Source organism: Croceitalea rosinachiae (genome assembly GCF_031846445.1).
In the GTDB taxonomy this organism is placed as follows: domain Bacteria; phylum Bacteroidota; class Bacteroidia; order Flavobacteriales; family Flavobacteriaceae; genus Croceitalea; species Croceitalea rosinachiae.
The window spans coordinates 1,268,771-1,326,441 of record NZ_JAVRHR010000001.1 but is presented as its reverse complement, the minus strand read 5'-3'; the positions used below and the strand labels follow the sequence as shown (position 1 = coordinate 1,326,441).

Genomic DNA, 57,671 nt, shown 5'->3' with positions numbered 1-57,671 from the left:
CGTTTCGGGCATCACGATACGGGTTGTGGCAACCATTCGAATCATATCCCAAATTGCAATGGGTTCTATGTCTTCCATGGGAGTTCCCTCTACTGCAACTAAAGCGTTAATAGGAACTGATTCTGGTTGTGGACTCAAAGAAGCCAAGGCCACCAGCATTCCTGCTCTATCTTCAAGTTTCTCACCCATTCCAATAATCCCTCCACTACAGACCGTAACATTGGTCTTACGAACATTTTCAATAGTATCTAATCGATCCTCAAAAGCCCGGGTTGATATCACATCTTTATAGTAATCTTCAGAAGTATCCAGGTTATGGTTGTAAGCATATAATCCAGCTTCAGCCAAACGTTTTGCTTGATTTTCTGTAATCATACCGAGGGTACAGCAGACCTCCATGTCCAATTTATTAATGGTACGGACCATCTCTAAAACTTGATCAAATTCTGGTCCATCTTTCACATTACGCCAAGCAGCACCCATACAAACCCTTGAACTACCAGATGCTTTGGCTCTTAAAGCTTGAGCCTTAACATGCGATACAGTCATTAAATCATTTCCTTCAATATCCGTATGATAACGAGCTGCCTGAGGGCAATAACCACAATCTTCAGGACAACCGCCTGTTTTTATAGAAAGAAGCGTTGAAACCTGAACTGTGTTCGGATCATGATGTTGCCTATGAACAGTTGCTGCATCATAGAGCAACTCCATTAAAGGCCTATTGTAGATATCTAGAATTTCTTGCTTGGTCCAGTTGTGTCTAATCTCACTCATAAATCAAAAATAGGAATTTCAAAATTAGGCTAATTCTTTATCTAAATAAAGGAAACATTCTAATTAGATGACTGAAGCAATATACTTACCGCGTTCCCTCCAAAACCGACCGCATTGACCATTATTTTAGAAATGGTTTTAGGTTTATTTTGACTTTTAACATAAGGAATTGGAATGGTTTTTTGATGTAAGAGCATTAAGATAGCCATTTCAATACTTAGCATTCCTGATGCACCAAAGGTGTGACCTACTTTCCATTTATTTGTCGTCAAAAAAGGAACTTTCTTGTAAAACACCTTTTCAACAGCCTTATATTCAGACAAATCACCTTTAATCGTCCCTGGTGCGTGCATCACTACAACATCAACATTATCAGGTGATTGACCACTCAGTGCCATTGTCATAGAATCTTGAAAACATTTTGCATCTGTTGAGATTGAAACGTTATGTTGTAGTGGTTCAGTAGCGTAACCCAATCCTATAATTTTGGCCAACGAATTAGAACGCCCCCCCCTTTCCAAACATGCTATGGAAGCACCTTCACCTAAGATCATGGTATTTTGGGTTTTTTCCAAATCAAATGCCCGGCAGGGAAAATCATTCTCGACTCCGTAAGAAGTGACCGTTGAAGCGTATATCTTCAAGGCTTTCATTTGGGCAATAGTAAATGGCGTCAACGGGGCCTCACTACCACCAACCAAAAACTTATCTGCCATTCCACTTTGTATCCAGGCGACTCCATTAAGTATTGCATGTAATGCCGTGGAACAGGTAATAGAATGTGAAATATCAGGTCCTTTAGTCTTTAAATCATGCGCCACCCAAGACGAGATGTTACCTAAGGTAGTTGTTGGTGATGTTAAGGTAGCAGTAGAATCATTTTGAAGAAAATCTTGATAGTGTTTTTCAAAAAGTGCTGTTGCTCCTCTTGAAGAACCAATATTGATTCCGAAATTGTCAGTCGCGTCCCATTTTGCATCTTGAATTGCCTTTCTAGCGCTCAAAAGCGCAAATAAAACCGAATCGTCCAAGTTTTTATAGTTACCATCCTCTGCTCTTAGATTTTCAATTTCATTCTTTAGTTTATTGTTTAGTTCTCCAACCCAGACTTTTTGATTTCCTTTTTGAATAAGACTTAAATGATGCCTTGGTTCTAAATAATTGCTCCAAACTTCATCTAACGAATTGCCAAGGGGTGAAATTGAACGTAAAGCAGTTATCGAAATGGGTTCTTTTAGCATTCTTTTTATAATTCAAGCAAAAATAAAAGTTCTTACCTTCATCTAACTATTTTAGATGAGAAACTATGAATAATGAACTCATACCCCAACCCAGTTGGTGGAAAAGAAATTGGAAATGGGTTTTGCCCGTTAGTGGATGTCTAACTTTGATTATTGGAGCCATTGTTATATTTACCTCCATCTATTTTGGTGTTACCAATATGATGGAAGGCTCTCAGCCTTATGAATATGCCCATGAACTCATCAATCAAGATGAAGAACTCTTAAAAATTTTGGGCTCACCGATTGAAAAAGATGGTGTGGTACAAGGGAATATCAATTGGATAAATGGAAATAAAAGTGCGAAGATGACCATTCCCATAGCCGGACCAAATGGTTCTGGAACCTTATATATTGATGCTTCTGGTAGAAATGATGAATGGATATACCATGAAATAAGGGTTGAGGTCAATGAAAAGGAGTATGATTTTTTGGAAGATTCAAATAATCAAGACTAAACCGCCAAAAACTCTAAAATAGAATCGTATATCTTTTTCAACTGCTTATTTGTAATCACATACGGGGGCAGGGTATAAATCGTATTCCCCAATGGGCGAAGGTTTATTCCCCTTTCCATAAAAAATGCATACAGCTCATCACGAAGCTTTCCGTAACGATTGGTCTCTATCATTAAATCGATCGCCAAGACAACCCCTAGCGTTCTGGCGTTTTTCACTTTCGGATGGTTTGTTATTTCAGCGACAAACTTTTGGTGTTCGTTGGCGATATACTCCCTTCGTTCAAGAATTTCTTTAGATTGAAGCAAATCTAATCCCGCTAAGGCCGCAGCACATCCAATCGGGTGGGCACTATAGGTATGTGCATGAAAAAAGCCCTTTGTAATCTGATCACTCAAAAAGGCATCAAACACTTTTTGGGAACAACTGGTAATACTCAATGGAAACATCCCAGCAGTTAGTGCCTTGCTCAAACAAATAATATCAGGCTCATGTTCTAAATGGTCGGAAGCAAAGTTTTTACCTGTTTTGCCAAATCCGGTCATTATCTCATCAGCAACACAAAGAATATTATTCTCCTGACACTTTTGGATTAAAAGGTCAAGACCTTTAGCCGAATGAAATTTCATTCCGGCAGCTCCTTGTATTAATGGCTCAAAAACAAATGCTGCACAAGAATTATTTTCAATAATATGTTCCAGTCGCTCTAGGGTTTCGTCAATAGCATCTTCTTTTGGAATAGGTATTCTTTCTACTTTAAGCAAAAAATCTTCAAAAGGACCATTATAAGATGAAAGTCCTGATGCGCTCATAGCTCCAAAAGTATCACCATGAAAACCATCCTCAAATGCAATTAGAGTATCTCGCTTTTCACCTTGGTTATGGTAATATTGTAAAGTCATTTTAATAGCGGCTTCCACTGCCGTAGAACCATTATCGTTAAAAAAAACCTTAGCTTGATTACTAGGTAATATCTCCATTAACCGTTCTGAGAGTTCAATGGCTGGTTTGTGTGTAAAGCCGCTAAACATAACAAAATCCAACGTTTTCATTTGTTTTAAGATAGCATTCGCAATATAGGGATTGCAATGACCGTACATAGCAGTATACCAAGAGGCTATTCCATCAATGTACTCATCACCATTATCGTCCCACATCAACGCTCCCTCTGCTCTTACAATAGCTAGAGGCGGTGTAGCCGTTTTATGTTGCGTTAAAGGGTGCCACAGGTATTTTTTATCACGGTCTAATAAACTTTCTTTTACTATGGAATCTGTCAAATCCTTCAATTTAGCTACCTTGCAAATATGGTGATAATACCAAAAAAATAGCGATTGCCTTGCTTAAAAAAGTCATTGTACCATTTACCGAGTTTTATCATAATTTTCGAAATTGGCAATTGTTCTTGTTGTTATTTACGATAAGTTTTTTAGTTCGCTTTCCTTTCTTCTTTAGAGATTATGTTGATAGAGATGAGAGTACATTTATACTCATGGCCCAATCTTGGGTAGATGGATATTTGCCTTATATTCAACTCTGGGACCTAAAGCCCCCAGTTACCTTTCTATTTTTTGCAGCAATTATTTACACTTTTGGGAAGAGTTTTTTAGTTATAAGAATTGCAGGGGTTTTCATGGTGACCATAACTTCTTTTGTTACCTACAAAATTGGGTTAAGGTTAGGGTATAAAAAGGTTGCTTTTTGGTCTGCCATTGCACTTATTCCATTACAAAGCCTTTTCGGAAGTCTACAGGGTGTTATGTCTGAGCATATTTCAACGGCATTTTTTATTACTGGGTTGTATTGGATGCTTTATAAAGCAAGAAATCTGAGTTATCTAATTACAGGAATATTTTTTGGTTTGGCACTTATGACAAAACTCAATATGGCCTATGCCGTTCTTTTTCTTTTTCTGATGGAGTTTTGGTATGGCTATAGAAGTGGAAATGTCTTAAAATCAGTTACAAAACTAGCCGTAATTGGGACCTTTATTCTTTTCGTTATCCTGCTGACTGCACTGCCATATTATTTTAAAGGAGAAGATAATATATGGTGGAAATCTGTTTTTGAAGCACCTATGGCTTATTCAAGTGGTCAAAACCACTCTATTATAAAAGTGCTTCCTTTCATAATTATTATTACCGGATTCTTTTTAGTTGCGGTCAAAAAAAAGCTACTTGATTTTACCAATATCAAAATTCAGTTATTGGTTGCAGCCACTCTAGGAATATTGATTTCTTTCTTACAAGCAGGCAAAGTAAATGGGCATTACTTGATTCAACTCTATCCATCATTGGTTTTACTAGTTGGACTGACCTTATATCAACTAAAGTTTTTATGGGGTATCAACTATAAACCATATGTGTTGCTCTTCTGTTTTTTATTGCCCGTGGAAACTTATTTAGAGTTGGGCAATATAATTAGAAATAAGGCAAATAAAGGAAGTTTTTTCAATGGTGAAGGCATAGATGTACCGAACTATTTCAAAGAAAAACAAATCAAAACTAAGCACCTGTTTTTTACGGAATACCATATAGGATATTGGTTATTAGATTCTAAGCCCCCTACTAAAGCGGCCACCCATCCAAGTACCATTTTACGCGATAATCTTTTTCCTTTTATGGATAATCCTAGAAAAACGGCAGCAGATGAACTCCAATTCATTATAGAAGAGCATCAACCAGACTATATCATAACTCGAAAAAATCGCAGGGTTTTTGATAAGAAAAAATATACGGCGAACTTCTATATCAACTTACGACTATTAGAAAATTATACCCCTTTGGATACTATTGATAATGCGGTTATTCACCGGCGTCTAAAAATTGAGTAAAGCTGGTTTAAAAGCAGCCGCATATTTTTTGACAACCGTTTGGTCAAAGTGTACTTCCTCATCAATTCTTCCTAAAAAAGTTGTATTGGTTTTCTTTAAGATGATATTTTCTGTAGTAGGGTGTTCATTTCCACTGAAAATAATTCCAGTTTTATACCCCCTTTCTTTTAAGGCGTTTAAGGTCAATAATGAATGGTTGATGCTTCCTAAATAATGTCGCGAAACCACAATAACTTTATACTCTGGCTGAATTAAATCAAAAATGGTTTCGGTTTCATTTAATGGAACCAAAAGACCACCCGCACCTTCAATGACCAAATGATTATCTGTTTTGGGCTCTTGAATCTTTTTTAAATCGATTTCAATACCTTCTATTTTAGCTGCTGCATGAGGACTCATAGGTGTTTGCAGGGCATAGCTGTTGGGGTGAACCACCGATTTAGAGTTTGAAATTAAACGTTCCACTTTATGACTATCGGAATTTTCTAAATCACCAGCCTGTATGGGCTTCCAGTAATCGGCATGCAATGCTTCGGTCACTATGGCCGAGGCAATTGTCTTGCCTACTTCGGTAGATATTCCTGTGATAAATAACTTCACTCTTAAGCTTTTCTAATAAATTGGCAATTGGTACAACGGTACTTCTTGGGTTCAAAAAAAGGAAAGAGTTTATATAACAAGGTATTTCTCAAATACAAAACTTCAGATTTTTTTGCTTTACAATTTGGGCAAACAATTAAGTTTCCCTCATTATCGGAAGCATAATTACGAACCTCATCAAAAATTTGTTGGGCATGTTCTTTGTCTTCTCGATATACTTGAAGCTTAATTCCCCCAATAGCATTGCTAGCAAATGGTTCTACCCCAACCGTATTGGCATCTTTAAGGGTAACTGTTATTCCCTCAGATTCCAATTTCCCTTTTATAATTTGAACATCAGCTAAAAACTCAAAGCTGCCTAAGGTTACTAAGTCCTTGCCCATGTGTTTCTTTTAAAATTGATAACAATTTATGAATTTCTCCTTCTGTATTAAAGGCATGTAAACAAATCCGGAGACGTTCATTGCCCTCAGCCACTGTTGGTGAAAGTATCGGCCTCACATCAAACCCGTTTTTAATCAAATTTTGGGACAGTTGTTTTGCTCTATCATTGCCTATGACAGTTACTATTTGTATGGCAGAATCACTTGGTAAAACTAGCTTTTCGAGTCTGAATTCCTTTATCAATCTTTTAAAATAAGTAATGTTTGAATGCAATTTACGAACCTTGTTCTTACCTTTTTTTGAAGCTAAATACCTGTATGCAGCTAAAATAGTCATTGCAGAATGTGGTGGCATTGCTGTAGTATAAACAAAGCTGCGAGCAAAATTGATTAGATAGTTCTTCAACTCAATGGTCCCTAAAACTGCTGCTCCATGGTAGCCCATAGCTTTACCGAAAGTTACAATTTGGGCAAAAACTTGATTCTCTATTCCTAAAAAGTTTAATAGTCCCTTTTCAAAAACACCGACAGCGTGGGCTTCATCAACAATTAAATGCACATTTTTTTTAGTACATAAAGCTGCCATAACTTTTAGATCGGGGGAATCTCCATCCATAGAAAAGACCGATTCTGTTACCACATAAATCTCTTCTTGAAAGCCTTTATCGTAAATTCGACCTATTTGAGTGTTAAGATCGAAAACATCATTATGTTTAAACTTGTAGGCCTTAGCATTACTTAATTTGATACCATCTCTAATACTGGCATGCATTAATTCATCATACAAAATAATATCACCACGCTGTGGAACGCAAGAAAAAAATCCAACATTGGCATCATAGCCTGAATTGAAGAGCAACGCCCCTTCTTGATTATAAAAGGTAGCCAAGAAGTTTTCTAATTTTTCATGTAAAAGATGATTACCTGATAATAAGCGTGAGCCAGTAGCGCCATTTTTATGATGGCTTAACTTCAGAATTTCTGATGTAGCCTTTTCAATAGATATCTCATTGGTTAACCCCAAATAATCATTTGATGAAAAATCGACTAGCCTTTGTGTTGCCGGAAGCTTGCGCAGGGTATTTTTATCACTGCGATCTTGAAGTTTTTGTGCTAATTTTTTTGGAAATTTAGCCATCTGTCAAAAGTACGGTCTTTATTTAAAAATCCACATGGATGACTATTTACAAACAAGCTGATTCAATAGACGAGCTAAAGCAGATTCTTGAGCTTCAGCAAAAGAATCTACCAAAAAACCTGTCGCCAATCGAAATGAAGCAAAGTGGTTTTTTAACCGTGGAACACTCATTCGAATTGTTAAAAGAAATGAATGTTATTGCCGCACATACCATTGCCAAAGATGGTGAACAAGTTATCGGTTATGCCCTTTCAATGCATCCAGAGTTTGCCAACCAAATAGAGATCTTAAAACCCATGTTTGAAGAAATACATAAAGTTGTTTCAAAAAATAATAGTTATATGGTCATGGGTCAGATTTGTGTTGCTAAAGCATATCGTGGTCAAGGGGTTTTTAGAAAACTATACACTGCAATGAAAACATTTTTACCTGAAGGGTTTACCAAAATCATTACTGAGGTTGATGCTAAAAATGTAAGGTCGATGAATGCCCATAAAGCAATCGGGTTTACCGAACTAAAACGATATCACAGTAAGGGCAAAGATTGGTCTTTGATTGTTCAGCAATAAAAAAACCGTCGACTACATAAAGCTACCGACGGTTTTATCGCAATTTTTGAGTTTTTAATCTGCTAGCACAATCACTTTATTATCTTTCATTTCAATTGTTCCACTAGAAATGGCTAAAACGGTTTCTCCATTTTGTCCTTTTGAGAACTTATTTTGAAAATCTTCATCAATTGCTATATCACCTTGCACTTTCACATTACCTTCTTGTAGTAAGGAAACAATAGGTGCGTGATTTTCTAACATTTGAAATTCACCATTGATTCCAGGTACAGTAACGGATATTACTTCACCTGAAAATAAAGTTGCTTCAGGAGATACGATTTCTAAATACATATATATACGTTTTAATAGATGCTTCGACTTCGCTCAGCACTTACCTCGACTAAGCTTCGGCAAGCATTTTTTCACCAGCTTCAATAGCTTCTTCTATGGTACCTTTTAAGTTAAAGGCAGATTCAGGCAAGTGATCTAATTCACCATCCATAATCATATTGAAACCTTTGATGGTTTCTTTAATATCAACCAATACCCCAGGAATACCGGTAAACTGTTCCGCTACGTGGAAAGGCTGAGATAAGAAACGTTGTACTCGTCTTGCACGACCAACAGCTAACTTATCTTCTTCAGATAGTTCTTCCATACCAAGAATTGCAATAATATCTTGCAGCTCCTTATAACGTTGCAACAACTCTTTTACACGTTGCGCACATCCGTAATGTTCGTTTCCTAATATATCAGCTGTCAAGATTCGAGAAGTTGAATCTAAAGGGTCCACAGCAGGATAAATACCAAGCTCAGCAATCTTTCTTGAAAGTACAGTAGTTGCATCTAAGTGGGCAAATGTTGTGGCTGGCGCAGGATCTGTTAAATCATCCGCAGGTACGTATACTGCTTGTACAGATGTAATTGAACCTCTTTTTGTTGATGTAATGCGCTCTTGCATTGCACCCATCTCAGTCGCCAATGTTGGTTGGTAACCTACGGCCGACGGCATACGACCTAACAGCGCCGAAACCTCAGAACCTGCTTGAGTAAATCTAAAGATATTGTCAACAAAGAAAAGTACATCTTTTCCTTGACCATCACCTGCTCCGTCACGGAAGTATTCAGCAATCGTCAAACCTGATAACGCCACACGGGCACGAGCTCCAGGTGGTTCATTCATCTGACCAAAAACGAAAGTCGCTTTTGATTCTTTCATTGCCTCTTTATCTACTTTTGATAAATCCCAACCACCTTCTTCCATCGAGTGGGTGAAATCATCACCATATTTTATAATACCTGACTCCAACATCTCACGAAGCAGGTCATTTCCTTCTCTAGTTCGTTCTCCTACGCCAGCAAAAACTGAAAGACCACCATGACCTTTGGCAATATTGTTAATCAATTCTTGAATCAACACCGTTTTACCAACACCAGCTCCACCAAATAATCCAATTTTACCACCTTTAGCGTAAGGTTCAATTAAATCAATTACTTTAATACCAGTAAACAACACCTCTGTAGAAGTGGAAAGGTCTTCAAATTTTGGAGCTTCTCTGTGAATAGGAAGTCCATTTTTACCCTCTTTTGGCAAGTTCTCCATTCCATCAATAGCATCACCAATTACATTAAAAAGACGGCCGTAAACATCTTCGCCTATCGGCATTTGTATTGAACTACCTGTCGCAGTAGCTTCAACACCTCTGCTCAATCCGTCGGTTGAATCCATTGAGATTGTTCTGACTGTATTTTCACCCACATGTGATTGTACTTCAAGAACCAATTTTGAGCCATCTTCTTTGTCAATTTCCAAAGAATCATAGATTTTAGGAATCTCAACACCTGATTCAAATTCAACATCAATAACCGGACCGATGATTTGGGCAACTTTACCTGTAATTTTAGCCATTACTTGCTTATTTCGTTTTATTCGATTTTTTCGTAGGAAAAACGCTCTTTTTTCCGGCTGCAAAGATATGTTATTCGATTCGTAAATTGAAACTTCACGAATCTTTTTTTAAGCATAAAAAAAGGCAGCCTTATCGACTGCCTTATTCAAATTATTTGAGTTAGTCCTCACGGATTAATTGTCCATGAGACATAATATATTGACCCTATCAGACCAGAACCAACAGCTTGAAAGTATTCTTCATTTAAAAGATTTGAACCCCCAACTTTGAATACAGATTTCATACTAGGGACAGAATAGTTGATTTGTGCATCAAATACTGTAAAAGAAGGTACATCACCATCAGCAAATGAGGCCTCCCAAAAGTAAGAATCGCTCCAGCGGTAATTCAAACCAAAACCAAAATTCTTAAATAATTCTGTATTACCAAAAGACGCTTTTACTCTATGTTCAGGAGTATTAAAATTTGTTCTAAAATCTGGAAAAGCCACTTTATCAAAATCTAAATCAGCATAGGTATAATTTACGCCTAAATCAAAGTTTCCAAACACCTTGGTGTCAACCCCTAAAGTTGCACCCCATGAATTAATGTCGACTGTTGAATTGGTATAAGCTTGATAGGGCTGAAAATCTCCATTGGCTATTGCCAATACCGAAAGTGAGTTATCACCCACTTCACCATATAAAGGAACAATTGTTGTCACGTTGGCAATAAAATTTGCGTAACTATTGTAATACCCACTTAAATCAATAGTGAACTTACCCAATTGAGCTCTATAACCCGCCTCATAAGCCGTAATCTCCTCAGGTTGCACTAACCCAGGAGTAGCTGCTTCTAAAACGGTTGGGTCTCCTGTAGCTGAAAAAGCCCCAATCGAATTTAATGAAAATGCATTTTCATATGCTGCTCTGCCGACAACTTGAACAGTCGAGGCGCCTCCAGTAAATGCTTGACCTGGCTGGCTCACTGGAAAGCTTCTGATGTCTCTATCTAAATTAGTAGGTGCTGAACCAACTAAAATAGCTGTTCCTGCATTCAATCCAATAAACAAATCTTGTGTTGTCGGATTTCTAAAACCTTGTTGCACCGAAGCCCTTAAATTATGGTTTCTGTTTTCCCCTAAAGTGACAGATAGTCCTGCTCTTGGAGAAAAGAAACCATCAAAAAATTCATTTTTATCATAACGGCCAGAAAGTGTTAGCTTCAAACGGTCATCCAATACCTTCTTTTGAAACTGCATATAGGCGCCATATTCTTGATAGGTTATCGGTCCGTCTGTGTCTGTAAAAATTGTACCTTGAGAATTTAGTTCGTATTCTCTCCAAGACCCACCAACTTGAATATCAGCCCAATCATTAATTAAATGTGCTAAATTATAATTACCATTTGCATGACGAAACTTGGTATTGTCAATAAACCTAGATCCAGTGAGTAAATCACCATCGCTAGTGACCGCATTGAAAGCATTTTGAAATTCTGGTGTGCCAGGCTCAAAACGACCTGTATCCGCGGCAGCCCTTGCCGCAGCATGGGCCTGTTCATCAGTTGCCAATACACCTGAACCTACACCTAATTTGGCACCAATATAGGTAGCTGCGTAATCTCCAAACCAGTCTAAATCAGATTTCCATCTTCTATTTATATTAATACCTGTAAACCTTGTATCATATGCATCTCCCGAGTTTTCAGAGACAATATAGCCTCTGACAAAAAAATTATCATTCTTCAATTCTAATTTATGCTGTTGCATTGAAAAACCCTGAACAGCATATCTATTAATACCTTGATAGATAGTTGTTCCTCTGCCTATACGACCATTATAGATCAACTCCAGATCATCACCAAAAGGACGATAATGCAGTGCAAAGTCCGTTTTAACACTTTCTGCATTGTAATTAGTCAAATCTCGTTCATTATATCCTGTTCTTGATACGTTAGCAGAACCTAATGTACCAGAAGGTAGCCCCCCTAATGCATCAAAGTTTAATGGTATGGTAAAGTCGTCACCATAAATATTTAAACCATCATAAGCCGGATCAGAACGATCAGCACCTGGCCTTGCCAAATCGTCCGTCCTATTAGCATGCCAGTCTTCTCCTTTTAAGAATGAAAAAGTCGCTTTTGCCGCAAATTTATCACTAAAAGCATGAGCAGCGCGTATACCAAAATCGTAATAATTGTTATCACCGGCCGCTTCCTGAGAAGTAAGCCCTGTTTTCGCATAAGCACTAATACCTTGAAAGTCAAATGGGTTTTTACTACGCATAAAAAGAATACCATTAAACGCACCTGCACCATATAGTGCTGAAGAAGCACCAGGCAATATTTCAACGCTCTGTACATCCAGTTCAGACATCCCAACTAAATTACCTAGAACGAAATTCAGCCCAGGTGCGGTATTATCCATTCCATCAACCAATTGTAGGAAACGAACATTCGCGAACGTTGCAAAACCTCTAGTGTTAATAGATTGAAAGGTTAAACTGTTCGTATTTATGTCAACACCCTTTAAATTTTGGAGTCCACCATAAAATGATTCCGCAGTGGTATTTCTAATTTCTTTTAATCCAAAACGTTCTACGGATACAGGAGATTCAAAAATACGTTCCGGGGTTCTTGATGCAGAAATTACAATTTCGTCAAGTGCAGTAGAAATTTCATTCAATGTAACAGATAAAGATTGGTTATTTTCAGTTACGGTAACAGTTGCACTAGAGTACCCAAGACTAGTAATCTTTAATTGAAAAGGTGGCGTTTTTGATGTTGTTAGTGTAAAGTTACCATCAAAGTCTGCAACCGCACCCTCTGCAACTCCGACCACTACTATATTCGCACTCGGAACGGGATTTCCATTTTCATCAACTACCTTTCCTGTGATAGTTGTTTGGGCAATGGAGGAAACCCCAAACATTAGAAAAAATGCCAAAATTAAATTTTTCATTAGACTTGAATTTGTGTTAAGTTAGTTTTAAATCAGCGTTAAGGAATTCGAGCGGAATATACATTTTTTTGGGATTAAATCCATGAAATGAAAAAGAAATTATGCATGCATAGTACTTTTTCTTTAAAAAACTAGGGTTGAAACTAAGAATTTAACAAAAAAACCACCATAAATGGTGGTTTTTTGAAAAAATTTATAGGGAGTTAGTTACTCTACAGTAACTGATTTTGCCAAATTTCTTGGTTGATCTACATTACAACCTCGCATTAAAGCAATATGGTATGAAAGTAATTGTAACGGAATTGTGGTCAACAACGGGGTAAGAGCTTCAGATGTCTCTGGAACTTCAACCACATGATCAGCGATTTCTTTTACCGTTTGATCACCCTCGGTGACAATAGCAATAATCTTACCGCTCCTTGATTTAATCTCCTGGACATTACTAACTACTTTTTCATAATGACCTTTCCTAGTGGCTATAACAACTACAGGCATTTCTTCATCAATTAATGCAATAGGACCATGCTTCATTTCTGCAGCTGGATACCCTTCTGCATGAATGTAACTAATCTCTTTAAGCTTTAAAGCTCCTTCAAGGGCCACTGGAAAATTATACCCTCTACCTAAATATAGGCAATTGGAAGAATCCTTGTATACATTAGCTATTTCTTCTACTAGCTCATTTGATTGTAACGCTTTCTCAACTTTCTCAGGAATTCCCTCTAATTCAATTAAGAACTCATGAAACTTAGATTCAGAAAACACTCCTTTTTCTTTGGCAAGTTTTAAGGCAATCATTGTCAATACAGTAATCTGCGTGGTGAAGGCCTTAGTAGAGGCAACACCTATTTCTGGTCCGGCATGGGTATATGCTCCTGCGTGTGTTTCACGAGCGATAGATGAACCCACCACATTACATACCCCAAAAACAAAGGCTCCTTTTTCTTTGGCCATTTTTATTGCTGCCAAAGTATCAGCTGTCTCACCAGATTGTGAAATAGCTATTAAAACATCTCCATCAGTAATTACTGGGTTTCTATATCTAAACTCAGAAGCGTACTCAACCTCTACCGGTATTCTTGCTAAATCTTCAAAAATATATTCAGCAACAAGACCAGCATGCCATGAAGTACCGCAGGCAACAATAATAATACGGTTCGCATTCAAAAACTTTTCTAAGTTCTGATCAATACCAGCCATTCTAATAATACCTTTATCTGCCAATAAGCGACCTCGATAGGTATCTAATATTGCTCTTGGTTGCTCATAAATTTCTTTGAGCATAAAATGGTCATACCCTCCTTTTTCAATTTCCTCTAAATTCAATTGAAGTTCAAGGATATTAGGGTAAGCAATTGCATCATCCTTTATTTTACGGAGTTTGATTTCTTTACCTATTCGAATAACTGCCATTTCTTCATCTTCAAGGTAAACAGCATTATTTGTATACTCGATAAAAGGGGATGCATCTGAAGCAATGAAATATTCATTTTCGCCAATACCTATTGCCAAAGGACTTCCAAGCTTAGCCACTACGATTTCATCAGGTTTATTTTTATCAAATACTGCTATGGCATATGCGCCAACAACTTGGTTAAGTGCTATTTGAACTGCTTGCCCTAATTTCACTCCTTCCTTTCTCTTTACTTCTTCAATCAAGTTTACCAAAACTTCGGTATCCGTATCTGATTCAAAAGTGTAACCTCTTTTAATCAGTGCTTTTTTAATGGATTCATAGTTCTCGATAATTCCATTATGGATGATTACCAAATCACCAGAGTTTGAATAATGGGGATGTGAATTTACATCATTAGGGACACCGTGCGTAGCCCATCTAGTATGGCCTAAGCCAAGTTTGCCATTCGTAGAAATAGAATCTTTGATTCTAGACCTTAAATCTTCTACTTTACCTTTAGTTTTAGAAAGTTGCATACTTTCACCATTGAAAAGTACAATGCCGGCACTATCATAGCCACGATATTCGAGTCGCTGAAGACCCTTAATTATTATAGGATAAGCATCTCTATGCCCAATATACCCAACTATACCACACATGCTTTAGTTATTTAAGGTTGTAATCGACTAATTTAAAAAGTCAAAAATACTATTTGGAGTTTAAATCAAATCAAATTCTAGATGATATAACGAAAAAAACATATAAGTGGTATGGCGAATAGAGCTAACGCCTAATTTGTCTCAGTATAAAAAATTTCAAGTTTCAATTTTTTATCTTCATTTCCGCTTTCTAAATCACTTCCAAACAATACTGTTCCTAGAGGATTGATATTTGACATTACCGGTATATCTGGGTTGTTACCGTCAGTAGTTTCTGCTTCTAAGGCGCCTGTAATACTTATGTCAGAAGTAAGTACTAAACCCAGCGTGGCATTTTCGGCATCTCTTAATATAATATCGTTAATATACTCAGTAATTCTAACCGTGTATTTAATACCATTATCATTATCATCTTTCTCTAGAATACCATCATAGTTTAAAAACAAACCTAGTGTTGATTGTGATGTTGACACCTCATTAGTAAGGTCATACAATGGATCAAGAGTCTCCATATTATATAGATATAACCTTGGCGGCTCGGTGGCGTTTGATTCATTTGCGAAAAGCGAGCTATCAACATAAAAAACCAGATTAGCTTCGTTAATTATCCAATTATTGGCCCTGATTTGATTTATAATTTCCCTCCCATTATCTAACTCGAATAAATTAATTTCTGCATATGATCCCGACCCACCTTTTAAATATATTCTTGAAGCATTTTCTCCATTATCTAAGCCTGCGGTAATTTCAGAATCGAAAGTTTCATCAATAAAGGTATTTACGGCGTTGCCATTGGTTACGTTGTTAGCGTTTTGCAAAAAGTTAAGCGTAAAATCTCGTTCTACCTTTTCAATACCTCCCGAACTAGTGTCCTCATCATTGGTTACAAAATCGTCAAACTCATAGGTAACCGTAACATTCGCTTGAGATAAATCAAATAAGATCATTAAATCTTGCCCTGCGGTAGGGGTTAAAGTAAAATGTAATCCTCTTATAAAATCACTAAAGTTTACTTGACTCAATAATTCGACTTCCCCTTCTTTGTCTAAAATGTTCTCTTGAAAAAATTGAGGGTCTAGTCTTATCCTAACTCCAGGATTTAAGCGACTTTCAACAACTTCAGACTCATCGGTATCTTCAGTTTCAGGGTCGTCATCTTGAAAAGTTAGATATTCCAGGTTACTAATGGTCACCAAGGTATCTGCCAAAACCTCTTCAACAAAATTTGGAGAGAACTGCTGGGTCGAATAATATTCTTGGGCTTCTTGAAAATTAGAATTTGGATCTAAATCTCTTAAAAAAAATGTTGATCTTTCAACTTTTAAATCAAACATTGATCCTATAATATTTTCTTCAAGAATAGAATTAGAGAATATACTGTCTAAAGCAACATTAACTGGAAAACTGTTAATAGCGGTACTCTCGTCTTCAGCATCGCCAATGCCATCGCCATCAGTATCCGGGTCAAATGGATCTGTCCCTAGTATTCTCTCTTCATTATCGGTCAATCCATCACCATCTTCATCAGTATCAGGGTCTTCAGGGTCATCATCAAATTCATCTTGAACTCCATCGCCATCTCGATCCCTGTTTGTAGAAGGAACTTGCTGGTATGGCAAATAAAGAATTACTTCTTTAACAGTTTCATTTTCCCTTATGGTATTATCATCGTCATCACTGTCAGCCGTATCTTCTGCAACTTGAGAAATGTTTCCAAATGTGGGGTCCCCTTGTAAGTTTGGCAACGTAAGTTGGGCAGTTATTTGTGCTTCACGTCTGCCATAAATTGGATCATTGTATATTCCAAGTTGGTACAGGGGAAGTCTATTGGTTTGAACAGCGTTTATTCGTTTATTGAATGCAAAAACATCAAATTCAGCCTTATCTGTATTAAAAGGCTCTCCTGCAATTACTCCATCTCCAATCGTATCAAGCTCCTCTTCGCATGAAACTAGAAAGGTTACCAAAACAAATATTCCAGCCAAAGCCGAAATTATACTTTTGTAAATACCCATTAGGTCTATTTTAATACTTGTGTATTGTAGAAATTAGAGTAAGCCTCCTCTGCCTCTTGAAATGTAACATAGGGTAAAACTGGCTTATCCAAGTTGGAAATATGTTCTGTTAAATCTTCAGAAATTTCTTCCGAGGCTAAAATAATTGCATCAGAATAATCTACCGCTACCTTTAACAAATTATTATAGTCGGGAGTATTTAATGAGGTTATTTTGCTGCCTTCAATACCATCAAAAGCAACTTTATCTTGCATTTTTGAATCTAATTCGCCATCAAACCCCTTATCGTACACTGAAGTAACTATTTTACTATCTGCAAAAATTGGCTCGTCAGCATAGTATTCTCTCAGGTATAAAGGAAGCAAAGAGGCCATCCAACCATGGACATGGATAATATCAGGGGACCAATTCAATTTTTTCACAGTTTCAACAACACCTTTGGCAAAGAAAATGGCGCGTTCATCGTTGTCTTGAAATAAATTCCCGTCTTTGTCGACAAAAGTCCCTTTTCTTTTAAAATACTCCTCATTATCAATAAAATAAACTTGTATCCTTTCTCTTGGGATAGAAGCAACCTTAATGATTAAAGGCATATCCATATCATTGATGACTAGATTCATGCCCGATAAACGAATTACCTCGTGCAGTTGATGCCTACGCTCGTTGATGTTTCCATAACGTGGCATGAAAATCCGTATTTGACCACCATTGCTGTTGACCATTCTTGGAGCTTCGTATGACATTAAGGAGACTTGATTCTCAGGGAGGTAAGGCACTAATTCAGAAGATACAAATAATATCTTTTTACCATTCATAAACGTAACTTTTGTTTATCAGAAAAAACGTAGCTGCAAAAATACAAAATTTATGTAGATTACCAGTATTTATGGTATTTTTGCACGCTTTTAACGCATTATATGCAAGTATCTAAGTTCAAAAAAGACCTCAATGCCCTTTTACAAAGTGAGCAGTACAGAAAAAGTACTGTCGGCTTTGTACCAACGATGGGCGCGTTGCACAGCGGTCATATTTCTTTGGTGAGGCAGGCATTTAATGAAAATGAGGTGGTGGTAGTTAGCATTTTTGTTAACCCGACGCAATTTGATAATCAAGATGATCTTAATAAATATCCCAGTTCGCTTGAAAACGATCTACAGCTTCTTGAAAGTGTTTCAAAAGACATTATTGTTTTCACACCAACTAAAGACGACATATATGATGGTAAAGTAAAATCTGAATCTTACAATTTTAATGGCCTTGAAAAAGTCATGGAAGGCGAGTTCAGAGCGGGACACTTTGATGGGGTAGCTACGATAGTGGAGTTGTTGCTTGCATCGGTCAATCCTGATAAGGCTTATTTTGGCGAAAAAGATTTTCAACAGTTGCAAATCATCAAAAAGTTGGTTGAACTTAAAAAGTTACCTTACGAAATTATAGGATGCCCCATTGAACGGGAACCTACTGGTTTGGCCAGAAGTTCACGTAATGAACGCTTATCTGAATCGACTAGGGATAAAAGTGGTTTTATTTTCGAAACCTTAAAAACTGCCAAAGAAAAATTTGGCACGGAAAGTGCTAAAGTAATAAAGGATTGGGTTGCCAATGAATTCTCGATGAACTCACTTTTTAAGTTAGAATATTTTGAGATTGCTGATATTGACACCTTAACTCCGATTTTAAAGAAACAAAAGAACAGAAAATATCGGGCTTTTATTGCCGTTTATGTCGAAGAGGTTCGCTTAATAGATAATATCGCCATTAATTAAGTAATTTTGCCCCATGCAAATAGAAGTTGTAAAATCAAAAATTCATCGTGTTAAAGTAACTGGTGCCGACTTAAATTATATTGGTAGCATTACTATTGATGAAGATTTGATGGATGCCGCCAACATTATTCGTGGCGAAAAAGTACAGATTGTAAACAACAACAACGGTGAGCGTCTTGAAACCTATGCTATTCCTGGTCCAAGAAATTCAGGTGAACTTACCCTAAATGGTGCTGCTGCTAGAAAAGTAGCTGTAGGCGATGTCCTTATTTTAATCACATACGCCAGAATGGATGTTGAAGAAGCAAAGAAATTCAATCCTGCCTTGGTATTCCCTAATGAGATGACCAATTTATTGAACTGACTTTGGCTTCTCCAATCAAGAAATTTCTCAAAATAGCCGTTCCCATATCATTGGGCATATTTCTGGTTTGGTATTCTTATAACTCCACTACTCCTGAAGACCGAAAACTTATTATTGAAAACATCTCAAATGCTAATCCTCTTTGGGTAAGCCTTTCAGTAATAATTGGTATTTTAAGTCATGTCTCAAGGGCTATTCGATGGAATTTCTTATTAAACCCATTAGGTTACCGCCCAAAATTTAGTAATAACATTTTAATTATTTTAATATCCTATTTTGCAAATTTAGGCATACCACGTTCGGGTGAATTTTTACGCGCAACAGCGCTTACCACCTATGAAAACGTGCCTTTTGAAAAAGGCTTTGGAACTATAGTAACAGAAAGGGTAATTGATTTAATTATGCTACTGCTCATTATTGCTATTGCTTTGGTATTGCAAACGAATATTATCCTTGATTTTCTGAATAATAATGGTGTCAATCTATTCGGTTCGGCATTAATACTCGCAATTGGTATTTTAGGGCTTATCGGTTTTGTTTACGTTATAAGAAAGTCAACATCAGGCTTTGCTCTAAAGCTCAAAAAATTTTTAAATGGTATGCTCGAGGGGGTTTCAAGTATTCTTAAAATGAAAAAAAAATGGCTTTTTATTTTTCATACCCTTCTGATATGGGGCTGTTACATTGCCATGTTCTGGGTTATTAAATATACCGTTACCGAAACCATTGATTTATCTTTTTCTCAATTATTGGTCGCATTTATAGCAGGAGCCTTCGCTATGTCTACAACCAATGGAGGAATCGGTGCATACCCAATAGCTGTGGCCGCTACCTTAACGCTATTTGATATTTCTGAAGTATCTGGAAAAGCTTTTGGATGGATAATGTGGATTTCACAGACTTTAATGATAGTCATTTTTGGGGCAATATCTTTTGTGCTCTTACCGTTATTGAACAGAAATCGATAATACTGATTATCAAAAGAGTACCCCATGACCAAAAAACTGATTGCCTTTTTGACATTGCTCTCCTTTGGAGTAAATGCGCAAGTAAAACAAGAGATTTTCGAATCATTCAGACTTCAAGAAAGAAGAGATGTTTCGTATTATTTTCCTGAAGATTATACTGATGACAAAAAATATCCACTAATTGTAGTTTTAGACGCTGAATATCTTTTTGATAATGTGGTCGCCAATGCAAAATTTTATAGTACTCATAACAGAATGCCTGAAGCTATTATTGTTGGAGTGCATCAAAGCAAGAATGATTTACGCTGGGAGGATTGTGACTTTGAACAAACTACAGGGTTGCCAACAGAAAAAGGAAAGTTATTTTATGAATTTTTGGGCACAGAACTAATTCCATATTTAGAGACTAGCTATAACATAGCCCCTTTTAAAATGTTTATAGGCTATGATATTACAGCAAATTTTGGTAATTACTTTTTATTTAAAGATAGGTCATTGTTCAACGCCTATTTAACTATTTCTCCCGTTTTAGCGACTGAAATGGATAGTAGAATACCAGCAAGGCTATCTGCCCTTAATCAAGAGATTTTTTACAATTTGGTTTTAGAAAAAGATCCGACAGATGACCGTCAAAAAATTCTTCAAATGAACACAGCTATTAGTTCAATTCAGAAGGAGAACTTGCATTATTTCTTTGATCAATATGATGAACCCGACCATATTTCAATTGCCGCTTATGGAATAAGCAAAGCTTTTGATAACATATTCAAACTATTCAGGCCCATTAGTCCAAAGGAATATAAAGAACATATTTTGGCCTCTAATGAGCCCGTTATCGACTATCTTGATTCTAAATATGGGATGATTGAAGAGTTATTAGGTTTTGAAAAAGAGGTAGAACTCAATGATATTATGGCCATTTATGCCGCATGTCTGAAAAAAGAAGACTATGAGAGTCTTAAACCCTTATCAGATATTTGCAAAAAACAATTCCCTGAAACTATGATGGGTTTTTATTTTGAAGGAGAGTACCTTGAATTAGTCGGTGAGCCTAAAAAAGCTTTTAAAACTTTTGAAAAAGCCTTTCAAATGAACGAGATTGACTTTTTGACCAAAGATATGGCTCTTGATAAAATGGATGCTCTTAAAACTGACTTTGGATTTTAATATATTCACTTTTTAAACTTTACACTTATCTTTAGCCAAACTCCACTATAGGTTAAATGGCTAAGACAAAAACGGCTTACTTCTGTCAGAATTGTGGCACTCAATATGCTAAATGGGTTGGGCAGTGTGGTTCATGTAAAGAATGGAATACTGTTGTAGAAGAAGTAGTTCAAAAAGAAGATAAAAAGAGTTGGAAAACAAGCTCATCTACACTTCAAAAAACATCTAGACCTTTGTTGGTTAAGGATATCGCAAATGACAAGGAAATCAGACTTAATGCCCTTGATCAAGAATTTAATCGCGTTTTGGGTGGCGGATTAGTGCCTGGGTCATTAACCTTATTGGGCGGCGAACCCGGAATTGGGAAAAGTACTTTATTACTTCAGATTGCTTTAAAACTGCAGTACAAAACACTTTATGTTTCTGGTGAAGAAAGTCAAAAACAAATTAAAATGCGGGCAGACCGTATTCACCCTAATTCAGATAATTGTTTCATTCTTACCGAGACAAAGACGCAAAACATATTTCAGCAAATTGTTGCCCTAGAACCTGACTTGGTAATCATTGATTCCATTCAAACGTTACATTCTGATTTTATCGAATCTGCTGCGGGCAGTATTTCGCAGATACGAGAATGTACTGCAGAGCTTATCAAATTTGCCAAAGAAAGTAATACTCCCGTTATTTTAGTAGGTCATATCACTAAAGACGGTACTATTGCTGGTCCAAAAATTTTGGAACACATGGTTGATACCGTCCTTCAGTTTGAAGGTGACCGAAATTATGTCTACCGTATCCTTCGATCATTAAAAAACAGGTTTGGTTCTACGGCCGAGCTGGGTATTTATGAAATGCAAGGCAGTGGGCTTCGAGAAGTTAATAACCCTTCTGAAGTTCTAATATCAAAAAATGATCAAGATTTAAGTGGTACCGCAATTGCTGCAACCGTTGAAGGTATGCGACCACTGCTCATAGAAATTCAAGCCTTGGTCAGCACAGCGGTATATGGTACTCCCCAACGCTCTGCAACTGGGTTCAATGCAAAACGTTTGAATATGCTTTTGGCAGTGCTGGAAAAACGAGCAGGGTTTAAACTGGCTGCAAAAGATGTTTTTATCAATATTACTGGAGGAATCTCTATTGAAGATCCTGCTACTGATTTAGCGGTAATAGCAGCGATTCTATCAAGCAACAGTGATATTGCTGTTGAAAAAGGGCTATGTTTTGCTGCTGAGGTTGGTCTTGCAGGAGAAATTAGACCTGTGCAGCGTATTGATCAACGGATTCTGGAAGCAGAAAAACTAGGTTTTCAAACCATTTACGTTTCGAAAAACAATAAGATTGGGTTGAAGAAAACAAAAATTCAAGTCAAGCTAGCTTCAAAAATTGAACAGCTAGTGATAGAATTGTTTGCCTAAAAAAGTTCTTATATTTAAGAGTACTAATCTGCCAATCATGAAAAGAATCAATCTATTTCTAATTCTTGGAACACTTTTTTTACCAATATCTTGCAAAAAAGAAAAACCTGATATAATCATCTCGGAAAGTGAGCACACCACTTGGAGCGATTATTTAGGGGACTCAGGCAGATCGCACTTTAGCACACTTGAGCAAATTGATACAGTTAATGTAACAAACCTAGAGCTTGCATGGAGCTTTAAAAGTGGCGGGCTTGAGGAAGGAAGAACGACCCAAATACAAACTAATCCAATAATAATACGGAATACTCTTTTTGGTGTCAATGCGGCAATAGAGCTGTTTGCTGTTAATGCTGCCACTGGAAAGCAGCTATGGAAATTTGAACCGCCAATAAAAGACAATTCTGGTCTAGGTTTAAATCGCGGATTAAGTTTTTGGCAATCCAATTCAGAGGAGTCAAGCAGAGTATTCTTTTCTTCTGGAAGTAAGCTATTTGCAGTCAATATTGAAACCGGAAAGGCAATAGTCCCATTTGGAAGTAATGGAAGTATTGATTTAAGAGATGGTCTTGGCCGTGATCCAGAAAGACTATCCGTAGTGGCAAATACACCCGGAGCTATCTACCAAAATACTTTGGTAATGGGTACTAGAGTTGGTGAAGGCCCTGGTTCTTCCCCAGGACATATTCGAGCTTATAACGTATTAACTGGCGAAATTCTTTGGACATTCCATACCATTCCACAACCAGGGGAATTTGGCTACGAGTCTTGGCCCGAAGGTGCATACAAAACTGTAGGCGGTGCCAATAGTTGGGCTGGTATTGCCATGGATCAAGAAAGGGGAATTGCCTACATCCCAACAGGTTCTGCTGCTTTTGATTGGTATGGGGGAGATCGACATGGTGAAAATTTATTTGCTAATTCACTTTTAGCTTTGGATGCAAAAACTGGAGAACGTATTTGGCATTTTCAAATGGTACATCATGATATGTGGGACAGAGATTTACCGGCACCTCCCAATCTTTTTGAAATGAATCGGTATGGTGAAAAGATTCCTGCTGTGGCACAGGTAACTAAAAGTGGACATGTCTTTATCTTTAATCGTTTAACCGGCGAACCCTTATTCCCTATTGAGGAAAAAGAATACCCTAGTTCAGTATTGCAAGGGGAACAGGCACATCCCACACAACCGCTACCAACAAAACCACTACCATTTGCAAAACAACTTTTGAACAAAGCCGATTTATACGCACCAAACCAACCAGCCTTTGTAGATGATTTTGTGGATAAAGACCAAAATATTAATCCCCCAACAGTTTTAGATAAATTCAAACAAATTACCTCAAAAGGACAGTTTATTCCCATTGATACAACCGGTGTTCTATTATATCCAGGAGCCGATGGCGGTGCAGAATGGGGCGGTGCCGCAATGAATCCGAATAAAGGTATCATGTATGTAAACTCTAATGAAATGGCATGGATAGTGCGTATGAAAAAAGTTGGAGGAGAAACTGGAGAAACATCAAATTTTGGTGAATCACTTGCCCAAATTCATTGTGCGCGTTGCCACGGTGGAAAATTGCAAGGTCTTGGAGCAATACCCGAATTGCAAAACGTAAAAAAACGTTTTCCCATTGATTCTATTCAGAATATTATACAAAACGGAAAGGGAGCTATGCCCGGTATGCCCAATCTATCCGATTCGGAAATAAATGGTATCGCTAATTATATTTCTGGAATAGCAGAAGAAACTGACCATCGTGTTGAAGAAAGTGCTGTAAAAGTACCTTACGCAGTAGCTGGGTTTGGTCGCTTCAAAGATGACAGGGGTTTTCCAGTAATGAATCCACCTTGGGGTACCCTTAACGCTATTGATTTAAATACTGGGGAATATATATGGAAAGTCCCTTTAGGTAATGAAGAAACATTGAATGATCCAAATTATCCTGTTTCCGGAACAGAAAATTATGGTGGTCCTGTAATTACCGCAGGTGGCGTTCTATTTATTGCAGCCACTAAAGATGAAAAGTTTCGCGCCTATAATATGCGGTCAGGTAGCCTTTTATGGGAAACCAATTTACCTGCGGGAGGTTATGCAACCCCAGCAACTTATCAAATTGATGGTAAGCAATACATCGTTATCGCCTGCGGCGGTGGTAAAATGGGAACTAAATCGGGTGATGAATATCGCGCGTACGCTTTACCTGATTAAGGTGCCGGATTAGGAATCTCATTATGAATTGCTTCAATACCTTCTAAAACCTCAGTAGATAAATCCACATTGATACTATCAATATTTTCTTTTAACTGCTCCATTGTAGTAGCACCAATAATATTACTTGTTACAAAAGCTCGGGTATTAACAAACGCCAATGACATTTGTGTTAAAGAAAGCCCATGTTCAGTGGCCAAGTCAAAATACCTTTGCGTAGCTTCTACAGATTTTTCATTACTATAACGATTATAATTAGGAAATAAGGTAACCCTTCCCTTCCGAGGTTTTTTTCCGCCTAAATACTTTCCGCTTAATACCCCAAAACCTATAGGAGAATAAGGTATTAGCCCTATTTTTTCACGTATTGAAATTTCAGAAAGCCCTACTTCAAACAATCGGTTTAAAAGATTATACGGATTTTGAATGGTCAACATTCGTGGCAAACCTTGATGTACTTTAGCTTCCTCTAAAAATCGCATTACTCCCCACGGATTTTCATTGGAGAGCCCTACCTGTCTAATCTTTCCTTCTTGCACCAAATCGCGAAGTGTCTCCAAAACCTGGTGAATATTATCTTCCCAAAAATCTGGCGCATCTGGATTAAAGCCTCTCTGGCCAAAAAAATTAGTGTTTCGTTCAGGCCAATGTAGTTGATATAGGTCTATATAATCAGTTTGTAATCGTTTTAAACTTCCTTCCACTGCAGTAATCAATGATTCTTTGCTAAAACCTGTAGTTCTGATAAACTTGGTATAATCACCAGTGCCAGCAATTTTAGATGCTAAAACTATTTTATCACGATTACCCGTTTTCTTAAACCAATTGCCAATAATTTCTTCTGTTACAGCGTAAAGCTCTTTTTTTGCAGGAATTGGGTATAACTCAGCAGTGTCAAAAAAGTTGACTCCTTGTTCTAATGCATAATCCATTTGTTCATGGCCTTCATCTTCAGAATTCTGACGACCCCATGTCATGGTTCCTAAACATATTTTACTGACTCTAATATCGGTATTGGGCAAACGGGTGTATTTCATATTCAAAAAAGTCTAAAAAATGCAAAATTACTAGAATACTCTTGAGATAGATGTTAAGTTTTTGTGATTTATTCCACTTCCAATAAAATAGGACAATGATCGCTATGCCTTGCCTCAGTAAGAATCACGGAACGTTTCAACCTATCTTTTAAAGAATCATTAACCATTCCATAATCCAATCGCCAGCCCTTGTTATTAGCTCGAGAATTTGCACGATAACTCCACCAGGTATAGTTATGGGGTTCTGGGTTAAAATGGCGGAAACTGTCTATAAAACCACTTTTCATAAAGTTGCCGATCCATTCACGTTCAACGGGTAAAAACCCTGAAACATTTTTATTGCGAACGGGGTCATGGATATCAATGGCTTCATGACAAATATTATAATCACCACAGACAATTAAATTCTCTCTTTCTTTACGAAGTTCGTCTGCATATTTTTGAAAATCGGCCATATACTTCAATTTAAACTCTAATCGGTCCATATTGGAGCCAGACGGTAAATACATACTCATCACAGAAATATCGCCAAAATCAGCTCTAATATTTCTGCCCTCAAAATCCATATAAGCTATTCCAGTTCCATATTCTATATGATCAGGCTCTTCTTTACAAAGCAGGGCAACACCGCTATATCCCTTTTTTTGAGCACTAAACCAATAATGATGGTATCCAGCAGCTTCAAACAAGGCAAAATCTACTTGTTCTTTCATCGCTTTGGTTTCTTGAAGACAAATCACATCTGGCCCTACAGATTGTAACCATTCCATGAAACCTTTATTAAGCGCAGCTCGAATACCATTGACATTATAAGAAGCTATTTTCATTTAATTTGTTTAAGGCTTAAAAATAGCTAATTTTAATGCTTACTATTTGCTTAATGAAACAAGTTTTTTTGATTGCACTTACTTGCTTTTATTCTCTTACCATATTTTGTCAAAATGATTCCATCACTTCTTTAGATGAAGTAATCTTGCTTCAAGAGTTTATTAAAAAGAAAGCTGTAGGTATTACGACGTCTTCTAGTGTAGAGATTACTGATCTCGAACAATATAGTCCTATCGATTTTGCTTCAGGGCTTAATGAAATTTCAGGACTTTATGTACTCTCAGGAGCCTTGAACACCAATCGAATAACTATACGTGGTGTCGGAGCTAGAACCCCATTTGGAACGGATAAACTTAGAATGTACTTCAATGGAATCCCTGTTACCAATGGCACTGGGGTTTCTACTATTGAAGCCTATGATTTTGAAAATATGGGACGCATTGAAGTGGTAAAAGGCCCAAAAGGCACTTCATTGGGAGCAAATTTGGGTGGAGTAATTTTATTGAACACCAAACCCCCCGAGGTTGGCAGTACCTTTCTAAATAACACCTTTACAATTGGGTCGTTCGATTTAATTAAAGACAACTTATCCTTTAGACATTCCGAAAAAAACTTTAATCTCAATCTAAGTTATAACCACCTACAAACGAATGGATTTCGCCAAAACAATAGTTTCGACCGAAATGGGTTTTTGTTGACATCTTCCGTTAAAATATATCCAAAAGGAAAATTGGACTTTTTGGTAAATTATATTGATTATACAGCTGGAATCCCTAGCTCCATAAATCAAACCGATTTTAGTGAAGACCCCCGTAGAGCTGCAGCAAATTGGTTGGCCGCTAGAGGATTTGAGACAAATAAATACACCCTGACTGGGTTATCACATAGTCATTTTTTCAATTCAAATCTGAAAACTACCAACAGTATTTTTTATACCTATCTTGACCATTACGAGCCAAGACCTTTTAATATTTTAGATGAGTTTACCAACGGATTTGGGTTTCGTTCATTGACAGAAGGCAAGTTTTTCAATGGTAGTTTTACGATTGGAGGAGAGTTGTATAGAGACGAATACAATTGGCAGACTTTTATTAACCAGTTTCGTGATAATGATGGTAATGGAAGCCTACAAGGAGCGCAATTGAGTGATAACAATGAATTTCGTTCTCAGCTGAACCTTTTTGGAACCTACACTTACCAACTATCACCAAAGTTTACCTTGCAAGCCGGATTGGCATTTAATCAGACAAAATTTGATTTCAGGGACTCATTCAATGAAGGTGAAGAAAACACTTCAGCGCGACGAGATTTTGACCCTATTGTTTTACCAAGTTTAGGTTTGGAATATCGCATTAAAAAAGGACAGTTATATGCCAACATCGGGCGTGGATTTTCGAATCCTGGATTGGAAGAAACACTAACTCCTGATGGAGTTATCAACCCTTATATTGAGCAAGAAAAGGGTGTTAATTATGAATTTGGGGGGCGGTTTTTGCTTTTTAAAAATACGTTGAACCTTAGTATGGCGGCTTATCAAATGAATATTACCGACCTGTTAGTGGCACAGCGAATAGATGAAGATCAATTTATCGGTCGTAATGCAGGAGAAACCAAACACCAAGGAATCGAACTTGATCTTAGGTACAGACAAAAAATAGCTGAAAAATGGATGTTGATTCCACGTTTAAGCTATAGTTATAGCAATCATAGTTTTGTAGATTTTGTAGATGGTGAAAATGATTTTTCTGGTAATGATTTGGCAGGTGTTCCAAGGCATCGTATAAACTCGGGAATCGCTTTACGGAAAGGTAAAGCGTTTGTTTTTAACCTAACGCACCAATTTGTGGATAACATCCTCTTGAATGATGCCAATACCCTGAGTAGCGAAGCATTTACTATTTTTAACCTTTCAACACGGTACAACACTTCTATCTCAAACAACCTAAAACTTGGTATTAATTTTGGTTTGAACAATCTCTTTAATACCAACTATGCGCAATCTGTTTTAATAAACGCCGTTGGTTTTGGAGGTGCTGAACCGCGTTATTTTTATCCTGGTAACGCTAGAAATTATTTTGCCGGGCTACGTTTGAATTATATTTTTTAAATTTTCTACAAAACCCATAACCCAATTCCATTATCTTTAAAAGGAGTTAAGCTAAAATGGTTATGACAGAAAAAGAAAGAATGCTCAATGGAGAGCCTTATAACTCTAGGGACCCAGAGCTCTTGACCCAATACCATAAGGCTAGAGCGCTATTAAAAGCATATAATAACTTGGATTCTACCAAACTTCAAGAACGTTCAAACCTTCTAGAAAGTCTTTTGGGAAAACTGGATAATGGGGTTTGGATTGAAGCCCCTTTTTTCTGTGACTATGGGGAACATATTTCTATCGGGGAAAACACCTTTGTAAATGCCAACTGTATGTTTATTGACAATAATAAAATAACTATCGGCAGGAACGGTTTAATAGCTCCTAATGTCCAAATTTATACCGCAGAGCATCCATTAAAAGCTTCAGAACGCATTATAGAAACTGATGGGCAAACTAAATATTTGACCTCAGCAAAACCTGTGAAAATTGGAGACAATGTTTGGATCGGCGGTAATTCTGTTATCTTTCCCGGGGTAACTATTGGTGATAATGTAACCATTGGGGCAGGAAGTGTGGTGACCAAATCCATTCCTAACAATGTGTTGGCTTATGGTAATCCCTGTAAAATCCAAAAACAGCTATAAGTATGAGCAATACACCTATTAATTATATCGAATTCAAATCTACTGACCTCAAAGCAACAAAAACATTTTATTCTAGTGTTTTCGGTTGGTCTTTTACGGATTTTGGTGATGGATATGCAGCCTTTTCAGATAGTGGTGTCGAAGGTGGTTTTGAATTGACCCGTGAACCAATCGTAAATGGGGTTTTGGTAGTATTACATCATATGAATCTTGAAAGTATTAAAGAAAAAGTGATTGAAGCTGGCGGAAAAATTTCTGTAGCTATTTTCTCCTTCCCTGGTGGAAGTCGTTTTCAATTTCTAGACCCCTCTGGAAATGAATTGGCCATTTGGTGTGAAACCTAACATAAGGCAAGTAGCTTATTTATTAACCAAATTAACTTAGAAGTCATGAAAAAAAAGTCATTGCTTTTCATATTCTTAATGATTTTTAGTACTACAGGATTCTCTCAGGTTCAAATCATTTTTGATACCGATTTTGGAGGAGATGCAGACGATTTGGGAGCCTTAGCTATGCTAAACCATTTTCAGAACAAAGGTGAAATTGACTTACTGTCGGTCATGTGTTGGAATGTTGAAAAACACGCCGTAAGTGCTATTGACGCCGTAAACACCTTTTATGGAAATCCATACATTCCTATTGGGTTAAGGGATGGTGAAGAGCACGAAACCGCATGGAACCATTCTAAAACTTTAGTTGATAATTTACCATATGATGCTACCAAACTAAATGTTCCAGAAGCAACCCGATTATATAGAAAACTTTTAAGCGAAAGTGAAAATAATAGTGTTATAATCGTTGCTGTTGGCCCTTTAATGAATATCAAAAGACTAATTGAATCTAAAGCTGACCAATATTCTGATTTAGATGGCAGTAAACTGATTCATTCAAAGGTGAAGGAGTTTGTAATTATGGGAGGCAACTTTCCTGTTAGTAAAGATGAATGGAATTTTAATGGAGACATGCCAGGTGTTACCAAATTTGTTTTAGAACATATAGGTTTACCCATAACTTTTTCAGGAGCAGAACTAGGTTCAGCAATTAAAACCGGGGAAGTTTTCAATGAATTGCCAAAAGATTCACCTCTTTATCTAGGGTTTTATCACTTTGGCAAATATGCACCTTGGATGAAACATCAATTCAAAGGGAAGATTTTTGACAACGCTACGTTTGACCAAACCGCAGTTTTATATGCCATCAGAAACGGGGTCGGCAAATACTGGCATAAAGTAACTGACGGCATTTGTGTATCAGATGGAAAAGGCGGAAATACCTGGGAGCCCAGGATAAATTCCAACCACTCCTATTTAGTTTTAGATATGCCCATTCCAGAAATAGAAAAAGAACTCGAAGCTTTTATGCTCGGCAAATTCTGACCCATGAAAAACACTTATGCATTATTTATATCGCTTGTATTATAAGTAAATACGAATGGTTCAGAAAGTCTATCAAATACTATTACATTGAAATAAAAAAGCATCCTAACCGAAATCAGGATGCTTTCTCTTTCATAGCAATTTTGAAATGATTATTCCAAATCAAAACGATCAAGGTTCATTACTTTGGTCCATGCCGCAACAAAATCTGCTACGAATTTCTCCTTGGCATCATCTGTTCCGTAAACCTCAGCAATAGCTCTTAGTTCTGAGTTAGATCCAAAAATAAGATCAGCACGAGTACCAGTAAATTCAACTTTTCCTGTTATCCTATGGCTTCCTTCAAAATATCTATCATCTTCCGATGTCGCTTTCCAAGTATAGGTCATATCCAATAGATTTGTAAAGAAATCATTGGTCAAACTTCCAAGGTTATCTGTAAATACACCATGCTTAGAACCATCATAATTAGCTCCTAGTACCCTAAGACCACCCACTAAAACTGTCATTTCAGGAACGGTCAAGGTCAATAAGTTTGCTTTATCTACCAATAAGTCTTCAGCAGCAACTTGTAAATCTGATTTCATATAATTTCTAAATCCGTCAGCTAGGGGCTCTAAATAGTTAAAAGACTCCACATCCGTTTGTTCTTGACTTGCATCTCCACGACCTTGCGTGAAAGGTACCTCAACAGTATGACCTGCTTTCTTAGCAGCCTCTTCAACACCCACATTACCAGCTAGAACAATTAAATCAGCTATGGAAACCTCGCCATTAAACTCGCTTTGAATTCCTTCAAGGACAGCTAAAACTTTATTCAGTTCTGCTGGATTGTTTACCTCCCAGTTTCGCTGTGGTTCTACGCGTATGCGACCTCCATTAGCACCACCGCGCTTGTCCGAGCCTCTGAATGTGGCAGCTGAAGCCCAAGCCGTACTTACCATTTGCGATACGGTCAAGCCTGAAGCCGCTATCATATTTTTCAATGAAGTGATATCAGAATCACTTAAATTGTACGTCACCTTAGGAATCGGGTCTTGCCATAACAATTCTTCTCTAGGTACTTCAGGACCTAAATAACGGTCTATAGGACCCATATCTCTATGCGTTAATTTATACCATGCGCGAGCAAAGGCATCTTCAAATGCTTTATGGTCTTCATGAAAACGCTTTGAAATTTCTAAATACGCTGGATCAGTTTTTAAAGCAATATCTGCCGTGGTCATCATTAATGCCTGCATACCATTTCCACCTGCTGATGGAGCCATTCTGGCTTTTGATTCTGCAGTTGGTGTCCATTGATGGGCTCCTGCCGGACTTTTGGTCAATTCCCAATCATAGTTCAACAAAACGTCAAAGTAATCAGCGTCCCATTGTGTTGGATTTGGTGTCCAAGCACCTTCAATACCACTAGTAATGGTATCTTCTAAAACACCACTCTTATATGAATTTTTCCAACCAGTACTCATTTCTTCAATAGATGCGCCATGTGGTTCAGCACCAACATATTGGTTAGGGTCTGCAGCACCATGTGCTTTACCAAAAGTATGTCCTCCAGCTACCAAGGCTACGGTTTCTTCATCGTTCATGGCCATACGCCCAAATGTTTCCCGAACATCTTTGGCAGAACCCATTGGATCAGGATTGCCATTTGGTCCTTCCGGATTCACATAAATCCATCCCATCATTACTGCACCTAAATGACCTTCTAGCTCTCCGTCTTCATAACGCGCTTCATTGGCGCCCCATTCAGTCTCACTACCCCAGTATACATCTTGTTCCGGCTCCCAAATATCTTCCCTTCCACCAGCAAATCCGTAGGTAGGAAAACCCATGGACTCCAAGGCGCAATTACCTGCTAAAATCATCAAATCTGCCCAAGAAATTTTACGTCCATACTTCTTTTTTATGGGCCAAAGAAGAAGTCTTGCTTTATCTAAATTTCCATTATCTGGCCAACTATTGATAGGTGCAAATCGTTGATTGCCTCCGCCTGCTCCACCTCGGCCGTCACCAACTCGGTAGGTACCCGCACTATGCCATGCCATACGGATCATAAAGCCTCCATAATGTCCATAATCGGCAGGCCACCAGTCTTGTGAATTGGTCATTAAATCGGTCACCTCTTTTTTCAAGGCTGCGAAATCAATGCTGTTGAATTCTTTTGCATAATCAAAATCTTCACCCATAGGGTTAGAAGCCTCTGAATGCTGACGCAAAATATTCAATTTTAGTTCATTGGGCCACCAGTCACGGTTTTTAACCCCTTGGCCGCCCGTCTTTTTAGTGGTTCCAGCAAAAAAGGGACATTTGCTAATATCTCCATTGCCATTGTGTGGATCGCTCATACTATTTAGATTTTTGTTTTGTGTACTTTTTAAGATGTTTAAAAGTAATGCTCTTCTTTCTGAATTGGAGGTCACTTTTATTTTTTTGCGTTATGTTAACATTGATGATACCTATAGTACATCTTATAAGAATTGTTTTTAGCTATCTTAGAGGTCTTTAATAACCTTCAATAAAATATGTGCCTAAAAACCATCATCTCCCTTTTTCTTTTTACATGTACCACAAATACGATAGCACAAGATAAGTCTAACATAGCTGCGAAGTTTCAACTAGATAAAGATTTACTGTTGGTTCATTACGATTGCAAAACCGATGTGGATGATTTGCACTCAGCTGCGGCATTCGTCACCATGCTATCAAAACCTAAATACCTCGACCTAAACTATTTTGCAGTTGGGGGCACTTATGGGATGCAAAATGGATTATACGTTCCGCCCAACTCTCTATTTGATTTGGCTTTTGGAAAGCGGTGGGTCGATGCGCATAACGCTTATGACAAAGCTTTGAAAACGGTAACACTATTATCTGTAAAGGCCCTGAGTTTAAATGGAAATATTTGGATCGCCGAAGGAGGACAATCAGATTTCACATTTGATATCATCAAAACCCTTCGAAAAGCAATTCCAAATCTAGATACCAAGCGCATACATGTAATACAACACAGCGATTGGAATGAAGAAGTAACCACCCCCGAAAAACTAGATTTTATAAAATCAGCCGCAACCTATCACAAAATACCGGACGGTAATTCTACCCAAAACGGCACTCCCGGTTTTCGTTCTGAAGAAGTTTTTCCGTGGGCAAAAAACATCAAAGACAAACATTTGGCCAAAGTTTGGGAACTTGCTATACAACTAGGAAACCAATACAACGGGCTGGAGAATCGTTATTTAAACAAGGCCATTGAAAAAGGAGGCTTGGATTTTTCAGATTTCGCAGAAGTATGTTGGATTCTTGGTTTGGAAAAGTTAGAAGATACTAAAGCCTATTTCGAGTTTATTGCTGAAAAAGATTGAAGTACGCTTAAATTCGCTTCAACCACTCGCGCATATCTACTTCCTTGGCAATAATACTTTTTACTTCTGTTAGCTTTACACGTTGCTGTTCCATAGTATCTCGATGACGAATGGTCACTGTTTCGTCTTCCACGGTTTGATGGTCAACAGTAATACAGAATGGAGTTCCGTTAGCATCTTGGCGTCGGTAACGTCGACCTACCGCATCTTTTTCGTCATAAGCAACATTGAAATCCCATTTTAAATCATCAACTAATTTTTTTGCAATCTCAGGCAATCCGTCTCGTTTTAACAGGGGTAAAATCGCTGCTTTAGTGGGAGCCAAAACCGCCGGTAATTTTAACACCGTTCTCGTAGTGTTATTATCCAGTTCCTCTTCTTGTAATGAATTGCTGAATACGGCCAAGAACATACGGTCTAAACCAATGGAGGTTTCTAGCACGTATGGCACATAGCTTTTATTTTCTTCTGGGTCAAAATACTGGAGCTTTTTGCCAGAGTATTCTTCATGCTGACTTAAATCAAAATCGGTTCTTGAGTGAATCCCTTCCAGCTCCTTAAATCCAAAAGGAAACTTGAATTCAATATCCGCAGCAGCATCCGCATAATGTGCTAATTTTTCATGGTCATGAAAACGGTAATTGTCCTCACCCATTCCAAGAGATAAGTGCCATTTCATCCGCTTCTCTTTCCACTGTTCATACCACTCTTGTTGGGTCCCTGGCTTGATAAAGAACTGCATTTCCATCTGTTCAAACTCACGCATTCTAAAAATAAACTGTCTTGCTACAATCTCATTACGAAAGGCTTTTCCTGTTTGGGCAATCCCGAACGGAATTTTCATTCTTCCTGTTTTCTGAACATTTAAGAAGTTTACGAAAATACCTTGTGCTGTTTCTGGGCGCAAGTATAAATCCATTGCCGAATCTGCCGAAGCCCCGAGCTTCGTTCCAAACATGAGATTAAATTGTTTCACTTCGGTCCAATTTCTAGAACCTGAAAGTGGGCAAGCAATCTCAAGCTCCTCAATTAAGGCTTTGACGTCAGCTAAATCTTCATTTTGAAGAGATTTACCAAGTCGCTTTAGGATACTATTAGCCTTGGTTTGATAATCTACGACGCGACCATTGGTTTTTAAAAACTGCTTCTTATCAAAACTATCTCCAAAACGCTTGGCGGCCTTTTTGACTTCTTTATCAATCTTTGCTTCTATTTTGGCAACATAATCTTCAACCAAAACATCAGCGCGGTAACGTTTTTTAGAATCTTTATTATCAATCAAAGGGTCGTTGAAAGCATCAACATGACCAGAGGCTTTCCAAGTAGTAGGGTGCATAAAAATAGCGGAGTCTAATCCAACAATATTTTCATTAAGCTGCACCATGGCCTGCCACCAGTATTCTCGAATATTTTTTTTGAGCTCAACACCATTTTGGGCATAGTCATAAACTGCGCTTAACCCATCATAAATCTCACTGCTTTGAAATACATAGCCATATTCTTTAGCATGAGAAATTACTTTCTTAAAAATGTCTTCTTGATTTGCCATTGCGCAAAAATAGTACAATGACTAAAAAGAGCGAAGTTTTATTTTAATTGAAATTCTGATGAAGATAGCAGGCGTTCATCTTCAAAAACATTTAAGGTGTATATCCCTGGTTCCAACGAACCTTCAGGTACGGTTATGGCATCGCAGACACTAATCTCTTTTCCTAGATAGATAACTTCTGTTCTTTTGCTATAGGTATTACCACTAACATTGACCAAATTGGCATTGTCTTCGATTACCTTCATATCAGGGTTTAAAAACTGAAGATAGACAACTTTTACATCGCCTTCATCGCTGGCATTTGCCAAAATGGTTACACAACCGCGTAATTTTTCAATAGTAGATGCTTTATTTGTTTTTAAAGGTCTACCGGCACGCAAACGAAATCCGCTGCCTTCGGCATTTTCCATTTTAAGGTAGCTCTTCACTTTTAACTCTTTAGCTAATTCTTGGTTCTTTCTGCGTACCAATGCCTCAGCTTCTTGCAATGAACTTGTTTTACCTCGTAATTCTTGAATCTCACGCCGCGTGCGTTCGTATCGTTCTGTTAAAAGACCATTGTTATACCGTAAAAAATTATTCTTAAGCTTTAAACTGTCAAACTTCGCTTCTAAGATGCGAAGTGTTTTTTGGCTTTCACGGAGTTTTGCAATATTAAAATTTAACCTCCCTACAGAATCTAATAAGCTTTGAACTGCAAACTTTGAATCGCGCAATTCAATTTCATTAATCTCATTTTCACCAGAAAGTCTATCGACCTCGGCTTTCATCAAAGTCATATCTTTTACCAATAGTCTTTTCTCATCCTCTAGATAACTCATTTGATTCTGAGATTGGGCATAACTGTAATAGAAAGCTATAAGCAACGCAATTATTACCGCTACCAAGGCCGCCAGAATTATTTTGTAGTTGAAAGTGGTATCTTGAGACTCCATTTAAGGTGAATAGTAGGTATAAGGTATGTTTGGTATTAGGGCTTCAAAGATAATAAACGATATTAACTCCATACTATTGCCACCCATCTGTTTTGGATGTAATGCGCAATTAATCAGGGGAGAACACGTATTGTGTACCGTTTGTCGACACGATTTACCGATAACCGATTATAATTTCACTGATGAAAACGAAATTGACCGTATTTTCTATGGCCGCGTGCTCATTAAAAAGGCTGCAGCCTTCCTTTTTTTCTCTAAAACTGGTATTGTAAAAAACCTGTTGCATTATTTAAAGTATAAAAATCAAGAAGTAATTGGGGATTTTCTTGGTAATTGGTATGGGGAATTATTAGCGGGTCAAAGTCGTTTAGACCATATTGATCTGGTTATTCCTGTTCCATTGCACCACAAAAAATTAAAAAAACGAGGCTACAATCAGGTGACCAAATTTGGGAGACAGCTTGCAAATCATTTCAATGCTGATTTTGTAACCAATCTACTAATAAAAACTGCCAATACCAAGACCCAAACTAAAAAGAGTCGACTTAATCGTTGGCAAGCCAATCAAAATCTCTATCAAATTACTGACACCGAATCGTTCAAAGGCAAAAGAATACTCTTGGTTGACGACGTTATTACAACCGGAGCTACCATAGAAATGTGTGCCGTTGCCCTACATCAAATTGAGGGCATTGAACTTTACGTAGCAACTATGGCTATGGTACCTAAAGTCATGAATTAACTTTTTGTATCGTTCAATTAATTGTTTCTTTGTTTAAGAATCTGCTATTAGCTTATGTTTTTATTGAAAAGGATATTAAGTTTTTCTTTCTTTTTATTAGCAATTTTCGCGTTTTGGCAATGTGCAAAAAGAGGAACTCCGACTGGAGGTCCAAAAGATATCACCCCACCTGTTTTGCTCCGCACGGAACCTGAAAATTTGAGCATCAACTTTGATGAACAGACCATACGATTGTATTTTGATGAGTTCATCAAGTTACAAGATGTTCAAAACCAACTCATTGTATCTCCTCCATTAAAATATATTCCAGAAATAAAACCGCTTGCCGGGGCAAGCAAGTATATTGAAATTACTATTAAAGATACGTTACGCGAAAACACTACCTATACTATTAATTTTGGTCAAAGCATTGTAGATAATAACGAAGGGAATCCCAATAGCTTTTTAAGTTATGTGTTCTCTACAGGCGATTATATTGATTCACTTACACTTTCTGGTGCAGTAAAAGATGCGTACAACAGAACTGCAGAACAGTTTGTTAGTGTGATGCTTTATGAAATTGATAGTGCCTACAATGATTCTACTATTTACAATAATGTTCCAAATTACATCACCAATACTTTAGATAGTTTACCATTTTTTCAGCTTAAAAATCTAAAGGCTGGAAAGTATTCTTTAGTGGGTATGACCGATAAAGCGAAAAACAACTTGTTTGACCAACGTACAGACAAAATAGGCTTTTTAACTGATACGATTACTATACCTACGGACTCCGTGTATTTGCTCAATCTTTTTATGGAAGAGCCTGACTATAGTGCTTCTGTCCCCAGTTATGTCGCGAAAAACCGAATTTTATTTGGATACAACGGAGATGAAGAAATTCCACAAATAAGTGCTTTAACACAACTGCCCGATTCGGTAAAAACCAAAATCTTAAAAGAAGAGGAAAAAGACACTTTAAACTACTGGCTTTCCCCAACAGATTTAGATTCCATCATTTTTACGGTCACCAATGAAAAACTTGGGCTTATTGATACTTTCACCGTTAAAACCAGAAAATTAGGATTGGATAGCTTGAAGCTTAATCCAAGCCATTCGCGCTCCTTTGGTTTTGAGGATAAGTTCTTCATTAAAGCAAATACCCCCTTGATAAAATTAGATACTACTTTAATACAAATATTGGATAAAGATTCTGTTCAAACGCCTTACAACGCCTCTATTGATACTATAAAGAACAAAATCGATATTGATTTTGAAGTAGTTGACAACCATGGGTATACCTTATCACTATTACCAGGAGCTATTGAAGACTTTTTTCAGGAACAGAATGACACCTTATTCTACCGTCTTAGTACAGGAAGTTATGCGGATTATGGCGATTTGACCTTGAATTTATCGGGTGAAGTAAATTATCCTGTTATTGTTCAATTAACAACTGACAATGGGGATGTGATACAGGAAAAGTACGCAGAACAACCTCAAATTTTTGAATTCAATTATCTTGAGCCCAAAGAATACAGCTTTCGTATCATTTTTGATGAGAATGCCAATGGAAAATGGGATACTGGGAGTTACTTAGAAAAAATACAACCAGAAGTAGTAAAGTACTATCCTGATTTTGTAAATGTACGAGCTTTTTCGACCTATAATGAAACCTTTATCATAACAAACTAAAGGAATCTCTATCATTTAAAAACTTTAGTTTATTTCTATTTGTCGTTATGTGTTCTTTAGACAAGGAGGCATAAAGAATTTCTTCTTTTTCAGAGTAGGCCAATTGTTCCCCCAAAACATCATAAACCGCAGAATGTCCAACATATTGGTGGCCCAACCCATCTAAACCAACTCGATTTACACCAATACAGTAGCTCATATTTTCAATTGCCCTAGCTTTTAAAAGTGCATCCCACGCATTGATTCTAGGCCTAGGCCAATTAGCTACATAAATCAAAATATCATATGCCTCAACATTACGGGCCCAAACAGGAAATCTTAAGTCATAGCATATCAAAGGGCATATTTTGAAGCCTTTACAATCAATAATTAATTTTTCAGTTCCAGCTTGATATACTTTATGTTCGCCAGCTAAAGTGAACGTATGCTTTTTATCGTACTTTTCATATTCTCCGCTGGGGCGAACAAAAAATGAACGATTATAATTCTTTCCGTTTTCTTGAAAAACCAAACTCCCTGTAATCGCAGTATTTTTTTCTCTTGCAGTATGTTGCATCCATTCAAGGGTTTTCAACCCTTCTAATTTATCAATGTCCTTTGGATTCATAGTAAAACCAGTGGTAAACATTTCTGGCAGAATGATCAAATCAACCTCTTCAGAAATCTGGGAGATTTTAGCATCAAATAGCGCACGATTTGCTTCTGGGTTTTCCCAATGCAAATGCGATTGTACAAGTGCTATATTTAAGTTTTTGGTCATTCTCTTTAATCTACGTAGACTTCTTGAATATCCTGTTTTACCAAATGAAACAGATGCTTTAATTGGCTCTCTAAGATTCGTTCTTCTGAAAGTTCGGGCAAAGTGTCCAACGCAAAATATCCTGCCCCTTTCATATCAAAACCGGGCTGTAATTCTCCGCTTATAGCCCTACAAAAGAACATTAGTTTATAGATATAGTAAGGCTCTGCAGGATGTTTATGTCGTTGCTTATCGTAAATAGCAATCAGTCTAACCACTTCGGCATCTATACCTGTCTCTTCTTTGATTTCTTTAAGAACCACTTCTTTAGGCGTATTACCAATATCGGCCCAACCCCCCGGTATCGTCCATTTATTATCAACACTTTCTTGCGCCATTAAAATCTCATCTTTCTCATTTATCACCAATCCGCGCACATCAACTTTTGGAGTCGGGTAATCTAATTGAGGAAGAAAAAAACTATCTAATTTGGAAAAAGATTCGTTAGCCAGGTGTGCAAGCAGTTTTAAACTAATATCCTTTAATTCTTCATAGCGTTCAATATCATAGGGAACATCAGAGTATACTAAACCCGTATCAGCAATAGCTTTTAATCTTTTAATGGCATTTAATTGTTCTTCTAGGGTCATAAATCTTAGGCGTATTTTTCTAACAGTTCAATGAGCAACGTAGCTTCTTGCATTTTAGCATGATCTAAGGCAGTGTGCCCTCTTGCGTCTTTAGCCTTATTATCTGCTCCATGTTGTAACAACAATTCAGCGATTTCTAGACGATTGAATGTTGCCGCATAAATTAGACAAGTAGCTCCCATTGAATTAACATGGTTTACATTAGCCCCAGCGCCAATTAAATTTTTGGCAATATCTGTGTATCCCTTGAAACAAACTCCCATTAGCGCTGTATTTCCTGATCCATCTTTAGCATCTACTTTTACTCCGTTTTGCAATAGAAAATCTGCTATTTCGGCATATTCATAGTAGGTTGCCAAAATTAAAGGTGTTGAGCCTCGTGAATCTAAACTATTCGCTAAATCAGGATTTTTAGCAACTAATTCCTTAACTTTTTCGAGCTCACCATTTCGAATTTCGCTAAAAAATAATTCTTTGTTTTCCATAGGTTTTTAAAGAATTTGAAGGTATAAAAAACTAATCAATCTCTTACCCCCGGTGTAAAATCTTCTGGTGCGTTCTGAGGTTCGTTTATCGTACTTGAATCTCCGGAATCATTAAAAATTATCCATTCAGAGAATGTATAATTATTATTTGCTTGTACAATGTTGGAATTACGTACTGCCCTACCATCTTCAAATTCGTGATTGGTGCCAGAGCCATCTTCGCCTACCACACCAAAAATATCAATCACTGTTCCAAAAGGATCGACCAACTCTAAATTGTCATCACCGTTGGAATCGGCAGGACTATTGGTTCCCACACCCAAATCTGGGGCAAAACCATAAACCAATTCAAACTCCTCAACATTTGGGGAAATTACCAAGGTGCTTTCTGCTTCTATTGTAAAATTACTTAAATCTATAGTCGAACTAACATCTGTATTTGCATTGGTATATCTGCGAAGGGTCCAACCATTTAAATTTAATGGTGCTGAAGCCGAGTTGTACAGTTCTACAAATCGGGCTCCTGCATTGTTATTAGGGTCAGCGAGTTCAGATATGAATACTGAAGTAGATGTAAACGTTGTTATAGTTTCTTCACATCGTTCTTGGAAAAAATCAATATCATTTAAATCACGAATGGCCAAAAAATAATCATCATTCTCTCTCAATAATACTCCTGTGATACTACCATTACCTTCAGGGAGTAGTTCTTCCTGAAAATCTGAAAAACCACTGTTCAACATTATAATCTCATTTTCGCTGCAGTCGACCAAGGTTCTTTCAGTTTCTTCTAATTCCAAGGCATACATTTGCCCTAAATCTTCCTCCACCAACTCAACATTTTCTATCTGTACCAAGGTATTTGTAAAATTAGGTGCTAGATTTTCGATAGCTACTGTGGTTGGCGTAACAGCGGCTATTTCATCACAGGACAAGAAAATATGTTCTGGTATTTGAAGGGCTGGTAACCGCCCAACCGAAACCGTTCCAAAGCCCGCAAATGTACCTCCAAGTTTAAAAACATCTCTGCTTTGACCTAAATACAAACCTTTAAGTTTTATAAGTACCTTACTTCCAGGTTCAAATAATAAATACGATTGTCTTAAATCTATTTCAATTTGAAAACCTTCTGTTGGATTGGTAATCGCATCTTGAAAATGTAGAACACTAAAAAAATTACCTGCTCTATCTGAAGAAACTACATAACCCTCTATTATCAAATCATCTTGAATTTGAAGCAATTCACCTTGGTAAAGGGCTTTAACTTGTGCGAATGTTCCATTCGCCTGAAGGTTTTCTTCGCAACTGCTTTGAGGTGCATCAAACTCACTAGATTTTACACAAGAAGCACAAAAGAAAATAATAGCCAATAAAGGCAAGTAAAAATTTTTAAACATTTTAAGTTAATGGTAGTGTAAATGTAAGAAATGTATTTACTCGATAATCGAGATTTAAAATACTCGGACGCTTACGTAAAAATCAATGTCCATTTTCTTTTTAATGCCTCGTGGGCTTGCCCCGAGGTTATTTACCTATAAGTGGGTCATTAAAAAACTGTAATGCTCGTTCTTCGGCATAACTGGTATTCTGTTTTCCCCAAAAACCCACATGTCCCCCAAAATCAGGAACCTCTAAATAAACATTTGAATTAGTTTCCGCCTGCTCATAAGGGTAACAATCGTCCCCTAGAAAAGAATCGTTCTTTGCATTCAAAATCAAGCTTGGCAACCCAACCTTCCCCAGAAATTGGTCGCAACTACATTTTTCATAATAATCCAAAGCATCTTTAAACCCGTGGGCTCTGCTTGTATAGATATCATCAAAATCTTTTAGGGTACCTATTGATGCAATCTCTGTACTCAAAATATTATTAGGAAATCGTTGTTGTTTTTGCCTCAGCTTGGCCAATAAGTGTTTCTTAAATCGAGCAGAATACAATACATTTTTAGAATTTAATAATTCATCGCAGGCACTTTTTAAACTACAAGGCACCGAAACCCCAACCGCAGCTTTTACCTGATGAGGAATTTCATTACCCTCACCCAAATATTTTAAAATTAGATTTCCACCTAGGCTAAAACCAAGCAAATATATCTCTTGATATTTTTTTGTGCTCAAAATATGGTCAATCACACTGATTAAGTCTTCCGTGGCCCCTGAATGATAAGAACGGTATAATTTGTTAGGTTCTCCACTGCATCCTCTTAGGTTTATGGCACAAGTATCGAACCTATTTTGGGTCAACTTTTTTGCACTGCCCGTAATATAATGCCGTTGCGCATCGCCTTCTAGACCGTGAACCAAAATGACTACTTTATTTGAAGGAAGGCTACTCTCACTCCAATCTAAATCCAAAAAATCACCATCATATAGGTTAATTCGTTCTCGATGCTGCACTAGACCTCTGATTTTTCGAAAAACACCAGAATAGATAGTAGAAAAATGCCCGTTTCTAAATGGGAAAGGAGGTCTGTAATTTGAAGGTACTAAAGGCATTTTTTGATTCAGTATTGACCGTTAAAAGTACTTAAATCTTTGATAATTATTAATTACTTAAAATGCAGAGATAAACTTTATTGTACTTTTATTAAGATGGAATCAAACTACTAAAAATATATTCATTTTTTGAGTTAAAGAAAGCCCTGAAATACAAATGCAGAAAGTGTAAAATCATGATTACAAAATAGTTATAAATACGACTAAGATGAAGGACCCAAGATTTCCGGAATTATCACAACGACAAATAGCAGTTTTAAAGAACTATGGCGCAATTGAAAATTATACCGAAGAGCAGCGTATTTTTAGCTTGGGGGACCTACGATATGATTTTTTTGTGGTTCTTGCCGGTACAGTCTCAATAGAAGACCCCTACAATGATAACAACGTCATTGTAGTTCATGGAAAAAATGAATTTACAGGCGATAGCGGAATGTTATCAAACCGTGGTGCACAATTTCATGCGATAACTAAAGGAAAAACTTCAATTATCAGAATAACTCCAAAAAAACTTAAAGAGGCTATTTCACAGCATAGTGATATAAGCGACATACTTTTAAATGCTTTTCTATTGCGTCAAGAAACAGTATTAAATGAATTTACGGGTGGAATAAAATTGGTTGGCTCTGGAAATTCAAAAGAAACCTATGCCATCAGAGATTTTATGGATAAAAACCATATTTGGTACAATTTTTTAGATGTTGAAGTTTCAGACTCTGCTTTAGACCTTTTAAAGAATTTTGATTTATCTAAAAGCGACCTTCCCATATTGATAACCAGTGAGGCAAAAGTTTGTAACAATCCTTCTTTGGAAGAGGTTGCACGTTACTCGGGAGTTTTAATGGATTTTGAAGATAAAGTGTTTGATCTATTGGTTATTGGTGCTGGCCCAGCAGGTTTGGCCGCCAGTGTTTATGGAGCTTCTGAGGGGTTGAGTGTAGTCACCATAGATAGCAAAGCTCCTGGTGGACAAGCCGGTAAAAGTTCAAAAATTGAAAATTATCTTGGTTTTCCTACTGGAATCTCAGGTAGTGATTTAGCTAATAAGGCCTATGTTCAAGCACAAAAATTTGGTTGTAATATTTCTATTCCGCATAAAGCAGAACGTATTGAACATACAGGAAGCCATTTCATCCTTTATGCTACCAATGGAAAAACCATAAAAACCAAATCGATTATGGCAGCCACCGGAGCCAATTATAGACAATTACCTATCGATAATCTTGAAAAATTTGAAGGTAGTGGAGTATACTATTCTGCAACAGGTATGAATGCTTCGGCTTGTAAAGATGAATTAATAGGTGTCGTCGGTGGCGGAAATTCAGCTGGTCAAGCGGCACTCTTTTTAGCAGAACACGCCAAAGAAGTTCATATAATACTAAGAAGTGGAGATTTAGGCTCAAAGATGAGTGATTATTTGGTACAGCGCATTGAGGCCGCTGAGAATATTTTTGTTCATCTTCATACTCAGGTTACAGCATTGCATGGACAACATTATTTAGAATCAGTAGTGCTTGAAAATAATAATGGAGAAAACGAGGCAAAGAATATTACCAATCTTTTCACCTTTATCGGAGCAAGACCTTGTACAGAGTGGTTACAAGATTTGGTGGTTACTGATGAGAGAGGATTCATTTGTACAGGTTTAGGAATACAAGAAGAAAAGCTTTATCAATGTGAAATTTTCAGAAATAGAAAACCGCAATCTTTAGAAACAAGTATTCCTGGTTTTTTTGCTGTTGGCGATGTTAGAAAAGGATCCGTTAAACGAGTTGCTTCAGCCGTTGGCGAAGGTTCCATGGCTATTAGTCAAGTACATCAATTTTTGACAGAATTAAAGAATTCAAATCCCGTTAAAACATAAACTATTTGGGGTACTTCTCCAGCAACTTATACTGACCTTCAATGGCAGCTTTAAACTCTGATTTAAGATTTCCTATTAAATCAGCTACTGGTAAGGTATTCTCAATCGTGGTTACGCCTTGCCCTGCAGACCAAATGGTTTTCCAAGCTTTGGCTTCCGTATCCAGTTCTTTGCCAAAATCAATTTTAGTGTCTTTTTTTAAATCTTCTTCAGTAATACCTGCTGCCTTTAAACTTGCGCCTAAAAAATTGGCATGTACGCCTGAAATCGCCGCGGTGTAGGTCACATCACTTGCTCCAGCTGCAATAATCATGTCTTTATACTCTTGAGGTGCTTTGCTCTCATCTGCATTGATAAAACGTGTGCCCATATACGCTAAATCCGCACCCATTTGCATAGCTGAAGCTATATCTTGCCCTGTAGAAATACAACCGGAAAGCAGAATAGTTTTATGAAAGAATTTCTTTACCTCTGCTACTAAACTCATCGGATTTATAGTACCTGCATGGCCCCCGGCGCCAGCGGCCACCAAAATTAATCCGTCAACACCAGCACCCGCGGCCTTTTCGGCATGGCGTTTTTTAATCACATCGTGAAAAACCAAACCTCCATAACTATGGATAGCATCAATCACCATGGAAACGGCACCCAGTGAGGTAATCACCAAAGGTACCTTATGCTTCATACACAATTTTACATCAGCCTCTAAACGTGGATTGGTCGGGTGCACAATTAAATTCACCCCAAAAGGAGCTACTTTTTTGCCTGTTTCTTCTTCCCATTTTTGAAGCTCGGTCTTAATCTCAATAAGCCATTCTTCAAACCCTTCGCTGGTCCGTTGGTTCAATGCGGGAAACGTGCCAACAATACCGTTTTTACAACATTCAATAACCAATCTTGGACCTGAAATTAAAAACATAGGTGCCGCAACGGCAGGTAATGAAAGGTCATTGATGAAAGATGCTTTTTGGCTCATAACATTAATCTTAAGTAATTGATAAATCTACCACATTTTTAGTATGGTCTTCAAATCTATGCTATTTTTGGTAACTATTATGCATGCATAACAAAATAAGCGATTATGTTTTTAAAAGAATTTGAGATTCGTTGGAGTGATGTTGATGCCAATCGCCATTTGGCCAACTCTGCGTATATCAATTTTATGAGTCATACCCGTATGGCGTATTTGACTGAAATAGGTTTCGGTCATAAACAGTTTTTACATTATCGTATTGGGCCTGTAGTTTTCCATGAACACATCTATTATTTTAAAGAGGTCTTTCCGGGGAAACCCATCAGCGTTTCATTGGAGTTCAAGGGATTAAGTGAAAATGGAATGTTCTTTGAATTTCACCATAATTTTTATGATGCGAAGGGCAAAAATGTAGCGCATTGTGAGATGATGGGGGCTTGGATTGATATGGAAAAACGCTCATTGACGGGACTACCAGAAGAAATTCTCACTATTTTTCAACAACAGGAAAAGCCAGAAGATTTTAAAATATTAACCAAAGAAGATACCCGTAAGTTTGCTAAAGTGCCTAAGGATTTAGGGTGACCAGTATAGAAAGGAAAAACTATCCTTTCTTTTTTTAAACTTTCCTTTTCACATTGCTTTTTAAAAAATTACAGATTCAATAATCAAAGTTTTTAAAAAGTGTATAAGATGTTTAACTTCATGTGCTTGAAAAGCTCGCTCAATTCATGCCTATGAAAAATAAACTGTGGTTATTTCTTATCGTCTTAACTCTTATTTTCTATGGCATTGCTGGCTTTCATTTTTTGACAGGTTGGCATCCCCTTATAATGATGATTATTGCAATGTTTTTAGGCCTTGCAACTATATCAATTGCTTACGGTCTAATAAGCTTAATTAATAAAAAGTTCAGAAAAATACCAGCTAAATATATTGTTCCTGTAATTAGCACAATTGTTGGTTTGTTTATTTTAAAATTAGTAGGTTTCGGGTGGCCAGTATTGATCTTTTTGACGGTAACTGCATTGGGCATATCCTGCTGTAGTATTTTATTTTGTTTTTTAAAGAAAAAATCTACTCTCTCAGCAATCATCTTAGGAATTTTTATTGTTGTTATAGGTTTAGTCTTTTTTGTATTTATAAACCAAGGTTCAGACCCTTTCGAAAAAGAGTTATCATTGGCATTCTCGCCAAAGCAAAATTCCAATTTAGATGACTTACAACTTGAAAATCCAGCAGTATTAGGACCTTATCAAGTAAAGCAATTTACCTATGGTAGCGGTAAAGATGTGCAGCGAAAAGAATATGCTGAAGGCGCTACATACATAACAAATAGTGTAAATGGCAAATGGCTCATACCTGACTGGAAGGGGAAAAAGAAAAAATGGCGAGAACGCTATTGGGAGTTTGGTCATGAGAACTTTCCATTAAACGGTAGGGTTTATATGCCAGAAGGTAAAGGCACATTTCCATTAGTACTAATTGTACATGGTAACCATAACATGATAGATTACTCAGATGATGGATATGGTTACCTCGGAAGCTTATTTGCAAGTAGAGGGTTCATTACTGTTTCTGTTGATGAAAATTTTTTAAATGGGCATTGGTCAGGAGATTTTAGAGGTAAGGAAATGCCCGCCAGGGCATGGTTACTTCTTAAACACCTTGAACAATGGCAAAGTTGGAATTCAGATAAAAATCATGAACTGGCCAACAAAGTTGATATGAACAATATTATGCTTGTTGGTCATTCAAGAGGAGGTGAAGCCGTGTCTATCGCCGCAGCATACAATAAACTACCCTATTTTCCCGACAATGCAAAAGAGAGATTTGATTTTAATTTTCATATTAAAGGTGTGGTGGCAATAGCACCAACTGATTATAGATATCATCGAAAAATTCGATTAAAGAATCTGAATTTTTTGAGTATTCAAGGGTCGTATGATTCTGATGAGGTCAGTTTTTGGGGTATGCGCGCATATCGAAGATTAACTTATAACGATACAATTTCCAGATTTAAGTCTGGCGTATATATCCATCATGCCAACCATGGTCAATTTAACTCTACTTGGGGCAATTCAGATTTTGGAGCACCTTCAAAATGGCTATTGAATTTGGCTCCATTACTAGAAGAGAAACAGCAGCAAGAAGCTGCCAAGGTTTTTATCAGTGCGTTTGCAGAGGCTACATTAAAAAACAATCAAGAATATACTGCCATTTTCAAGAATGCTGCTTTTGCCAAACAATGGTTACCGAAAGAACAATATCTTACTCATTTTGAATCGTCAGACTTTAAAACTATTACCGATTTTGAAGAAGATATTAATATAAATACAGCAAGAGATAGTACCAAATTACAGTCGAAGAATTTAGCACTATGGAGAGAGGAAAATTTAAGTACTCGGGACAAAAATTCACAAGAGAATAATGCCGTTGTTTTGGGATGGGACAAAAAAGACTCTCTCAAAACTAATAAGATAGGTTCTTACGAAATATCACTATCTGAAAAGCATAAGTCTTTTTTTAAAAAAAGATTGTTCCTACAGTTTGCTCTAGGCGCAGGAAACCATGCATGGTTAAACTCAAACAAAATCAATAAAGAAGAAAATGTAAAACAAGATGAAAGCAAAAGAAAAGTACCGCAATTGGATTTCAATATCCAATTAACTGATGAACAAGGGCAAACTTCTTCTATTAAAATAAGTGATTTCAAAGAAATTCCGAAGCCTTTAAAAACACGCTTTACCAAATTCGAATTTTTAGACAAAGAGATGATTGGCGAAGATTGGGAAGTTCAATTACAGACGTATCATCTTTCTTTAAAGGCTTTCACCGATAAGAATGTCAATTTAAATTTAGAAGATATAAGAACCATCACATTTCTATTTGACGAAACCCCCTATGGGGTTCTTGTGCTAGATGAAATAGGGTTGTCTCCAAAGTAAATAAAGTAGGATATCATTGATAGTTTCAAAATTATTTCCTGAGGTGCAAATAAAAATATTACGTATTTCAAAACAATATGAACTTGAATGAGCTTGCCCAAATGATTAGCACACTGGTATGCCAAAAGTTTTAAGGATGGTTTGATTAAGCTAAACTTTCAAAAGAATATAAAGTATTGACCAAAGAAGATACCCGTAAGTTTGCTAAAGTGCTTAAGGATTTAGAGTGAGAGTCTTGTGTATGGCTCTTTACGAAAAATCATAACTAATATACCGCCATAACCTAAAGATAACAAATCACAATGAATACCGATTAGGAGTTCAGCTGCAATGAGTTATACAAGTTGTTGTATATGGGTTTTCCTAAATCTTTAAATTAGAATTTTCGTTATGTAAAAGGTCATTAAAAAACATAGGGATATGATACTCAAATTGACTAAAGCACGAAACGACCACTTCTGTTTATTAAAATCATGTTTTAAATATTTCGTCATTAAAACTGTAATACCCATTATAGCAAACCATATTGTAAAGAATAATGATGTTTTTTTCCTATAAATAATAGTTATTACATCGTGTATTAGTCCACAGAATATGAATGTGAACAACAAGGCAAATGCAACGGGAATTCTTTTTTTAAGGGGTTTAAATATGTACTTCCCTAAATAGTATCCAAAAACCGGATTCCAATAATTCCAGAAAGTGGAGAAGTTCTTAGCTCCTAATGAGCGATATAAATTGTTTCTCAATGATTTTGAACTTCCAATAGGTACTCCATTTCTTTTCCTTATATATTCAGCTAATGTCATTTTAATAAACTTGCGATTGTTTTTTCAGCTTATATCTATTGTTAACCAATAGCTTTCCCTTAAAAAATTCGGATTGAGCTAAAATAAGTCCAAACAATAAACAGAAATTGTAAAGGAATTCTGAACCATAGATAGGAAGGACCATATCCGTCAAATGTTCCTTTTTGATAATTCACATTATTTAAAGAAGCGTAAATATTAGCTGGTAACATCAATATTAGGAAAATAATTAAAGTCCATCCGCTTATTGTTTTTAATTTCGGCATAAGCAACCCAATTGCTAAAAGAATTTCGAAAAGTCCCGTTAAATGGACAAAAGTCTCTTTATATGGAATAAATTGCGGTATCATCATTGACATCCCTTTGGTAAATGCAAAATGTCCAATAGCTGTAAAGCATAACATTATTGCTATCGCTATCCTTGCTGATAAAGCAAAATCGTAAGATTTATTAATAATTTTTACCATGAAAATGGCAATTGCAAAACTTGATAAAAGTACTATTAACGGTTTCATAATTATTCTCTTTTAATTCATTTACAAATTTCATAAATGAATTTAGAGATTACAATGAACCCAGGTTAAGTAATTCGTTTACGTATCCTGCTTAAGGCTTGAGGCGTAACACCAATATATGAGGCAATGTATTTTAATGGAACTTGTTTTAGTAATTTTGGACGTTCCAAGAACAAGTCCAAATAACGTTCCTCTGCAGTTTTGTTTAATAGTGAAATTTCTCTTTTAGACTTAATTAAGAACATATTTTCTGCCATCCTTCTCCCAATGATGTTTCCGCTTTTGGTCTTTTCATATACCTCCTGAAGGTCTTTGAACGATATTCGCCACAAAGTTGAGCTTGTAAGTGTCTCGATTTCATATTGTGAGGGGGTTTGGGTAATAAAAGAATCATAAGCAGTCACAAATTGATTCTCAAATAAAAAGCCAAAGGTTAAATCACTTTCTTCTTGCGGAATATAGTATCTCACTATTCCTTTGGAGAGAAAAGACATATGGCCTTCTATTCCGCCAATTTCTATTAGGGTTGATTTTTTCTTAAATTTTTCCTTGTACAATTTTGAAGAAAAAAGGTCCCAATCAGAATCGTTCATTGGACAAATAGTGGCAATGAACTTTTTAATTTCTTCCATTCTGTGGGTTTTCAGCTTGTGGCTAACAATTGCGTATAAATCATTACTAATCTATATAGCTGCCTATGTGCAAAACTAAGATACTTAGAAAAAATTGCTTTTAGGCCCTGGGACGAACCTTCTTACTTGCCAAATACACCCCGACCAACACCAAAATTGTAGCTCCTATTTTAACTATAGTAAGGGAGTCTTTACCGGTCAGTAAAGCGAAGACTATTCCGAATATGGGTTGCACATATATAAAAGCCCCAATGGTAGAAGCTTTTAATTCTGTCATTGCAAAAATATTAAACAGATAGGTCATAAAAGTAGTACATATAACTACAAAAGCTACCACGCCATAAGCCCAAAGCGGCATGGTGTTCCATTCAATCTCTAAAAAACTTGAAAACGTTATGGGGAAATTAATAAGGAGGGCAATGGTAAACAACCATTTCATCAAGGTAAAGGGGTGATACTTTTCTACCAACTTTTTTGCCACTACCAAATACGAACCATAAGCCGTTGCATTTACGATAAACAAAAGATTCCCCAAAGGAATGTTTGGAGCGTCTTGCCGAAGCTCGGCACCAAAAAGCACCAAAGAAACCGCACCGATAAAGCCTAATACAATTCCTAAGCCCTTATTTATAGTAATGCGCTCTCTTAAGAAAAACGCTGATAAAGCTACCACAAAAATTGGGCTAATAGTAACCAACACCGAACTATTGATAGGAGTAGATAACTCCAAGCCTTTAAAAAAGGAAAGCATATTAATTACCATTCCTAAGATGGCTGCCAAAACCAAACGTCCCCAGTCTTTTTTTTCAATCTTTTCTTTCGGGCCAAAAAAAGAAATGCCCCAGAACAATATCGTAGCACCAACGACACGCAAAAAAATAAACCCAAAAGGAGTTACATAGGTGGGCATTACCCCTTTGGCTAAGGTATGGTTAATGCCATAAATAGTAGTTGCGCCAATAGCCGCCAGCAGCGCTAGCGTTCTTTTGCTCATCCGTGCAATGCAGTTTTGGCAGCTTCAACCTGTTTTTTGGCATTACCAATGAAAATCTGGTCATCCACAACAACTACAGGTCGCTTTAAAAAGGTGTAATGTTCCAGAATCAGGTCTTTATAATCGTCCTCCCCCAATTCTTGATTATTCAATCCACGTTGACGAAAAAGCATTGCTCTTCTGCTAAATAAATCTTCATAATTATCTGTCAAAGCTCGCATCTCTTCCAGTTCACTTGGGGTTACCCCTTTTGACTTTATCTCTCGCAATTCAATGCCATCAAAAGGTTCTAGCTCTTTTAAAATTTTCTGGCAAGTCTTACAGGTTTCTAGGTGATATATTTTTTTCATTTTTAAGTAATTCTTATTCGTAAATTCTTATTATTTGTCCATTATCTTTTCCGAGAACGCTCCTAACATATCCGTTAACCACTTTTTTCATTGGAACCGGATTATGCCCCGGAAAATAGTCTCTATACTTTTCATAAGCGTCTTTAACCATTCCGGCTGAAACAACATTCACCCGCACACCATTTTCTATCTCTAAAACTACCGCTTTTACAAAGCTATGAATTGCTCCGTTCACCATGGCAGCACTTGCCGTTTTAATTACAGGATCATCTGCCAAAATACCTGTTGTTAGCGTAATAGAACCCCCTGATTTTAAATAGTTTTGTCCAATGCGTACTAGATTAACTTGGCCCATGAGCTTGCTTTTAAAGCCGATATAATAATCTTCCTCAATAAGGTCATTAAAATTGGCCCATTTAGCCGCACCAGCCGCACAGATTATAGCGTCGACTTTACCTAGATTTTTAAACATAGTTTCTATAGAAGCACTATCTGCTATATCCACCTTGATATCAGCATTTTTTCTTCCTGCTACAATAACTTCATGCTCGGCTTTAAAGTGTTTGGTTAGCGTTTTACCTATTGTTCCGTTACCTCCAATAATTAAAATTTTCATGCCTGTTGTGGGTTTTTATAAAAATTCGTCATTTCTAGTGATTTTTGAAGCATTGCCGATAAAAATTGTATCGAGAAAAGAATTTTCGACTAAAAAACCTTGTTCTCGATACTTTTTCATTTGAAAAAACTCGAACTGACAGTTTTTTAGGAAAATCAATACACAAAATGCACTAGGGGTTTTCATACCATTTAGTTTAGTGCAAAATCAATTGCCATTTGCGAGTGAACCAAAGTTGTATTGAATGTTGGAAGAGCAACTTCTTTATCTGGAATCAATATAGGAAGTTCGGTACACCCTAAAATCACGCCTTCCACACCTTGGTTTTGCAATTTTGAAATAATGTTTAAGCATTTTTCTTTAGCATCTGTCGTAAACTTTCCTTTTACCAGTTCGTTATAGATAATGTCTTGCAGAAAAACACGATCTTCCAATTCAGGGATAATGACTTCAAGTCCATATTGATCTTCTAAAATTCTGGTATAAAAGTCTTTTTCCATAGTGAATTGGGTTCCTAAAAGTGCAATTTTCTGCAACCCCTGTTCTTCAATGGCTCTGCCCGTAGCATCTGCAATATGTAGAAAGGGCATGGTAATCGCATCTTTTATAGCATTACTTACCAAATGAATAGTGTTGGTACAAAGCACTATCATATCTGCACCTGCCTTTTCTAGCTTAGCCGCATGTATTGCCATAAGCTCTCCTATCGCATCCCAATTATCTTCAAACGAATATTTTTCAATTTCAGAAAAGTCGACAGAGCTCATGATAATTTTAGCTGAATGCGAACCCCCTAGTTTTTGTTGTACTAACTTGTTTAGGTATTCATAATACACTTTTGAAGACTCCCAACTCATGCCTCCTATTAAACCAATTGTTTTCATCTGTTATTTTATTTTTGACATTTCTTCAGCACCTAAAATCCTCAGTTTTAAAATCCAATTTAAAACAGCTTTTAAAATACTTTTATGCTTTGCTTGTTCTTCTGTCTGACAATATATCGTATTTGAATTCATTTTTAGATTTCGCTATTTATAGATATGTTATTTTAAAAAATTACAACTCTTCCTTCAAACTTTTCATATACGCCTGTATGACATCATCATTTCTTTTATAATATGTCCACTTACCATGCCTGGTAGGAATAACCAATCTTGCATTTTGCATACTATTCAAATAGGTTGAAATAGTAGATTGTGACAAACCTGTTTTATCTTGAATAAACCCAACACAAACACCATCATCAAAATGATCAATATCTTGGTGGGGGGGGAAATTCGCTTCAGGATCTTTTAACCACTTTAAAATATCAACTCGAGTTTGATTTGATAAAATTTTACTTATTTCAACTATATTCACATTACAAACATACAAATTATATTTACATATCTAGAATTTTAGATATGTTTTAACAAAAACATTAATTCTTGGACAACTTATTTACTATTATCCGACAAAATCGCAAAGGGCTATATCATTTTTTAAAAAGCACTCCAAGAGAAGAACTTTTCAAAATTCCTGATGGCTTTAATAACAACATATGGTGGAATATCGCCCATGTGGTAGTTACCCAACAAAAATTGGTCTATGGCTTAAGTGGTCTTCCGTTAAATATAGATCAAGAGCTGGTGCAGAAATACCAAAAAGGAACATTCCCTAGCGGTGAACCAAGTGCAGATGAAGAAGAAACTATAAAAGGACTGCTATTCAGCCTGCCTAAAAAAACAGAGGAAGATTATAAAGCTGGTTTGTTTGCCTCCTTCAAACCCTATATGACTACCCCTAAAGTCGAGCTTAAGTCGGTTGAGGATGCTTTCGCTTTTAATGTCTATCATGAAGGTCTTCACTTAGGAAGTATTTTCGCCCTTATGCGGGCTGTAAAAAACTAGTTGATTTTTACACTGTATTTTTCTTTCAAAAATTGATTTGCCTGCTCAAACGGAATTATCAATTCGATTGGTCCATCTGCATATGAGGCCACTTCATACTGATTGTAAATTAATTGAATTCCTTCATCAGTAAATCCTAGATTTTCAGCCAGATGAAAGGTATCGCCTGAAAACATAAATCCCGTTGCGTTGATGTTAGCTTTCTTTGGAACATCATGTTCATTTCGAAATCTGTCTTCGGCCAATGCTATAAAACCTTCTAAATCTGAAAACATCTCGTGGTTTTCCAACTCTATTCCTTTGAGTTTATCAAAATTCAAAAAAGTTGCTGAGCCATAGCCATGAGCGCCTCCAGTAAATGTATAGGTATTCAAAACTAAACTTGCCAGTGCAGCACTCTCGAAGATTACTTCACCATTTATCTCAGCTTCCCAACCAATGGCTTCATCATCAAACTTCTGTTGAAACTCTTGATAGCTTTGCGTAAAAGATTTCATCGCACCTTGAACAGTATTTACGTCGGCTGTATCTTCAAATTTTAAGGTGTAGATCAATTCTTCTGAAATCGAATTGTTTATCGTTCTCGCAATTCTTGTTTCATCCAATGCCTGCGGAACTTCAATTTTAATGTTAGGACAATCATCACACTTTTCATTTTCTAGTTGTAGCTTTTCAAAAGTAAGTTTCGATTCAGTTTCGCAACCAAGTGCAAGTAGTATCAAAAAAATAAAGGATAAGCTTCTTTTCATAGCGCATTTTTGGTTTTTCAAAAATAGACTTTGATTGATTACTCCAAAACTTAACGATACATTTGTGTCATAATTTTTCAGCATGAGCAATAAAGACTTAAAATTCAATAGCAAAACTATTCACGGAGGGCAACAACCAGATGCCGCTTATGGTGCGGTAATGCCTCCTATTTATCAAACCTCAACATACGCCCAAACCACTCCTGGTGGTCATAAAGGTTTTGAGTACTCGCGTAGCGCAAACCCAACGCGTACAGCATTAGAAAATTCTTTGGCAAGTATTGAAAATGGCTCTTATGGTCTAGCATTTGGTAGTGGTTTAGCCGCTATTGATGCCGTAGTAAAACTATTAAATCCTGGTGATGAAGTAGTTTCTACCAACGATCTTTATGGCGGTAGTTATCGAATTTTCAAACAGATATTCGAAAAATTCGGAATTACATTCCATTTTATTGGAATGCAATCTTTAGAAACGATTGAGTCACATATCAATACCAATACAAAATTGATTTGGGTAGAAACTCCTACCAATCCAATGATGAATGTCATTGATATTAAAGGAGTTTCAGCATTGGCCAAAAAGCACGGTTTGCTTTTAGCCGTTGACAATACTTTTGCCACGCCTTATTTGCAAAGACCATTAGATTTAGGTGCTAATATTGTAATGCACTCTGCCACAAAATATTTAGGGGGCCATAGTGATGTGGTTGTTGGAGCTTTGGTCGTAAAGGACAAAGAATTGGCCGATAAATTATATTTTATCCAAAATGCAAGCGGTGCCGTTTGTGGCCCAATGGATAGTTTTTTGACATTGCGCGGTATCAAAACCCTTCATGTGCGTATGCAGCGCCACTGTGACAACGGAAAGGCAATTGCCGAATACTTAGCCAATCATCCTAAAATTGGAAAAGTATATTGGCCTGGTTTTGAGCATCATCCCAACCATCATATCGCAAAAACCCAAATGGATGATTTTGGCGGAATGATTTCTTTCGTACCTAATGGAAGCAGTTATGAAGATGCAATTATGATTGTGGAACGCTTGAAGTTATTTACGTTAGCAGAGTCACTTGGTGGTGTAGAAAGTTTAGCAGGTCACCCAGCTAGTATGACCCACGCTAGTATTCCAAAGGAAGAGCGAGAGAAGAGCGGTGTTGTTGATGCTCTTATCAGATTGAGTGTGGGTATTGAAGATGCCGATGATTTAATTGCAGATTTGGAGCAAGCAATCGGTTAAATTGTTCTAAATCTTTTTTTTGAAATATTTTTAAAAAGAGCATTCTTAAATTATACAAATAGCATAATTTTACCGTCATATTCCTAATTCAACAAAATAACCCTTTTTAATAGTTAAAGGATTAACAAATTAGCAATCTGTTTATGGAACAAAAAATCAAAGCATTTATGGACGAGGTCATTACCAGAAATGGTCATGAGCCTGAGTTTATTCAAGCTGTACAAGAAGTTGCAGAAACTGTAATTCCGTACATCGCCAAGCACAAAATCTATAATGGTAAAAACATTCTACTAAGAATGGTAGAGCCCGAACGTTTACTTTCTTTTAGGGTGGCATGGGTCGATGACGATGGCGAGATTCATGTAAATCGCGGGTATCGAATTCAAATGAATTCAGCCATTGGTCCTTATAAAGGTGGATTACGCTTTCACCCTACAGTAAATGCCAGCGTTTTGAAGTTCTTGGCCTTTGAACAGGTTTTCAAAAACAGTTTGACAACCCTACCCATGGGTGGTGGTAAAGGTGGTTCTGATTTTGACCCTAAAGGAAAGTCTGATGATGAGGTAATGCGTTTTTGCCACGCTTTCATGTTAGAGTTGAATAGACATATAGGTCCAAACACAGATGTGCCGGCTGGTGAT

55 protein-coding genes (2 of these 55 running past the window's edge) are annotated in these 57,671 nt (G+C 36.9%); 22 read left to right on the top strand and 33 right to left on the bottom strand.

All coding sequences use genetic code 11. From position 1 onward, the window contains the following. Both bioB and RM706_RS06005 read right to left on the bottom strand, forming a co-directional pair. A protein-coding gene (gene bioB, locus RM706_RS06010) for a biotin synthase BioB (RefSeq protein ID WP_311350125.1) crosses the window boundary here: on the bottom strand, window positions 1–777 show its 5' portion. The gene continues 309 nt to the left of window position 1, outside the view; the window shows 777 of its 1,086 coding nt (coding positions 1–777); it begins with the start codon at window positions 775–777; its stop codon lies beyond the left edge, outside the window. Window positions 778–836: 59 nt separating this feature from the next. After that, entirely contained in the window at window positions 837–2,018 is a 1,182-nt protein-coding gene (locus RM706_RS06005; protein ID WP_311350124.1) for a beta-ketoacyl synthase N-terminal-like domain-containing protein, read from the bottom strand. Window positions 2,019–2,083: 65 nt separating this feature from the next. Here RM706_RS06005 and RM706_RS06000 point away from each other — a divergent pair, with 65 nt between their 5' ends. After that, the gene (locus RM706_RS06000; protein WP_311350123.1) at window positions 2,084–2,515 is read left to right on the top strand and encodes a cytochrome c oxidase assembly factor Coa1 family protein; all 432 of its coding nucleotides are present in this window, start codon (window positions 2,084–2,086) and stop codon (window positions 2,513–2,515) included. On the opposite strand, the gene bioA is transcribed toward RM706_RS06000, so the two are convergent. Continuing rightward, a complete protein-coding gene (gene bioA, locus RM706_RS05995) occupies window positions 2,512–3,795 on the bottom strand; it encodes an adenosylmethionine--8-amino-7-oxononanoate transaminase (RefSeq protein WP_311350122.1) in 1,284 nt (427 codons plus the stop codon). The genes RM706_RS06000 and bioA overlap by 4 nt on opposite strands. A gap of 59 nt (window positions 3,796–3,854) precedes the next feature. On the opposite strand from bioA, the gene RM706_RS05990 reads away from it, so the two are divergent. Continuing rightward, complete coding sequence (locus tag RM706_RS05990) at window positions 3,855–5,348, top strand: ArnT family glycosyltransferase (protein ID WP_311350121.1); 1,494 nt, start codon at window positions 3,855–3,857, stop codon at window positions 5,346–5,348. Here RM706_RS05990 and bioD read toward each other — a convergent pair. The 3 genes from bioD to RM706_RS05975 are packed head-to-tail and all read right to left on the bottom strand — an operon-like array spanning window position 5,334 to window position 7,469. Next, window positions 5,334–5,948, bottom strand: coding sequence for a dethiobiotin synthase (bioD, locus tag RM706_RS05985; RefSeq protein WP_311350120.1), 615 nt, complete (start codon window positions 5,946–5,948; stop codon window positions 5,334–5,336). The two genes, RM706_RS05990 and bioD, sit on opposite strands and share 15 nt — an antisense overlap. Before the next feature lie 2 nt (window positions 5,949–5,950). Then, a complete protein-coding gene (locus RM706_RS05980) occupies window positions 5,951–6,331 on the bottom strand; it encodes a putative signal transducing protein (RefSeq protein WP_311350119.1) in 381 nt (126 codons plus the stop codon). Continuing rightward, window positions 6,297–7,469: an aminotransferase class I/II-fold pyridoxal phosphate-dependent enzyme gene (locus RM706_RS05975; protein WP_311350118.1), complete on the bottom strand. Its 1,173-nt coding sequence runs from the start codon at window positions 7,467–7,469 to the stop codon at window positions 6,297–6,299. Before RM706_RS05975 ends, RM706_RS05980 begins: the two co-directional genes overlap by 35 nt. Before the next feature lie 38 nt (window positions 7,470–7,507). On the opposite strand from RM706_RS05975, the gene RM706_RS05970 reads away from it, so the two are divergent. Beyond that, the gene (locus RM706_RS05970; protein ID WP_311350117.1) at window positions 7,508–8,038 is read left to right on the top strand and encodes a GNAT family N-acetyltransferase; all 531 of its coding nucleotides are present in this window, start codon (window positions 7,508–7,510) and stop codon (window positions 8,036–8,038) included. 54 nt (window positions 8,039–8,092) lie between these two features. Here RM706_RS05970 and RM706_RS05965 read toward each other — a convergent pair whose 3' ends face one another. From RM706_RS05965 to RM706_RS05940, 6 genes are all read right to left on the bottom strand, one after another. Beyond that, the gene (locus RM706_RS05965; RefSeq protein ID WP_311350116.1) at window positions 8,093–8,371 is read right to left on the bottom strand and encodes a F0F1 ATP synthase subunit delta/epsilon; all 279 of its coding nucleotides are present in this window, start codon (window positions 8,369–8,371) and stop codon (window positions 8,093–8,095) included. Between the two features lie 49 nt (window positions 8,372–8,420). Further along, window positions 8,421–9,929: a F0F1 ATP synthase subunit beta gene (atpD, locus tag RM706_RS05960; RefSeq protein WP_311350115.1), complete on the bottom strand. Its 1,509-nt coding sequence runs from the start codon at window positions 9,927–9,929 to the stop codon at window positions 8,421–8,423. A 167-nt stretch (window positions 9,930–10,096) separates the two neighbouring features. After that, window positions 10,097–12,871: a TonB-dependent receptor gene (locus RM706_RS05955; RefSeq protein ID WP_311350114.1), complete on the bottom strand. Its 2,775-nt coding sequence runs from the start codon at window positions 12,869–12,871 to the stop codon at window positions 10,097–10,099. 207 nt (window positions 12,872–13,078) lie between these two features. Continuing rightward, window positions 13,079–14,926, bottom strand: coding sequence for a glutamine--fructose-6-phosphate transaminase (isomerizing) (gene glmS / locus RM706_RS05950; RefSeq protein ID WP_311350113.1), 1,848 nt, complete (start codon window positions 14,924–14,926; stop codon window positions 13,079–13,081). A 131-nt stretch (window positions 14,927–15,057) separates the two neighbouring features. After that, window positions 15,058–16,941, bottom strand: a complete 1,884-nt coding sequence (locus tag RM706_RS05945) for a DUF4270 domain-containing protein (protein ID WP_311350112.1) — start codon at window positions 16,939–16,941, stop codon at window positions 15,058–15,060. Between the two features lie 5 nt (window positions 16,942–16,946). Continuing rightward, on the bottom strand, window positions 16,947–17,756 hold the full coding sequence (locus RM706_RS05940) for a glycogen/starch synthase (protein ID WP_311350111.1): 810 nt from the start codon (window positions 17,754–17,756) through the stop codon (window positions 16,947–16,949). A 102-nt stretch (window positions 17,757–17,858) separates the two neighbouring features. Between RM706_RS05940 and panC the strand changes: the two genes are divergently transcribed. The 6 genes from panC to RM706_RS05910 are packed head-to-tail and all read left to right on the top strand — an operon-like array spanning window position 17,859 to window position 24,836. Next, the gene (gene panC, locus RM706_RS05935) at window positions 17,859–18,707 is read left to right on the top strand and encodes a pantoate--beta-alanine ligase (RefSeq protein ID WP_311350110.1); all 849 of its coding nucleotides are present in this window, start codon (window positions 17,859–17,861) and stop codon (window positions 18,705–18,707) included. Window positions 18,708–18,720: 13 nt separating this feature from the next. After that, a complete protein-coding gene (gene panD, locus RM706_RS05930) occupies window positions 18,721–19,071 on the top strand; it encodes an aspartate 1-decarboxylase (RefSeq protein WP_311350109.1) in 351 nt (116 codons plus the stop codon). A gap of 2 nt (window positions 19,072–19,073) precedes the next feature. Further along, window positions 19,074–20,039: a lysylphosphatidylglycerol synthase transmembrane domain-containing protein gene (locus tag RM706_RS05925; protein ID WP_311350108.1), complete on the top strand. Its 966-nt coding sequence runs from the start codon at window positions 19,074–19,076 to the stop codon at window positions 20,037–20,039. Window positions 20,040–20,063: 24 nt separating this feature from the next. Further along, window positions 20,064–21,206: an alpha/beta hydrolase gene (locus RM706_RS05920; protein ID WP_311350107.1), complete on the top strand. Its 1,143-nt coding sequence runs from the start codon at window positions 20,064–20,066 to the stop codon at window positions 21,204–21,206. Window positions 21,207–21,262: 56 nt separating this feature from the next. Continuing rightward, on the top strand, window positions 21,263–22,624 hold the full coding sequence (gene radA, locus RM706_RS05915; protein WP_311350106.1) for a DNA repair protein RadA: 1,362 nt from the start codon (window positions 21,263–21,265) through the stop codon (window positions 22,622–22,624). A gap of 37 nt (window positions 22,625–22,661) precedes the next feature. Beyond that, the gene (locus RM706_RS05910; protein WP_311350105.1) at window positions 22,662–24,836 is read left to right on the top strand and encodes an outer membrane protein assembly factor BamB family protein; all 2,175 of its coding nucleotides are present in this window, start codon (window positions 22,662–22,664) and stop codon (window positions 24,834–24,836) included. Here RM706_RS05910 and RM706_RS05905 read toward each other — a convergent pair. Both RM706_RS05905 and RM706_RS05900 read right to left on the bottom strand, forming a co-directional pair. Then, entirely contained in the window at window positions 24,833–25,873 is a 1,041-nt protein-coding gene (locus RM706_RS05905) for an aldo/keto reductase (protein WP_311350104.1), read from the bottom strand. The genes RM706_RS05910 and RM706_RS05905 overlap by 4 nt on opposite strands. A gap of 68 nt (window positions 25,874–25,941) precedes the next feature. Next, window positions 25,942–26,700 (bottom strand): exodeoxyribonuclease III, encoded by a 759-nt coding sequence (locus tag RM706_RS05900; RefSeq protein ID WP_311350103.1) that lies wholly within the window; start codon window positions 26,698–26,700, stop codon window positions 25,942–25,944. 53 nt (window positions 26,701–26,753) lie between these two features. Here RM706_RS05900 and RM706_RS05895 point away from each other — a divergent pair, with 53 nt between their 5' ends. The 4 genes from RM706_RS05895 to RM706_RS05880 all read left to right on the top strand — a co-directional run bounded on the left by RM706_RS05895 (window position 26,754) and on the right by RM706_RS05880 (window position 30,819). Continuing rightward, complete coding sequence (locus RM706_RS05895; RefSeq protein WP_311350102.1) at window positions 26,754–28,808, top strand: TonB-dependent receptor family protein; 2,055 nt, start codon at window positions 26,754–26,756, stop codon at window positions 28,806–28,808. A 62-nt stretch (window positions 28,809–28,870) separates the two neighbouring features. Continuing rightward, window positions 28,871–29,443, top strand: coding sequence for a sugar O-acetyltransferase (locus RM706_RS05890; protein WP_311350101.1), 573 nt, complete (start codon window positions 28,871–28,873; stop codon window positions 29,441–29,443). 2 nt (window positions 29,444–29,445) lie between these two features. Continuing rightward, the gene (locus tag RM706_RS05885) at window positions 29,446–29,787 is read left to right on the top strand and encodes a VOC family protein (RefSeq protein ID WP_311350100.1); all 342 of its coding nucleotides are present in this window, start codon (window positions 29,446–29,448) and stop codon (window positions 29,785–29,787) included. A gap of 45 nt (window positions 29,788–29,832) precedes the next feature. Then, window positions 29,833–30,819 (top strand): nucleoside hydrolase, encoded by a 987-nt coding sequence (locus RM706_RS05880; RefSeq protein WP_311350099.1) that lies wholly within the window; start codon window positions 29,833–29,835, stop codon window positions 30,817–30,819. A 152-nt stretch (window positions 30,820–30,971) separates the two neighbouring features. On the opposite strand, the gene katG is transcribed toward RM706_RS05880, so the two are convergent. Then, complete coding sequence (gene katG, locus RM706_RS05875; RefSeq protein ID WP_311350098.1) at window positions 30,972–33,167, bottom strand: catalase/peroxidase HPI; 2,196 nt, start codon at window positions 33,165–33,167, stop codon at window positions 30,972–30,974. A 177-nt stretch (window positions 33,168–33,344) separates the two neighbouring features. Here katG and RM706_RS05870 point away from each other — a divergent pair, with 177 nt between their 5' ends. Continuing rightward, a complete protein-coding gene (locus tag RM706_RS05870; RefSeq protein ID WP_311350097.1) occupies window positions 33,345–34,184 on the top strand; it encodes a hypothetical protein in 840 nt (279 codons plus the stop codon). A 7-nt stretch (window positions 34,185–34,191) separates the two neighbouring features. Here the strand turns inward: RM706_RS05870 and RM706_RS05865 are convergent, their stop codons facing one another. Further along, entirely contained in the window at window positions 34,192–35,733 is a 1,542-nt protein-coding gene (locus RM706_RS05865) for a glycine--tRNA ligase (protein ID WP_311350096.1), read from the bottom strand. Between the two features lie 38 nt (window positions 35,734–35,771). Further along, on the bottom strand, window positions 35,772–36,668 hold the full coding sequence (locus tag RM706_RS05860) for a DUF8428 domain-containing protein (protein WP_311350095.1): 897 nt from the start codon (window positions 36,666–36,668) through the stop codon (window positions 35,772–35,774). A gap of 76 nt (window positions 36,669–36,744) precedes the next feature. Here RM706_RS05860 and RM706_RS05855 point away from each other — a divergent pair, with 76 nt between their 5' ends. Both RM706_RS05855 and RM706_RS05850 read left to right on the top strand, forming a co-directional pair. Further along, entirely contained in the window at window positions 36,745–37,410 is a 666-nt protein-coding gene (locus tag RM706_RS05855; protein ID WP_311350094.1) for a ComF family protein, read from the top strand. 54 nt (window positions 37,411–37,464) lie between these two features. Further along, the gene (locus tag RM706_RS05850) at window positions 37,465–39,084 is read left to right on the top strand and encodes an Ig-like domain-containing domain (protein WP_311350093.1); all 1,620 of its coding nucleotides are present in this window, start codon (window positions 37,465–37,467) and stop codon (window positions 39,082–39,084) included. On the opposite strand, the gene RM706_RS05845 is transcribed toward RM706_RS05850, so the two are convergent. The 5 genes from RM706_RS05845 to RM706_RS05825 all read right to left on the bottom strand — a co-directional run bounded on the left by RM706_RS05845 (window position 39,071) and on the right by RM706_RS05825 (window position 43,454). After that, the gene (locus RM706_RS05845; RefSeq protein ID WP_311350092.1) at window positions 39,071–39,844 is read right to left on the bottom strand and encodes an amidohydrolase; all 774 of its coding nucleotides are present in this window, start codon (window positions 39,842–39,844) and stop codon (window positions 39,071–39,073) included. The genes RM706_RS05850 and RM706_RS05845 overlap by 14 nt on opposite strands. A 5-nt stretch (window positions 39,845–39,849) precedes the next feature. After that, window positions 39,850–40,473 (bottom strand): NUDIX hydrolase, encoded by a 624-nt coding sequence (locus RM706_RS05840; RefSeq protein ID WP_311350091.1) that lies wholly within the window; start codon window positions 40,471–40,473, stop codon window positions 39,850–39,852. Window positions 40,474–40,478: 5 nt separating this feature from the next. Beyond that, on the bottom strand, window positions 40,479–40,958 hold the full coding sequence (locus RM706_RS05835) for an ankyrin repeat domain-containing protein (protein ID WP_311350090.1): 480 nt from the start codon (window positions 40,956–40,958) through the stop codon (window positions 40,479–40,481). 35 nt (window positions 40,959–40,993) lie between these two features. Beyond that, window positions 40,994–42,355 (bottom strand): DUF5689 domain-containing protein, encoded by a 1,362-nt coding sequence (locus RM706_RS05830; protein WP_311350089.1) that lies wholly within the window; start codon window positions 42,353–42,355, stop codon window positions 40,994–40,996. A 127-nt stretch (window positions 42,356–42,482) separates the two neighbouring features. Further along, entirely contained in the window at window positions 42,483–43,454 is a 972-nt protein-coding gene (locus RM706_RS05825; RefSeq protein ID WP_311350088.1) for a YheT family hydrolase, read from the bottom strand. Between the two features lie 208 nt (window positions 43,455–43,662). Here RM706_RS05825 and RM706_RS05820 point away from each other — a divergent pair, with 208 nt between their 5' ends. Continuing rightward, window positions 43,663–45,318 carry an FAD-dependent oxidoreductase gene (locus RM706_RS05820; RefSeq protein ID WP_311350087.1) on the top strand — a complete coding sequence of 552 codons (1,656 nt, stop codon included), beginning with the start codon at window positions 43,663–43,665 and terminating at the stop codon, window positions 45,316–45,318. 1 nt (window position 45,319) lies between these two features. Here RM706_RS05820 and RM706_RS05815 read toward each other — a convergent pair whose 3' ends face one another. Continuing rightward, entirely contained in the window at window positions 45,320–46,294 is a 975-nt protein-coding gene (locus tag RM706_RS05815; RefSeq protein ID WP_311350086.1) for an NAD(P)H-dependent flavin oxidoreductase, read from the bottom strand. A gap of 105 nt (window positions 46,295–46,399) precedes the next feature. On the opposite strand from RM706_RS05815, the gene RM706_RS05810 reads away from it, so the two are divergent. Together RM706_RS05810 and RM706_RS05805 are read left to right on the top strand one after the other, a co-directional pair. Next, a complete protein-coding gene (locus RM706_RS05810) occupies window positions 46,400–46,876 on the top strand; it encodes an acyl-CoA thioesterase (protein WP_311350085.1) in 477 nt (158 codons plus the stop codon). A 152-nt stretch (window positions 46,877–47,028) separates the two neighbouring features. Then, entirely contained in the window at window positions 47,029–49,239 is a 2,211-nt protein-coding gene (locus RM706_RS05805) for a hypothetical protein (RefSeq protein ID WP_311350084.1), read from the top strand. A gap of 371 nt (window positions 49,240–49,610) precedes the next feature. Here the strand turns inward: RM706_RS05805 and RM706_RS16525 are convergent, their stop codons facing one another. The 9 genes from RM706_RS16525 to RM706_RS05765 all read right to left on the bottom strand — a co-directional run bounded on the left by RM706_RS16525 (window position 49,611) and on the right by RM706_RS05765 (window position 54,514). Next, window positions 49,611–50,048 carry an MBOAT family O-acyltransferase gene (locus RM706_RS16525; RefSeq protein ID WP_432264964.1) on the bottom strand — a complete coding sequence of 146 codons (438 nt, stop codon included), beginning with the start codon at window positions 50,046–50,048 and terminating at the stop codon, window positions 49,611–49,613. A gap of 59 nt (window positions 50,049–50,107) precedes the next feature. Then, on the bottom strand, window positions 50,108–50,563 hold the full coding sequence (locus RM706_RS05800) for a DoxX family protein (RefSeq protein WP_311350083.1): 456 nt from the start codon (window positions 50,561–50,563) through the stop codon (window positions 50,108–50,110). 65 nt (window positions 50,564–50,628) lie between these two features. Then, window positions 50,629–51,195, bottom strand: a complete 567-nt coding sequence (locus RM706_RS05795) for a Crp/Fnr family transcriptional regulator (RefSeq protein WP_311350082.1) — start codon at window positions 51,193–51,195, stop codon at window positions 50,629–50,631. 100 nt (window positions 51,196–51,295) lie between these two features. After that, window positions 51,296–52,189 carry a DMT family transporter gene (locus tag RM706_RS05790; protein WP_311350081.1) on the bottom strand — a complete coding sequence of 298 codons (894 nt, stop codon included), beginning with the start codon at window positions 52,187–52,189 and terminating at the stop codon, window positions 51,296–51,298. Continuing rightward, window positions 52,186–52,539, bottom strand: a complete 354-nt coding sequence (locus tag RM706_RS05785; protein ID WP_311350080.1) for an arsenate reductase family protein — start codon at window positions 52,537–52,539, stop codon at window positions 52,186–52,188. The genes RM706_RS05790 and RM706_RS05785 overlap by 4 nt, the downstream gene beginning before the upstream one ends. Before the next feature lie 13 nt (window positions 52,540–52,552). Then, window positions 52,553–53,155, bottom strand: coding sequence for a short chain dehydrogenase (locus RM706_RS05780; protein ID WP_311350079.1), 603 nt, complete (start codon window positions 53,153–53,155; stop codon window positions 52,553–52,555). Between the two features lie 15 nt (window positions 53,156–53,170). After that, window positions 53,171–53,341, bottom strand: a complete 171-nt coding sequence (locus RM706_RS05775) for a hypothetical protein (protein WP_311350078.1) — start codon at window positions 53,339–53,341, stop codon at window positions 53,171–53,173. Between the two features lie 5 nt (window positions 53,342–53,346). Beyond that, window positions 53,347–54,039, bottom strand: a complete 693-nt coding sequence (locus RM706_RS05770; RefSeq protein ID WP_311350077.1) for an aspartate/glutamate racemase family protein — start codon at window positions 54,037–54,039, stop codon at window positions 53,347–53,349. A gap of 172 nt (window positions 54,040–54,211) precedes the next feature. Beyond that, window positions 54,212–54,514: an ArsR/SmtB family transcription factor gene (locus RM706_RS05765; protein WP_311350076.1), complete on the bottom strand. Its 303-nt coding sequence runs from the start codon at window positions 54,512–54,514 to the stop codon at window positions 54,212–54,214. A 68-nt stretch (window positions 54,515–54,582) separates the two neighbouring features. Between RM706_RS05765 and RM706_RS05760 the strand changes: the two genes are divergently transcribed. After that, window positions 54,583–55,044: a DinB family protein gene (locus RM706_RS05760; protein WP_311350075.1), complete on the top strand. Its 462-nt coding sequence runs from the start codon at window positions 54,583–54,585 to the stop codon at window positions 55,042–55,044. On the opposite strand, the gene RM706_RS05755 is transcribed toward RM706_RS05760, so the two are convergent. After that, a complete protein-coding gene (locus RM706_RS05755) occupies window positions 55,041–55,793 on the bottom strand; it encodes a DUF3298 and DUF4163 domain-containing protein (protein WP_311350074.1) in 753 nt (250 codons plus the stop codon). The two genes, RM706_RS05760 and RM706_RS05755, sit on opposite strands and share 4 nt — an antisense overlap. Window positions 55,794–55,875: 82 nt before the next feature. Here RM706_RS05755 and RM706_RS05750 point away from each other — a divergent pair, with 82 nt between their 5' ends. Together RM706_RS05750 and gdhA are read left to right on the top strand one after the other, a co-directional pair. Then, complete coding sequence (locus RM706_RS05750) at window positions 55,876–57,030, top strand: cystathionine gamma-synthase (protein WP_311350073.1); 1,155 nt, start codon at window positions 55,876–55,878, stop codon at window positions 57,028–57,030. 143 nt (window positions 57,031–57,173) lie between these two features. Then, window positions 57,174–57,671, top strand: the 5' portion of a protein-coding gene (gene gdhA / locus RM706_RS05745) for an NADP-specific glutamate dehydrogenase (RefSeq protein WP_311350072.1). The gene runs 846 nt beyond the window's last position; 498 of the gene's 1,344 nt are visible here — the first part of the coding sequence; its start codon is at window positions 57,174–57,176; the stop codon falls past the right edge of the window.

What these genes read in the sequence shown, in the direction of transcription:
- RM706_RS05770 (WP_311350077.1), bottom strand. Translation starts at nt 54,039, where the DNA reads ATGAAAACAATTGGTTTAATAGGAGGCATGAGTTGGGAGTCTTCAAAA.
- RM706_RS05775 (WP_311350078.1), bottom strand. Translation starts at nt 53,341, where the DNA reads ATGAAAACCCCTAGTGCATTTTGTGTATTGATTTTCCTAAAAAACTGT.
- RM706_RS06000 (WP_311350123.1), top strand. Translation starts at nt 2,084, where the DNA reads ATGAATAATGAACTCATACCCCAACCCAGTTGGTGGAAAAGAAATTGG.
- RM706_RS05870 (WP_311350097.1), top strand. Translation starts at nt 33,345, where the DNA reads ATGTGCCTAAAAACCATCATCTCCCTTTTTCTTTTTACATGTACCACA.
- katG (WP_311350098.1), bottom strand. Translation starts at nt 33,167, where the DNA reads ATGAGCGATCCACACAATGGCAATGGAGATATTAGCAAATGTCCCTTT.
- RM706_RS05970 (WP_311350117.1), top strand. Translation starts at nt 7,508, where the DNA reads ATGACTATTTACAAACAAGCTGATTCAATAGACGAGCTAAAGCAGATT.
- RM706_RS05945 (WP_311350112.1), bottom strand. Translation starts at nt 16,941, where the DNA reads ATGGGTATTTACAAAAGTATAATTTCGGCTTTGGCTGGAATATTTGTT.
- glmS (WP_311350113.1), bottom strand. Translation starts at nt 14,926, where the DNA reads ATGTGTGGTATAGTTGGGTATATTGGGCATAGAGATGCTTATCCTATA.
- RM706_RS05880 (WP_311350099.1), top strand. Translation starts at nt 29,833, where the DNA reads ATGAAAAAAAAGTCATTGCTTTTCATATTCTTAATGATTTTTAGTACT.
- RM706_RS05850 (WP_311350093.1), top strand. Translation starts at nt 37,465, where the DNA reads ATGTTTTTATTGAAAAGGATATTAAGTTTTTCTTTCTTTTTATTAGCA.
- RM706_RS05810 (WP_311350085.1), top strand. Translation starts at nt 46,400, where the DNA reads ATGTTTTTAAAAGAATTTGAGATTCGTTGGAGTGATGTTGATGCCAAT.
- RM706_RS05750 (WP_311350073.1), top strand. Translation starts at nt 55,876, where the DNA reads ATGAGCAATAAAGACTTAAAATTCAATAGCAAAACTATTCACGGAGGG.
- RM706_RS05865 (WP_311350096.1), bottom strand. Translation starts at nt 35,733, where the DNA reads ATGGCAAATCAAGAAGACATTTTTAAGAAAGTAATTTCTCATGCTAAA.
- RM706_RS05790 (WP_311350081.1), bottom strand. Translation starts at nt 52,189, where the DNA reads ATGAGCAAAAGAACGCTAGCGCTGCTGGCGGCTATTGGCGCAACTACT.
- RM706_RS05845 (WP_311350092.1), bottom strand. Translation starts at nt 39,844, where the DNA reads ATGACCAAAAACTTAAATATAGCACTTGTACAATCGCATTTGCATTGG.
- RM706_RS05755 (WP_311350074.1), bottom strand. Translation starts at nt 55,793, where the DNA reads ATGAAAAGAAGCTTATCCTTTATTTTTTTGATACTACTTGCACTTGGT.
- RM706_RS05780 (WP_311350079.1), bottom strand. Translation starts at nt 53,155, where the DNA reads ATGAAAATTTTAATTATTGGAGGTAACGGAACAATAGGTAAAACGCTA.
- RM706_RS05840 (WP_311350091.1), bottom strand. Translation starts at nt 40,473, where the DNA reads ATGACCCTAGAAGAACAATTAAATGCCATTAAAAGATTAAAAGCTATT.
- RM706_RS05940 (WP_311350111.1), bottom strand. Translation starts at nt 17,756, where the DNA reads ATGAATGGTAAAAAGATATTATTTGTATCTTCTGAATTAGTGCCTTAC.
- RM706_RS05910 (WP_311350105.1), top strand. Translation starts at nt 22,662, where the DNA reads ATGAAAAGAATCAATCTATTTCTAATTCTTGGAACACTTTTTTTACCA.
- RM706_RS05830 (WP_311350089.1), bottom strand. Translation starts at nt 42,355, where the DNA reads ATGTTTAAAAATTTTTACTTGCCTTTATTGGCTATTATTTTCTTTTGT.
- RM706_RS05920 (WP_311350107.1), top strand. Translation starts at nt 20,064, where the DNA reads ATGACCAAAAAACTGATTGCCTTTTTGACATTGCTCTCCTTTGGAGTA.
- RM706_RS05900 (WP_311350103.1), bottom strand. Translation starts at nt 26,700, where the DNA reads ATGAAAATAGCTTCTTATAATGTCAATGGTATTCGAGCTGCGCTTAAT.
- RM706_RS05805 (WP_311350084.1), top strand. Translation starts at nt 47,029, where the DNA reads ATGAAAAATAAACTGTGGTTATTTCTTATCGTCTTAACTCTTATTTTC.
- RM706_RS05860 (WP_311350095.1), bottom strand. Translation starts at nt 36,668, where the DNA reads ATGGAGTCTCAAGATACCACTTTCAACTACAAAATAATTCTGGCGGCC.
- radA (WP_311350106.1), top strand. Translation starts at nt 21,263, where the DNA reads ATGGCTAAGACAAAAACGGCTTACTTCTGTCAGAATTGTGGCACTCAA.
- RM706_RS05885 (WP_311350100.1), top strand. Translation starts at nt 29,446, where the DNA reads ATGAGCAATACACCTATTAATTATATCGAATTCAAATCTACTGACCTC.
- atpD (WP_311350115.1), bottom strand. Translation starts at nt 9,929, where the DNA reads ATGGCTAAAATTACAGGTAAAGTTGCCCAAATCATCGGTCCGGTTATT.
- RM706_RS05965 (WP_311350116.1), bottom strand. Translation starts at nt 8,371, where the DNA reads ATGTATTTAGAAATCGTATCTCCTGAAGCAACTTTATTTTCAGGTGAA.
- RM706_RS05890 (WP_311350101.1), top strand. Translation starts at nt 28,871, where the DNA reads ATGACAGAAAAAGAAAGAATGCTCAATGGAGAGCCTTATAACTCTAGG.
- RM706_RS05815 (WP_311350086.1), bottom strand. Translation starts at nt 46,294, where the DNA reads ATGAGCCAAAAAGCATCTTTCATCAATGACCTTTCATTACCTGCCGTT.
- RM706_RS05795 (WP_311350082.1), bottom strand. Translation starts at nt 51,195, where the DNA reads ATGGAAGAAATTAAAAAGTTCATTGCCACTATTTGTCCAATGAACGAT.
- RM706_RS05955 (WP_311350114.1), bottom strand. Translation starts at nt 12,871, where the DNA reads ATGAAAAATTTAATTTTGGCATTTTTTCTAATGTTTGGGGTTTCCTCC.
- RM706_RS05825 (WP_311350088.1), bottom strand. Translation starts at nt 43,454, where the DNA reads ATGCCTTTAGTACCTTCAAATTACAGACCTCCTTTCCCATTTAGAAAC.
- RM706_RS05800 (WP_311350083.1), bottom strand. Translation starts at nt 50,563, where the DNA reads ATGAAACCGTTAATAGTACTTTTATCAAGTTTTGCAATTGCCATTTTC.
- RM706_RS05895 (WP_311350102.1), top strand. Translation starts at nt 26,754, where the DNA reads ATGAAACAAGTTTTTTTGATTGCACTTACTTGCTTTTATTCTCTTACC.
- panD (WP_311350109.1), top strand. Translation starts at nt 18,721, where the DNA reads ATGCAAATAGAAGTTGTAAAATCAAAAATTCATCGTGTTAAAGTAACT.
- panC (WP_311350110.1), top strand. Translation starts at nt 17,859, where the DNA reads ATGCAAGTATCTAAGTTCAAAAAAGACCTCAATGCCCTTTTACAAAGT.
- RM706_RS16525 (WP_432264964.1), bottom strand. Translation starts at nt 50,048, where the DNA reads ATGACATTAGCTGAATATATAAGGAAAAGAAATGGAGTACCTATTGGA.
- RM706_RS05905 (WP_311350104.1), bottom strand. Translation starts at nt 25,873, where the DNA reads ATGAAATACACCCGTTTGCCCAATACCGATATTAGAGTCAGTAAAATA.
- RM706_RS05975 (WP_311350118.1), bottom strand. Translation starts at nt 7,469, where the DNA reads ATGGCTAAATTTCCAAAAAAATTAGCACAAAAACTTCAAGATCGCAGT.
- RM706_RS06005 (WP_311350124.1), bottom strand. Translation starts at nt 2,018, where the DNA reads ATGCTAAAAGAACCCATTTCGATAACTGCTTTACGTTCAATTTCACCC.
- RM706_RS05980 (WP_311350119.1), bottom strand. Translation starts at nt 6,331, where the DNA reads ATGGGCAAGGACTTAGTAACCTTAGGCAGCTTTGAGTTTTTAGCTGAT.
- RM706_RS05835 (WP_311350090.1), bottom strand. Translation starts at nt 40,958, where the DNA reads ATGGAAAACAAAGAATTATTTTTTAGCGAAATTCGAAATGGTGAGCTC.
- RM706_RS05820 (WP_311350087.1), top strand. Translation starts at nt 43,663, where the DNA reads ATGAAGGACCCAAGATTTCCGGAATTATCACAACGACAAATAGCAGTT.
- RM706_RS05785 (WP_311350080.1), bottom strand. Translation starts at nt 52,539, where the DNA reads ATGAAAAAAATATATCACCTAGAAACCTGTAAGACTTGCCAGAAAATT.